58 protein-coding genes (2 of these 58 running past the window's edge) are annotated in these 57,671 nt (G+C 29.5%); 53 read left to right on the top strand and 5 right to left on the bottom strand.

Translation table 11 applies throughout. From position 1 onward, the window contains the following. From H0I32_RS16130 to H0I32_RS16015, 24 genes are all read left to right on the top strand, one after another. Position 1, top strand: partial view of a hypothetical protein gene (locus tag H0I32_RS16130; protein ID WP_158850506.1) — a 1-nt sliver only. 908 nt of this gene lie to the left of the window's left edge; only 1 of the gene's 909 nt is visible here; the start codon falls outside the window, past its left edge; the stop codon is cut by the window's left edge — 1 of its three bases falls inside, at position 1. 432 nt (positions 2-433) lie between these two features. Next, entirely contained in the window at positions 434-655 is a 222-nt protein-coding gene (locus tag H0I32_RS16125; protein ID WP_218747094.1) for a PLDc N-terminal domain-containing protein, read from the top strand. A 453-nt stretch (positions 656-1,108) separates the two neighbouring features. Continuing rightward, on the top strand, positions 1,109-1,300 hold the full coding sequence (locus tag H0I32_RS16120; protein WP_179314845.1) for a hypothetical protein: 192 nt from the start codon (positions 1,109-1,111) through the stop codon (positions 1,298-1,300). Positions 1,301-1,484: 184 nt separating this feature from the next. Continuing rightward, positions 1,485-2,111, top strand: coding sequence for a hypothetical protein (locus H0I32_RS16115; RefSeq protein WP_179314846.1), 627 nt, complete (start codon positions 1,485-1,487; stop codon positions 2,109-2,111). 308 nt (positions 2,112-2,419) lie between these two features. Next, positions 2,420-3,736: a thioredoxin family protein gene (locus tag H0I32_RS16110; RefSeq protein WP_179314847.1), complete on the top strand. Its 1,317-nt coding sequence runs from the start codon at positions 2,420-2,422 to the stop codon at positions 3,734-3,736. A 791-nt stretch (positions 3,737-4,527) separates the two neighbouring features. After that, entirely contained in the window at positions 4,528-5,049 is a 522-nt protein-coding gene (locus H0I32_RS16105) for a hypothetical protein (RefSeq protein WP_179314906.1), read from the top strand. A gap of 147 nt (positions 5,050-5,196) precedes the next feature. Continuing rightward, the gene (locus H0I32_RS16100) at positions 5,197-6,315 is read left to right on the top strand and encodes an SH3 domain-containing protein (protein ID WP_179314905.1); all 1,119 of its coding nucleotides are present in this window, start codon (positions 5,197-5,199) and stop codon (positions 6,313-6,315) included. A 755-nt stretch (positions 6,316-7,070) separates the two neighbouring features. Beyond that, positions 7,071-7,394 (top strand): hypothetical protein, encoded by a 324-nt coding sequence (locus tag H0I32_RS16095; protein ID WP_179314900.1) that lies wholly within the window; start codon positions 7,071-7,073, stop codon positions 7,392-7,394. After that, entirely contained in the window at positions 7,387-7,707 is a 321-nt protein-coding gene (locus H0I32_RS16090; protein ID WP_179314901.1) for a hypothetical protein, read from the top strand. Before H0I32_RS16095 ends, H0I32_RS16090 begins: the two co-directional genes overlap by 8 nt. 219 nt (positions 7,708-7,926) lie before the next feature. Then, entirely contained in the window at positions 7,927-9,099 is a 1,173-nt protein-coding gene (locus tag H0I32_RS16085) for a DUF2059 domain-containing protein (RefSeq protein WP_179314902.1), read from the top strand. 1,353 nt (positions 9,100-10,452) lie between these two features. Continuing rightward, positions 10,453-10,803: a hypothetical protein gene (locus H0I32_RS16080; RefSeq protein ID WP_179314809.1), complete on the top strand. Its 351-nt coding sequence runs from the start codon at positions 10,453-10,455 to the stop codon at positions 10,801-10,803. A gap of 13 nt (positions 10,804-10,816) precedes the next feature. After that, the gene (locus H0I32_RS16075; RefSeq protein ID WP_179314810.1) at positions 10,817-11,206 is read left to right on the top strand and encodes a hypothetical protein; all 390 of its coding nucleotides are present in this window, start codon (positions 10,817-10,819) and stop codon (positions 11,204-11,206) included. Positions 11,207-11,369: 163 nt separating this feature from the next. After that, positions 11,370-11,951: a hypothetical protein gene (locus H0I32_RS16070; RefSeq protein WP_179314811.1), complete on the top strand. Its 582-nt coding sequence runs from the start codon at positions 11,370-11,372 to the stop codon at positions 11,949-11,951. A 135-nt stretch (positions 11,952-12,086) separates the two neighbouring features. Continuing rightward, positions 12,087-13,088 (top strand): hypothetical protein, encoded by a 1,002-nt coding sequence (locus tag H0I32_RS16065; RefSeq protein ID WP_179314812.1) that lies wholly within the window; start codon positions 12,087-12,089, stop codon positions 13,086-13,088. Between the two features lie 174 nt (positions 13,089-13,262). Next, positions 13,263-16,256, top strand: coding sequence for an ELWxxDGT repeat protein (locus H0I32_RS16060; protein ID WP_179314813.1), 2,994 nt, complete (start codon positions 13,263-13,265; stop codon positions 16,254-16,256). Positions 16,257-16,419: 163 nt separating this feature from the next. Then, positions 16,420-17,868: a TlpA family protein disulfide reductase gene (locus tag H0I32_RS16055; RefSeq protein WP_179314814.1), complete on the top strand. Its 1,449-nt coding sequence runs from the start codon at positions 16,420-16,422 to the stop codon at positions 17,866-17,868. A gap of 165 nt (positions 17,869-18,033) precedes the next feature. Further along, a complete protein-coding gene (locus tag H0I32_RS16050) occupies positions 18,034-18,603 on the top strand; it encodes a hypothetical protein (protein WP_179314931.1) in 570 nt (189 codons plus the stop codon). A gap of 169 nt (positions 18,604-18,772) precedes the next feature. After that, entirely contained in the window at positions 18,773-19,762 is a 990-nt protein-coding gene (locus H0I32_RS16045) for a hypothetical protein (RefSeq protein ID WP_179314755.1), read from the top strand. Positions 19,763-19,928: 166 nt separating this feature from the next. Further along, the gene (locus H0I32_RS16040) at positions 19,929-20,513 is read left to right on the top strand and encodes an STM3941 family protein (RefSeq protein ID WP_179314754.1); all 585 of its coding nucleotides are present in this window, start codon (positions 19,929-19,931) and stop codon (positions 20,511-20,513) included. Between the two features lie 135 nt (positions 20,514-20,648). Next, a complete protein-coding gene (locus H0I32_RS16035) occupies positions 20,649-21,356 on the top strand; it encodes a hypothetical protein (RefSeq protein ID WP_179314753.1) in 708 nt (235 codons plus the stop codon). 224 nt (positions 21,357-21,580) lie between these two features. Then, on the top strand, positions 21,581-22,180 hold the full coding sequence (locus tag H0I32_RS16030) for a hypothetical protein (protein WP_179314752.1): 600 nt from the start codon (positions 21,581-21,583) through the stop codon (positions 22,178-22,180). 113 nt (positions 22,181-22,293) lie between these two features. Beyond that, positions 22,294-22,707 carry a hypothetical protein gene (locus tag H0I32_RS16025; RefSeq protein ID WP_218747093.1) on the top strand — a complete coding sequence of 138 codons (414 nt, stop codon included), beginning with the start codon at positions 22,294-22,296 and terminating at the stop codon, positions 22,705-22,707. 269 nt (positions 22,708-22,976) lie between these two features. After that, entirely contained in the window at positions 22,977-23,471 is a 495-nt protein-coding gene (locus H0I32_RS16020) for a hypothetical protein (RefSeq protein WP_218747092.1), read from the top strand. A gap of 207 nt (positions 23,472-23,678) precedes the next feature. Then, positions 23,679-25,082, top strand: a complete 1,404-nt coding sequence (locus tag H0I32_RS16015) for a TlpA family protein disulfide reductase (RefSeq protein ID WP_179314749.1) — start codon at positions 23,679-23,681, stop codon at positions 25,080-25,082. 217 nt (positions 25,083-25,299) lie between these two features. Here the strand turns inward: H0I32_RS16015 and H0I32_RS16010 are convergent, their stop codons facing one another. After that, positions 25,300-26,226 carry a hypothetical protein gene (locus tag H0I32_RS16010; RefSeq protein ID WP_179314748.1) on the bottom strand — a complete coding sequence of 309 codons (927 nt, stop codon included), beginning with the start codon at positions 26,224-26,226 and terminating at the stop codon, positions 25,300-25,302. Between the two features lie 302 nt (positions 26,227-26,528). On the opposite strand from H0I32_RS16010, the gene H0I32_RS16005 reads away from it, so the two are divergent. From H0I32_RS16005 to H0I32_RS15895, 23 genes are all read left to right on the top strand, one after another. After that, on the top strand, positions 26,529-27,029 hold the full coding sequence (locus tag H0I32_RS16005; RefSeq protein ID WP_179314747.1) for a hypothetical protein: 501 nt from the start codon (positions 26,529-26,531) through the stop codon (positions 27,027-27,029). Between the two features lie 159 nt (positions 27,030-27,188). Further along, the gene (locus tag H0I32_RS16000; RefSeq protein ID WP_179314746.1) at positions 27,189-27,686 is read left to right on the top strand and encodes a hypothetical protein; all 498 of its coding nucleotides are present in this window, start codon (positions 27,189-27,191) and stop codon (positions 27,684-27,686) included. 158 nt (positions 27,687-27,844) lie between these two features. After that, complete coding sequence (locus tag H0I32_RS15995; RefSeq protein WP_179314745.1) at positions 27,845-28,675, top strand: serine protease; 831 nt, start codon at positions 27,845-27,847, stop codon at positions 28,673-28,675. A 194-nt stretch (positions 28,676-28,869) separates the two neighbouring features. Continuing rightward, positions 28,870-29,955, top strand: coding sequence for an OmpA family protein (locus H0I32_RS15990; RefSeq protein WP_179314918.1), 1,086 nt, complete (start codon positions 28,870-28,872; stop codon positions 29,953-29,955). A 232-nt stretch (positions 29,956-30,187) separates the two neighbouring features. After that, the gene (locus tag H0I32_RS15985; protein ID WP_179314830.1) at positions 30,188-30,634 is read left to right on the top strand and encodes a cytochrome c oxidase assembly factor Coa1 family protein; all 447 of its coding nucleotides are present in this window, start codon (positions 30,188-30,190) and stop codon (positions 30,632-30,634) included. 183 nt (positions 30,635-30,817) lie between these two features. Beyond that, positions 30,818-31,228: a hypothetical protein gene (locus tag H0I32_RS15980; RefSeq protein WP_179314829.1), complete on the top strand. Its 411-nt coding sequence runs from the start codon at positions 30,818-30,820 to the stop codon at positions 31,226-31,228. Continuing rightward, positions 31,225-31,641, top strand: a complete 417-nt coding sequence (locus H0I32_RS15975; RefSeq protein ID WP_179314828.1) for a hypothetical protein — start codon at positions 31,225-31,227, stop codon at positions 31,639-31,641. The genes H0I32_RS15980 and H0I32_RS15975 overlap by 4 nt, the downstream gene beginning before the upstream one ends. Before the next feature lie 230 nt (positions 31,642-31,871). Continuing rightward, positions 31,872-32,846, top strand: coding sequence for a YHYH protein (locus tag H0I32_RS15970; protein WP_179314827.1), 975 nt, complete (start codon positions 31,872-31,874; stop codon positions 32,844-32,846). Positions 32,847-32,872: 26 nt separating this feature from the next. Beyond that, positions 32,873-33,451 (top strand): hypothetical protein, encoded by a 579-nt coding sequence (locus H0I32_RS15965; protein WP_179314826.1) that lies wholly within the window; start codon positions 32,873-32,875, stop codon positions 33,449-33,451. A 290-nt stretch (positions 33,452-33,741) separates the two neighbouring features. Continuing rightward, on the top strand, positions 33,742-34,410 hold the full coding sequence (locus H0I32_RS15960) for a hypothetical protein (protein WP_179314825.1): 669 nt from the start codon (positions 33,742-33,744) through the stop codon (positions 34,408-34,410). Positions 34,411-35,191: 781 nt separating this feature from the next. After that, positions 35,192-36,481 carry an SH3 domain-containing protein gene (locus H0I32_RS15955; RefSeq protein WP_179314824.1) on the top strand — a complete coding sequence of 430 codons (1,290 nt, stop codon included), beginning with the start codon at positions 35,192-35,194 and terminating at the stop codon, positions 36,479-36,481. 139 nt (positions 36,482-36,620) lie between these two features. Then, complete coding sequence (locus H0I32_RS15950; protein WP_179377352.1) at positions 36,621-37,247, top strand: hypothetical protein; 627 nt, start codon at positions 36,621-36,623, stop codon at positions 37,245-37,247. Between the two features lie 138 nt (positions 37,248-37,385). Next, complete coding sequence (locus H0I32_RS15945) at positions 37,386-37,853, top strand: type II secretion system protein GspG (RefSeq protein ID WP_179314912.1); 468 nt, start codon at positions 37,386-37,388, stop codon at positions 37,851-37,853. Between the two features lie 526 nt (positions 37,854-38,379). After that, positions 38,380-38,844 (top strand): DUF6624 domain-containing protein, encoded by a 465-nt coding sequence (locus H0I32_RS15940; RefSeq protein WP_179314911.1) that lies wholly within the window; start codon positions 38,380-38,382, stop codon positions 38,842-38,844. Between the two features lie 209 nt (positions 38,845-39,053). Next, on the top strand, positions 39,054-39,488 hold the full coding sequence (locus H0I32_RS15935; protein ID WP_179314915.1) for a helix-turn-helix domain-containing protein: 435 nt from the start codon (positions 39,054-39,056) through the stop codon (positions 39,486-39,488). Beyond that, positions 39,377-40,306, top strand: coding sequence for an IS3 family transposase (locus H0I32_RS15930; protein ID WP_179314916.1), 930 nt, complete (start codon positions 39,377-39,379; stop codon positions 40,304-40,306). Before H0I32_RS15935 ends, H0I32_RS15930 begins: the two co-directional genes overlap by 112 nt. A 117-nt stretch (positions 40,307-40,423) precedes the next feature. Next, a complete protein-coding gene (locus H0I32_RS15925; RefSeq protein ID WP_179314910.1) occupies positions 40,424-41,626 on the top strand; it encodes a WG repeat-containing protein in 1,203 nt (400 codons plus the stop codon). Between the two features lie 808 nt (positions 41,627-42,434). Then, positions 42,435-42,932, top strand: a complete 498-nt coding sequence (locus H0I32_RS15920) for a hypothetical protein (protein ID WP_179314880.1) — start codon at positions 42,435-42,437, stop codon at positions 42,930-42,932. Continuing rightward, positions 42,919-43,179: a hypothetical protein gene (locus tag H0I32_RS15915; protein WP_179314881.1), complete on the top strand. Its 261-nt coding sequence runs from the start codon at positions 42,919-42,921 to the stop codon at positions 43,177-43,179. The genes H0I32_RS15920 and H0I32_RS15915 overlap by 14 nt, the downstream gene beginning before the upstream one ends. Positions 43,180-43,359: 180 nt before the next feature. After that, complete coding sequence (locus H0I32_RS15910; protein ID WP_179314882.1) at positions 43,360-43,647, top strand: hypothetical protein; 288 nt, start codon at positions 43,360-43,362, stop codon at positions 43,645-43,647. A 92-nt stretch (positions 43,648-43,739) separates the two neighbouring features. After that, positions 43,740-44,015 carry a hypothetical protein gene (locus tag H0I32_RS18150; RefSeq protein ID WP_394366318.1) on the top strand — a complete coding sequence of 92 codons (276 nt, stop codon included), beginning with the start codon at positions 43,740-43,742 and terminating at the stop codon, positions 44,013-44,015. A gap of 164 nt (positions 44,016-44,179) precedes the next feature. Continuing rightward, positions 44,180-44,791, top strand: coding sequence for a hypothetical protein (locus H0I32_RS15900; RefSeq protein WP_179314884.1), 612 nt, complete (start codon positions 44,180-44,182; stop codon positions 44,789-44,791). 234 nt (positions 44,792-45,025) lie between these two features. After that, positions 45,026-45,979 (top strand): Fic family protein, encoded by a 954-nt coding sequence (locus H0I32_RS15895; RefSeq protein WP_179314885.1) that lies wholly within the window; start codon positions 45,026-45,028, stop codon positions 45,977-45,979. A 915-nt stretch (positions 45,980-46,894) separates the two neighbouring features. Here the strand turns inward: H0I32_RS15895 and H0I32_RS15890 are convergent. Next, positions 46,895-47,695, bottom strand: a complete 801-nt coding sequence (locus H0I32_RS15890; protein ID WP_173589730.1) for a hypothetical protein — start codon at positions 47,693-47,695, stop codon at positions 46,895-46,897. A 235-nt stretch (positions 47,696-47,930) separates the two neighbouring features. On the opposite strand from H0I32_RS15890, the gene H0I32_RS15885 reads away from it, so the two are divergent. From H0I32_RS15885 to H0I32_RS15875, 3 genes are all read left to right on the top strand, one after another. Next, positions 47,931-48,452: a helix-turn-helix domain-containing protein gene (locus tag H0I32_RS15885; RefSeq protein ID WP_179314525.1), complete on the top strand. Its 522-nt coding sequence runs from the start codon at positions 47,931-47,933 to the stop codon at positions 48,450-48,452. Continuing rightward, positions 48,371-49,285, top strand: coding sequence for an IS3 family transposase (locus tag H0I32_RS15880; protein ID WP_179314536.1), 915 nt, complete (start codon positions 48,371-48,373; stop codon positions 49,283-49,285). Before H0I32_RS15885 ends, H0I32_RS15880 begins: the two co-directional genes overlap by 82 nt. A gap of 775 nt (positions 49,286-50,060) precedes the next feature. Continuing rightward, complete coding sequence (locus tag H0I32_RS15875) at positions 50,061-50,435, top strand: cupin domain-containing protein (RefSeq protein ID WP_173589442.1); 375 nt, start codon at positions 50,061-50,063, stop codon at positions 50,433-50,435. A 445-nt stretch (positions 50,436-50,880) separates the two neighbouring features. Here H0I32_RS15875 and H0I32_RS15870 read toward each other — a convergent pair whose 3' ends face one another. Then, positions 50,881-51,762, bottom strand: coding sequence for an NAD(P)-dependent oxidoreductase (locus H0I32_RS15870; protein ID WP_179314524.1), 882 nt, complete (start codon positions 51,760-51,762; stop codon positions 50,881-50,883). 402 nt (positions 51,763-52,164) lie between these two features. Here H0I32_RS15870 and H0I32_RS15865 point away from each other — a divergent pair, with 402 nt between their 5' ends. The 3 genes from H0I32_RS15865 to H0I32_RS15855 all read left to right on the top strand — a co-directional run bounded on the left by H0I32_RS15865 (position 52,165) and on the right by H0I32_RS15855 (position 56,821). Then, positions 52,165-53,961 carry an AMP-dependent synthetase/ligase gene (locus H0I32_RS15865; protein WP_179314523.1) on the top strand — a complete coding sequence of 599 codons (1,797 nt, stop codon included), beginning with the start codon at positions 52,165-52,167 and terminating at the stop codon, positions 53,959-53,961. A gap of 536 nt (positions 53,962-54,497) precedes the next feature. Next, entirely contained in the window at positions 54,498-56,132 is a 1,635-nt protein-coding gene (locus H0I32_RS15860) for a glycoside hydrolase family 30 protein (protein ID WP_179314522.1), read from the top strand. Positions 56,133-56,536: 404 nt separating this feature from the next. Continuing rightward, positions 56,537-56,821: a hypothetical protein gene (locus H0I32_RS15855; RefSeq protein WP_173589438.1), complete on the top strand. Its 285-nt coding sequence runs from the start codon at positions 56,537-56,539 to the stop codon at positions 56,819-56,821. A 94-nt stretch (positions 56,822-56,915) separates the two neighbouring features. Here H0I32_RS15855 and H0I32_RS15850 read toward each other — a convergent pair whose 3' ends face one another. After that, on the bottom strand, positions 56,916-57,533 hold the full coding sequence (locus H0I32_RS15850) for a trimeric intracellular cation channel family protein (protein WP_179314521.1): 618 nt from the start codon (positions 57,531-57,533) through the stop codon (positions 56,916-56,918). Between the two features lie 77 nt (positions 57,534-57,610). Beyond that, positions 57,611-57,671: the end of an RDD family protein gene (locus tag H0I32_RS15845; RefSeq protein ID WP_173589436.1), read on the bottom strand. It continues 656 nt past the right edge of the window; the window shows 61 of its 717 coding nt (coding positions 657-717); the start codon falls outside the window, past its right edge — the gene reads right to left on this strand; the stop codon is at positions 57,611-57,613.

Below are 57,671 nucleotides of genomic sequence, written 5' to 3'. Positions count from 1 at the left end.
AAAACTGTGTACAACACCGTGTATAATTAATTGCTGTTTTCTTCTCTACTTGCGAAAATTCCTGCGGAATTTTCACGGGTTCGTAAAAGTTTACTAAATTAGTTGCTTAAACACGCAACTAACCATACACAATCACGTTAGCTTTAATGCTAGAGCAAGTTTGCGGAAATAAAAAAAGTATGGTTTTACGATTCAATTTTTTAACTTTAAGCAAGATAATTCAGAAAAACTGTCTTGTGGAATTTTAAAAATTTGCGGAAACTCACTCAAAACCTGACTGAATTACTGTGCGGAATTTGACAAAAATGCGGAATCGTAAACTGGAAATGAATAAAAATACGCTGGACTTCTACTCTGCTGAATAAAAAATATAATCGGAATATTATCAAGCTTGTGGAATTGAAGCACAAAATAGAAATAAAAAAAATAAAATATGGATAACCTAATTAATGATTTCTCAATAGGACTTTTTATATGGCAAGCTTTAGTTCTTCTATCAATTGGACTTTGGATTTATTGTTTGATTGATATTTTAAAGAATAAGTTCGTTCAAAATGACAAGCTAATTTGGATTTTAGTAATCATATTTATCCCATTTATAGGTTCGTTATTGTACTTATTCATTGGAAAAAACGAGAAAATGAAATTAGACTGATATAAAGCACTAAAAGCTAACACCGTGTATAATTAATTGCTTCATTGAGCTTACTTGCGAATATTCCTGCGGAATATTCACGGGTTCGTAAAAGTTTGCTAACTTAGTTGCTAAACCACGCAACTAACCATACACAAACACGTTGGCATTCATTGAGCAGAACCGTTAAAATGAAATTTATTAGTGATTTAAAAGACATTAAATTGAAAATTATGCAAAAGGGTTAAAATTTGACAGAATTACAAGTTGTTAAAAAACTAAAAAAACACTATTTTGACAAAAAGGTAAATGGAAATTTAAAGTTGTATAAAAAAAAGTGAGTGAATTAAAACGTTTGACTTTTAGCTCGTTTACGGAATCGGAAACTGAATTGAAAAGCAAAACCCAAATTGAATGCGGAATTTCTCACTCAATTGGAAATAAATTTAACCTAAAAAAGGAATTTAAAAAAATATGAATACGCAGACAAAAGCAATAATAAAATCAGGTTTGTTTTCTGGAATTGTTTATGCTGGACTTATGACTGGATTTGACTATTCTGACGGTGAAGATTTCAGAATATGGAGATTTATATTGAATGCATTATTTTTTGGAATATTTATGGGACTTATGACCAGAAATAACCTAAAAAAAACAAGCAGATAAAGAAAAAAATAAAACTGAATAAAAACAACGAAATGCCAACACCGTGTATAATTAATTGCTTTGTGTCTGCTCATCTGGAATATTCCTTCGGAATATTCTCAGGTTCGTAAAAGTTTGCTAACTTAGTTGCTAAACCACGCAACTAACCATACACAAACACGTTACCACCAATAAGACCACTCAAATGAAACTGAACTGCAAAAAATGCGGAAATGAAATAAACGAACTGAATTTGTCGGAAGAACAAAAGTTTGAAATTTGGGGAATGGTTAAGCAGGATTTAAAACTATTTGCAGTTAAAAAAATTATTGACGATTTCGGAATTAGCCATAAAGAAGCGAAAGTCATTATTTCACACATAAATAGTGAATACGGAAAATGTAATCGTTGCAAAAATGATGAATTAGAATCTGAAAATACTGAATGTCAGAAATGCGGTGCGTTCAATTATAATTTTAAAGAACCTGTTTTTAATAGTGAATTTTGCTCACATTTGGAATACAGACTTGATTTTGACAATTTAGGAATTGAAAGTGTTCAAGGTTTTTGGTGTGATGGAGTTGATTGCTTTCCTTACGACTTAAAAAGTTTGTCTAAAGAGAATATTGAGAAAAATAAATCAATTGTAACACGAGCTTGGATTGGAAAAGGAGGACAAGGAATTTATGAAATGAAAATTAAATTTGGAAAACAGTCAGTTGATAATTATAAAAACGGATTGAGTTTGATAGAATGTATTCCTAAACGAGAAAACAGAAATTGGATTCAAATAGAGCCTGAAAACAAACGAATTCAAGTATCTCTGAAATAATTACTGGTGGTAACACCGTGTATAATTAATTGCTTTGTTCTTCTCTACTTGCGAATATTCCTGCGGAATATTCACAGGTTCGTAAAAGTTTGCTAACTTAGTTGCTAAACCACGCAACTAACCATACACAAACACGTTGGCATTCATTGCGGAACTCACTCATATGTGATTAATTCTGCAACTAAACATCTGACTGACCAAATCAAAAACACTAAGACTTTTTGTTAAAATTGGTTAAAAAAGTTAAAACTATTTTAAAATAATTTCTTACACCAAAAAAGGCTTTTAATTAGCCTAAACATCAAATTATGAAAAAACAATTATTACTTTATTTCTTTGCGACTTTATGTACAAACCTATTTTCTCAAGAAATCATTGAAAACCCAAAGTATGGTTCTTATTATAAAAAGTATACAGAAATCACAAAAATTGAATTAACGGATAATGAAACTATTCTACATATAACAAGTAAAAACAAAGAAAAAAATTGGATAAAAGTCCCTAGAACTATTTATATATCTGATGAAAACAGTAACAAGAAAAAGTTTGTTATAAAAAGTGAAGGGATTTCTCTTGACACTAAAACAACTCTCAACAATCAAAACGAAATAAGTTATAAACTTTTCTTTCCTCCTCTAGATAAATCTTCAAATGTTATTGATTTAAAAATAGAAAAAGAAGCCAATGGAAGCTGGAAAGGCCAACCAAGAGGAAGTATAACATTAGCTTATCGTGTTGAGATTAGGCCAATAGAAAAGGTTGATTCTCAATTTTCAAATATGTCTTTAGACAATGGATTTATTAAAGCAAAACAAGAAAACAAAAATGTACTTTTATTTTTTACTGCTCCATGGTGCGGACCTTGTAATTGGATGAAAAAAATTATTCATACAGATGAAAGTGTTAGAACTATAATTAAAACTAATTATATTGCCTTAGAAATTAATAGAGATACTCAAAAAGGAACAAAATTAGCAAAACAGTATAATAATAGCGGAATTCCTTTTTACGTATTATTAACTCCAGAAAATAAAATAATAAAAACTCAAACTGGTTCTAGAAAAAAAGATGTTTTTGTTGAGTTTCTAACTCCAGAAGAAACCATTATTCCTAAAGAACTCGAAAAACCTAAAACAAAAACCAAAGAAATAGACCCTGGATTGGGATTACGCTTAGGAGCTGTAAAAAACAACATTGGTAATTCATCTTTAAATTCTAGAACAGGATTTACTGCTGATTTATTTTATTCTAAAGAAATTGACAATCGCTTTCTTTTTAGAACAGGAATAGGATTTAATTCTAAAGGCTATGAAGATTTTTCAATTAATTATTTAAGAATCCCTTTTGATTTTGGAGTTAAAGTTCTTAATGGCTCTTTAATTAATACACAAGGAGGTATAAGAGCAATGGTCTCTCCTTATTATGCATATAAATTAAATAAAGCTGATAAAGGATTAAGAAATGACGACTACGGAGTTAGGTTTGGTTTGTCACATTATATTGGGTCTCATAACGAATTAGAATTAGAACTCTATTATGAACATGGCATCCAAGATGTTTTTAAATACATAAATGGAAAACAAAACAATAGAGGCTTTGGAGTTAGTTTGTTACTATCTTTATAGAAAAGCTAGTAGAAGAATTGACCGTAAAGGCTGAACTGAATGCACTATTAAACCAGTTGTGGAATTAAAAACTGAAAAACAACGAAATGCCAACAACGCGTATAATTAATTGCTTTGGTCGTTGCTTATTTGGAAAATTACTTCGGAATTTTCTCGCGTTCGTTTTTGTTTACTAAATTAGTTGCTGAAACACGCAACTAACCATACACAAACACGTTGGCAGCAATGCGTGTGCGGCAAAGTCCAACTCTAAATTGGAACTTATACAAATCTAAATTTTGAGAATAAAATAAAATTGGAATTTCAAAACGTTGGAATGAAAATCACAACGCAGGAATTAAGCAGAACGGAAAATTACGGTTGAAAAAATAGCTACATCGCAATAAAAAAGCCTAGTTACTTTTTCGCGATTTTTTTTTTTTGACTTTTAAGTAAGTAAAATCAGAAAAAATGGAGTCGGAAATTTTAATTTCTTGCGGAACTAAATTGGAATAATTATCTAATTCATTAAACACGAGAACTGAAATTTGATAAGTTTCCTAGATATTAAAAATATAGCGCAGGATATACAAGCTGTGTGGAAAATGCGTGTCTGATTAGCAACAACGCAGGATTAAAAAAATAAGCACGGCTGCCAACACCGTGTATAATTAATTGCTTTGTTCTTCACTACTTGCGAATATTCCTGCGGAATATTCACAGGTTCGTAAATGTTTACTAAATTAGGTGCTTAACCACGCAACTAACCATACACAATCACGTTGGCATTAATTTGAAAAACGAACACAAAATTGAAATCTAACAACTTCATTAAACAAATCGTAGGAAAAACAGTTGATAAAATTTATCAAGTGGATTTAAATGAAAATAAAGATAATGACGTTTACCTTCCTTGGACTTTTTTCATAACGTTTTCCGAATTTGATATGTTTATGGAAATTGAAGGGGATTTCGATGGAGACCATATAAAAATAAATCTCAACCAACTTTCGGAACTTAAACAAAGACTCAAAAAGAACGACTTACGAAACGAACCTGATTTATGGCAAGTTTATGAAGTTAAAGAAAATGGAAATCTCGGAAAATTAATTAATAAACCAATCCTGAAATGTGAATACGGAATTGAAAAGGATGAGTTTACAATAAATGAGAATAAGATAAAAGGACAAAAGGAAGTCTTTACATATATCCGATTTTATTATGAGAAATCGTTTTTGACAATCTTTGAAGGTGGTTGCGGACTTTCTGTTTCGGATGACAAAAATATCAAGCTGAATTTTGAAGAAACATTTGACAAATATTTAGCGGAATAAAAAACTAATGCCAACACCGTGTATAATTAATTGCTTTTTTAGGCTTACTTGCGAAAATTCCTGCGGAATTTTCACGGGTTCGTAAAAGTTTGCTAACTTAGTTGCTAAACCACGCAACTAACCATACACAAACACGTTGGCAACAATATGAGAAACACCCTTTTACATATCATAATTCTTCTTTGTTTATGTAGTTGCAAAAACAAAAATAACCCGTTTGAAAAAACCAAGACAATTCAACAAATTGACTCAATCCAAACTAAAGATAAACCAATTTCAGAAAAATTATCTACCGAAACTGAATCTGACAGCTTGACAAATCTTCTCAAAATTGAAAAAAAATATGTGTCAGCACTCAACGGACTTACATATCGAGAAAAACCAGATATAAACTCAATCAAACTTGGAGCTTTCGATTTTGGAACGGAATTAACAATTCTTGAAAAAACAGGAATAGAATTTCAAATCAACGAGAATGGAGAAGAATTAAATGGTCAATGGGTTAAGGTTAAATCAAAAATAGATGTAGATGATAGAAATACCACTCATTTTGAGTTTAAATATTTTGGTTATGTTTTTAATGGATATTTGTCTGATTCACTAATTGTAAATAAAAATAAGAAGAAAATCAAATCCATTTCCGAACTTTGGGATAAAATTATTTGGTCAGAAAATGCGTCTTCAAATCTCAACATCAATTTTAATAAAATTTCTGTCAAACAATTCAAAGAATTTCAATCAAACTATAAAAGTCAAATAACTATTGATTCAGAGTTTAAAACTATATCAGGGAAGTATTTCATTCTAAATACATTGAATTCATCAATAAAAATACCTTGTGATTATAATAATGGGTTCGGATGTTATTATTATAAAGGTTATTTAGACAACCTAAATTTATACGGAATAGAAAGGATAGGCTCAGGTGTAGGATTATTAGCGTTATTAAATTCGAAAACTGACAAATTATATGGTATTTCATCTAACTTTGATGATAGTTATGAGATGCCCTTATTATCAAAAAGCAAGAATTTAATAGCTTTTTATGCATCAGATAGTTACGATATACAATCTGAAATTTCAATTTACACGATAGAAAACAATGAAATTAACTTTTCAAAAAAGTTATATTATTTCAACAATAAATGGAAAATAAAAGAATTAGTTTGGATAAGTGATAACTCATTTGCACTTAGAGTATATGACTTTATAAATGATTCAGGAAAACTAACAAATGAGAGGTATTTAAAAGCGACAATTGAATAAAATACTGTTGCCAACACCGTGTATAATTAATTGCTGTTTTCTTCTCTACTTGCGAATATTCCTGCGGAATATTCACGGGTTCGTAAAAGTTTGCTAACTTAGTTGCTAAACCACGCAACTAACCATACACAAACACGTTGGCATTCATTGACAGAACGCACTCAAATTGAAATATCTATGATTAAAAGAAATTTTTCCTCAATATTAGTTATCATAGCTATGATTTTAAATATCTTGAATTTTGGTTACTTAAATTTCAATATTGATTCATTTAGTTTTTGGTTATTTATAGGTTCTACACTTTTACTTATTGCAGCTTTAATAAAAATATTTATTACTGAAAATAAGGAAAAGAAAAAATCAATATCTGACTAAATAAAAAATAATTTTATGTCCGACTTTTAGCTAGTTTGCGGAATCGGAAACTGAACTGAAAAACAAAACCCGAATTGATTGCGGAATTTAGCAAGTTGCGGAATTGCTCACTCAATCGGAATTGAAAAAGTTTGTGGAATAAATCGCTAACCGAATTCACTCAAACGCTGGAAAAACTAAAAACGGAATTAAGCCGAATAAGAATAACTCGGAATAAAAACAACGAAATGCCAACACCGTGTATAATTAATTGCTTTATTCTTCTCTACTTGCGAATATTCCTGCGGAATATTCACGGGTTCGTAAATGTTTATTAACTTAGTTGCTTAACCACGCAACTAACCATACACAAACACGTTGTGGTGCATTTGAGAAACGAAATGAATAAAATAAAAAACATTTGGATTGGAACGGAAGAAAAAGGAACAATCCAAGCAGGAATTGCGGAATTAAATGATAATTCAGATGTAATTGTGACATTTGAAAATGGAGATAAATATGTTGCTACATTTTTCACCTATGAAAACATCAAATGGTTAAGGCAAAAGAATCAAGAAACTGGAGAATGTTTAAATGGAAAGTATTTTTTTGCAACCGACTTAATACTCATTGAGAAATTAAATCGTGAGGAGGTCTTAAAAGTTATAAATCATTTAATCGACCAAGACGAGTTTTTTACAGCTTTTGACAAGATTAATGAATAAACTAATGAAATCAGGTTTTATAAAAATAATTGAGTGCTTTAATATAACTGGAATTGGACTTCTGACTGAATTACAACATAATGAAAATGGAATTTCACCAGATACCGAAATTATTGACTTGAAAACGGAAACAAAATGGACTATAACGAAAAGAGTTCTCTCTGGAACACTTCTAATTGCTGATTCTGAAATTATGTTTGATTGTGAAACTAAATCTGAACACATAAGTCATTCTTTCAAAACTCAAAAAGACCGAGAAATTGCAGTAGAAAAAGAATTGGAAAGAAAAAAAATGGAATTTATTGGTATTTAATAAAACCAGTAGATAAAAAACAAAGTCTGAAACCTGAAATAGGAACTGAACTAAAAATAAAAACGACACCACAACACCGTGTATAATTAATTGCTTGGTCACTGCCGACTTACGAACATTCCTGCGGAATATTCTATCTGTGATTTATTTGCTAAATTAGTTGCTTAACCACGCAACTAACCATACACAAACACGTTACCACACATTTGACCAAAACCTATGACAAAGACAATATTAATAACTTTAATTACATTTTTTTCAATTCAAATCAATGCTCAAACAGTTGATGGAAAAATAGAAAAACTATTAGAATTAGATGGAACAATAAGTAACATTGAGAAAATAATAACTCAAACAATCGAATATCAAAAGAAAAGTAATTTCGGAATTTCAGACAATTACTGGGAAGCATTGGAAAAAAAAGTTACTGAAAAATCATTGACTGAACTTAAACTAATCGTTACACCAATTTATTCTAAAAATTACACAGAAATTGAGATTGATAATCTTATAACATTTTATAATTCAGAAACTGGTAGGTTGATTATCGAAAAACAACCTATCATAATGGAAGAATTAAATTTGCCATTAATGCAATGGTCACAAAATTTAGGTTCATATGTAATTGAGGAAATTGAAAATAAAGGTAAAAACGAATCAAGTTCTGATGAAAAAGAAAAATTCAAAACCGAATTTAAAGACAAATACGGTTTGCAAATACTTAATCTTACTGACCTTGCAATCGACAAAGAAAATAATATCGGAGACTTATTAGTTGATTTTGGAAAAACAGATGGCAAAAAAGACATAACCAAGATAATTCGAGTAAAAAATAATTCAAATAAGGAAATTGAATTTCAAGAACCAAAATTTTTGAGTAACGAAGTTATAAAATTTGATTTAGGAAATAAACCTCTTGGCATAGGAGAAATAAGAGATTTAAAAATAACTTTAATCGCTGAATTAGCAGAAAACAAAAGTTATTCAATGTCGAGTATTAATTACAATAATGGAAATAGTATCCAATTCGGAATTAAATACGATGCGCCTGCAAAGGAAATTAGTTTTGAGATTTCTACTAGAAAATTAAAGTTTAAAAAACTAAAGAAAGACTTTTCTAAACCTTACGTTTTCATCTTAAAAAATACAGGCAAAAAAGACTTTTACATTTCTGATATAGAATTAGATAAACAAATTGCTTACTTAAACTGGAACAAAGAAACTATTAAACCAAATGAGGAAACTGAAATTAGATTAGTTTTTTCAAAACATTTAATTGCAAAACAGAAAAATGCAGACTCGAATTTGAAATTGGAAGTCGATTTAACGAAAGGAGAAAAAGGCGGATTTTCTAGTTATGCTAACGAAACGATTGAATTAACAATTGAATAAAAAACGTGTGGTAACACCGTATATAATTTATTGCTGGTTCTAGCCTACTTACGAAAATCCTCGCGGATTTTCTATTCGGTTTTTATTTGCTAAATTAGGTGCTTAAAACACGCAACAAACCATATACAATCACGTTGGCAGCAATGCGTGTGCGGCAAAGTCCAACTCTAAATTGGAACTTATACAAATCTAAATTTTGAGAATAAAATAAAATTGGAATTTCAAAACGTTGGAATGAAAATCACAACGCAGGAATTAAGCAGAACGGAAAATTACGGTTGAAAAAATAGCTACATCGCAATAAAAAAGCCTAGTTACTTTTTCGCGATTTTTTTTTTTTGACTTTTAAGTAAGTAAAATCAGAAAAAATGGAGTCGGAAATTTTAATTTCTTGCGGAACTAAATTGGAATAATTATCTAATTCATTAAACACGAGAACTGAAATTTGATAAGTTTCCTAGATATTAAAAATATAGCGCAGGATATACAAGCTGTGTGGAAAATGCGTGTCTGATTAGCAACAACGCAGGATTAAAAAAATAAGCACGGCTGCCAACACCGTGTATAATTAATTGCTTTGTTCTTCACTACTTGCGAATATTCCTGCGGAATATTCACAGGTTCGTAAATGTTTACTAAATTAGGTGCTTAACCACGCAACTAACCATACACAATCACGTTGTGATTAATATTGCCGACTTTCGGTCATCCACCAAACATTGTAGCTTTCTTCGAGGTCTTTTAAGTTTCCAAAAATGATGTGATTTGAAAATCGACGTAGGAAGATTTTTAAAGCTCCAAACTGTTCGATTGAAATCGTTGAGAGCGCGCTCTCAGAACGTTTGAAAACGTTAAACAGTTTGTCTGAAGTTATTGAAAAAAAATGAGAAAGTCAAGTTTGTTATATTATTTAACACTAATAAATATCTGACTTATAGCCCCTTACATTGATGTTTTTTTCAACAACTCATCATTTTTAGAAATTTAAATAATAAGGATTCGAAGAAAGTTTTTATTTTAAAACAAGCCATATATCGGTATATAACCAATTTTAAAACAAAACAATGTCTGGTGGCTGAATATCCTATGTAGCGTCGTCCATACTACGTATTTTAAGCTTAAAGTAGATAACCAAATCTAAGCCTAGAATAAAGATCCTGGAAAGCTATAAACCAAAAGAAAATAAAATTACTAAACACAACAGCGCATATAAAAAATAGCTTAGTCATTGATTTAATTTTATTTTTTGTTTCTTTATAGAAGATATATAAACCCGAAAGGCAGCTGATAATGAAGACGCTACTTTTCATATACGTACACCGTTGTGCATAATTTACCAAAACCCTATAAAAATTGACTTTTAAGGAAATTTATAATCTGACAATTAAATATTATCCATCTGAAATTGATATTTCGGACGGAATAATGGTTGAGAAAGATAGTGGGAATTTTAAAACTTTATCGGACTCTTGGGATGACGCCGAAATAAAAACTGAAAATGAATCTGATTTTATAAAGTTAATGGTTTGGGCAATTTTTTGCGCTTATCACAAAAAAGCGATAGAAAACTTTATGAACGGAAAAAAGACTGTTTCTCTGACCGAATTGGATATGAAATATCTGAAATACAAGTTTGAAGAAAGCTTACTAAATAAGGAATCTGACTATTATGCCGAATCAAGACGACAATACAGAATTGAATAAAAAACTACAATAAATGAAAAAAATATTCATCTTGACTTTACTCTCATTTTTCGGTTGTAAAAACGACCCAATCTGTACTGTGAACGAAAATAACGCTGGAAAAGAAATTTATGACGTGGACGAGGCGACTTGTTTCATTGCATTAAAGCTAAATAAGAAAAAATCTGACTTGAATTTGATTCGTGACGCTCTGGTTGCGGAAATAAACTTTATGGATAAAATCGGACTGAACTCTGACAATCCGAATCCTGAAAGCGAAACTGAATCTAATGTCGAATTGGATATAAATCAAATGGTAGAATATGCTCTGAATGAGGAAAAAGTTGACCTGACAAAAGAGGAATTACAGGAAATCTATGATACAGAAATTGAGTATTTAATATTTATCGGAGTTGCGGGATAATAAAAAACTATGCACAACACCGTGTATAATTAATTGCTTGGTCACTGCCGACTTACGAACATTCCTGCGGAATATTCTATCTGTGATTTATTTGCTAAATTACGTACTTAACCACGCAACTAATCATACACAACAACGTTAGGCAACATTTAAACTCAACTTATTGGAAAATATTCAAATTAAAAACTATTTATTTAAAATAATCTCTGATAAGTATTTTGTCATAGATGAAAAACCTAACCTTTTAGATAATTTTAAACACCTAAATAAATTCAGGTATTACGAGGCTAAACTTTCAAGCTTTCCAAAATATTCCAAAAAGGAATCTACTCACGGATTAAAATTTGGGGCAAATAGAACTTATTGGATTATAATTTTATTTTGTTTGTTAATATCTGCAAAGTTATTCTATGATTTTCAAAATGGTTCCAATTGGAGGTTAAGCGGAATGATAATGATACTTGGTTTTTTTTTATTTGTTATAATGTTTTTTGGTTATAAACTCTTGGTTGAATACCCAATATTTGAGATAAAAAAAGACAAATTGGTTTATCGTAAAAAAGAGGAAATATTGTGGGACAACATCGTTGTAGTTGGAATAATAATAAATCGCTCTGGAAAACCGCCTTCTGAAAAAAGAATTGTGATTGGAACTAAACAAAGACAAATTAAGGAACTAAAAGTTTCAATGTTAGATTCAAATATTCAGAATATAGTAGATATAATATTAAAAAACGTTGCCTAACACCGTGTATAATTAATTGCTAGGTTCTTCCCTACTTGCGAATATTCCTGCGGAATATTCACGGGTTCGTAAAAGTTTACTAATTTAGTTGCTTAACCACGCAACTAACCATACACAAACACGTTGTACACAATTATGAAAAACAGAATCCTATTATACTTTTTAGTTTTAGTTTCTATATTTAGTTGTAAAAAAGATATAGCTGAATTTAAACCTACCAATCCTTTTGAAAATACTCTAGTCATAGAAAAACAGTTCTTTGATTTAGATACCCTAACCAACCAAATAATCACAGGAGAAAAAGGGACAAAAATATACTTCAATCGAGAAGATTTTGACATTAACGAAAATGATAAAGTAACTTTAGAATTAAAAGAATATTACAATCGATTAGAGCTGATTTCTGATAATTTAAATACAGTTACCAACAAAAATGAACTGTTAGAATCCAACGGTGTGATATATCTCAACCTAAAAGTTGGAGATAAAAAAATCAATTTAAAAAAAGATAAAAAATTAAGAATCGAATTTGCACAAAAATTCAGAAAAGGAGACAGAATTTATAACGGTGTTTTGGATTCATTAAATCAAATTACTTGGATTGATGATAAAGAGACATATATATCATTTCCTGTATTTGATTCTGTATCAACAAGACAATTTGGTGGAGTTGAGACTTATATGAATAAAATAATATCAATCGATTCTTTAGATTATTATTCTCAGTTAAATATTGATATGCTATCTGATGCAACAAGTGAACTTTATATTATAAACTGGTGGGATTACCCATCTATTTTGATTAGTAATTTAGGTTGGATAAATGTTGACAAAATTATAGAACCTGATGGAATTATCTCTTACGAACTAAACTTGAACCAATCCGAATTAGATAATGTATCTACATTTTTGATTTATCAAGATTTAAACTCTTTTATTTCGGATTATCGACAACCGAATAATTTAAAATTTACAGAAATACCAATAAAGAATAAAACATCTTTAGTCGTAATAGCTAAAAAAAGAACAGATATTTATGCAAACAGAATACTGTTGAATAAAAACACAATCGGCAACCTTGAAATCGAATTAAAAAAAACTGATTCTACTGAATTAGAAAAATTATTAAAAAAATAACTGTGTACAACACCGTGTATAATTAATTGCTAGGTTCTAGCCTACTTGCGAATATTCCTGCGGAATATTCACTGGTTCGTAAATGTTTATTAACTTAGGTGCTTAACCACGCAACTAACCATACACAAAACCGTTACCACACATTAAACAAAAATTACGTAAAAAAACAAACCTATGAAATACAATTTTTCTTTTCTATTATTTATTTTGATTACTAGAATTTTATCTGCTCAAACAATAGATGCAACTCTTATTGAAATAAATTATCACGAAGATAGCGACCCACAAACCTTTGTTGCTTTTCAAAATGGTTTTTACTTTACCGCTACAGATGGTTCATTTGAAAACTTCGGTAGAGAATTATGGTATTCAGATGGAACTTATGAAGGAACTTTAATGGTTAAGGATATAAAACAAGGTCAAAACTCATCGAGTCCAAGTTCTTTGGTTGTTGTCAACAATACGCTTTATTTTACAGCTGACGATGGAGTTTATGGTTCGGAATTATGGAAAAGTGACGGAACTGAAAATGGTACAGTCATGGTTAAAGATATTCGCACCAATAATAACAGTTCTTACAATGGTCCTATAAATTTGATAGATTTTAACGGAACACTATTCTTTACTGCTACCAATGATGTTGATGGCTATGAATTATGGAAAAGTGATGGAACAGAAGCTGGGACACTTATGATAAAAGACATTAATTCAAACGGAAATGGAAGTCCAAATAACTTATTCGTTTTTAATAACATTATCTATTTTACAGCTAATGATGGGGTAAATGGAACTGAACTATGGAAAAGTGATGGAACAGAAGCCGGAACAGCAATGGTAAAAGACATTAATGCAAATTATTCTGGATTAAGTAGTGGAAATCAATTTTTATCCTTGAATAACTTCTTTTATTTTTTTGCTGACAATGGAACTAATGGCTATGAATTATGGAAAAGTGACGGAACTGAATCTGGAACAACTATTGTGAAAGATATAAGGATAGGTTCTAACTCAAGTGCTAATTCATTGAAAGGGAGCACACTCAATAATATAATTATTTTTGAAGCTAATGATGGAATAAACGGAACTGAACTATGGAAAAGCGATGGAACCGAAACAGGCACATCAATGGTAAAGAACATAAACAATACAAATTTTAATAGTATATCATATAATAGCCAATATATATCATTCAATAATGAAGTGTACTTCCTAGCAGATGACAATATTCATGGAACTGAAATATGGAAATCAGATGGAACAGAAACTGGTACATCTTTACTTAAAGATATTAATGATGGAAATTCATCTGTATGGATTGAAAAATTCCATTTAGACTATGTAAATAACAAGCTTCTATTTTTCACAACTAGCACTAATTCATCTGACAGAACACTATGGGTTAGTGACGGTTCATCAAATGGTACGTTTGAGTTATCAGATATTACAGATAGTAACATTTCTGGTTTAGAAGAAAGTTTTGTTACCGTTAATAATGCTACAGTTTTGACTGGAAAGAATGAAACAAACGGCAATGAGTTATGGGTTACAGACGGAACAATTACTGGAACTTCCTTTTTTGCTGATTTGAATTATTCAAATAGTAGTAATTCGAGTAAATTTACAAACGTAGGTGGTGACTTGTTCTTCAGAGCAAGAGGAACAGAATATGGTAACCAATTATTTAAAAGTGATGGAACAGAAAGCGGAACGCAAATCGTTAAAGATATAAATCCAGGATATAATTGTATTGATGACCCTTCAGAAATGAAAGAAATAAATGGTATCTTATATTTTAGTGCAATTGATGGGACACATGGCTATGAACTTTGGAGAAGTGATGGAACAGATAGTGGGACTTTTATGGTAAAAGACATCAGAACTGGTAATCAAAGTAGTATGCAAAACTATAATGACCAACAGAAATTTACAGTTTTAAACGATATTCTTTACTTCAATGCTAACGATGGAATTAATGGCTTTGAATTATGGAGAAGCGATGGTACTGAAAGTGGAACTTACATGATAAAAGATATAAACATTGGGAACTCAAATAATAATAGTTATCCAAGAGAATTTGTTTTACTGAACAATATTATATATTTCATCGCTCATGATAATACTGGGACAGCTTTATGGACAACAGATGGTACAGAGTCTGGAACAAACAAAATAATTAATTTAAACGATATGAGAGTCTTGAAGACTGTCAATAATAAACTAATCATTGTTGCCGAGACCTCTGGAACTACATACGGCCCGCATGATATATGGGTTTCGGATGGAACAAATTCAGGTACAAGCCATTTGCAGTCTTTTGGTGATAATCTGTATAGTGATATCAGAATAACTGAAATTTTCAATAACGAATTGTATTTTGTTGCAAAAAATCCAAATACAGCAAAAAAAGCACTATACAAAACTGATGGAACATTATCAGGCACAGTTTTAGTATTTGATGGAAGTTTATTTTCAACATTCCCTACGATTGATATTAAAAATTTATCTGTATGTGGAGATTACTTATACTTTGGCGTTAAGGATGATTATGGATTTGGTGCAGACAAAGAATTGTGGAGGACTAATGGAATTAATACTGAAAAAATAGCTGAATCAGATACTGATAGTTTTTTATCTATTAGAAATTTAACTTGCTATAATAATAATCTTCTCTACTTAGCTGAATCATTTCCTCATAAAATTTGGATTACTAATGATAATCTAAATGAAGCATTACAATTAGATTTAAACATCCTAAATGGACCAAACTTTGAGAATTATAATTCAATAGAAGAAATGGGAGCAACTGATAATAAACTATATTTTAGAGCTAGAAATGATATTAGCGGTAATGAGCTTTATGTAACAGATATTGATGCCTCAACTTTAAGCATCAATGATTATGAAATTACTGAAAATGGGAGTTTTAAAATAGTTAGACTATACCCTAATCCAACCAAAAATCTTGTTACAATTGAGTCAATTACAAATTCAAATATTGAAAAATTTGAAATTTGGGATTTATCAGGAAAAAGAATTCATAAAGAATCGAATAAAAACTTAGCTAGTATCGTTTATGACACTAACAAATTAAGTGGAGGAATGTATTTTGTGAAAGTTTTTTTAACAGACAATAAAATTGAGACCTTAAAATTAATTGTAAATCATTAACTGTAATAAAAAATAACGTGTGGTAACACCGTGTATAATTAATTGCTTTGGCAAGTGCTTATTTGGAAAATTCCTTCGGAATTTTCTCGCGTTCGTTTTTGTTTACTAAATTAGTTGCTGAAACACGCAACTAACCATACACAAAACCGTTATATGCAAGCCTATGAAAAACATCCTACTTACATTTTTAATTCTAACAGTATTTAGCTGTCAAGAAAAAAAGAAAGAAATTAGTTCTAAAATTACAATTACAAAAGAAAAGAAAATTGAGAAAAAGAATGAAGTTGTAATTAGCGTAAATGATACTATAAGTTCATTCTTCATAAACCTTTTCGTGGATGAAATGCAGGACAAACCTGATATGTTATATCTCGGACAGAAAGACAATAAAACATCCGTAACAATACCAACGCAAAATACTATCAAAATAATTGGTGGAGACCCGTTTATTTCATTTTTCTATGAATTGCAACTTGAAAAAGGAGATAGCCTTTTAATCGATGTGACGAAAGTTAATATTAACAAATCAAAACAAATTGAATACCCAACTTTCATAATATTGAATAGTACTAAAACCTGGAGCGAAAACAACTTCGATTATCTTTTATACAATTACAATTTAAAAAGCAAAGCAATAGTAATCGATGAAAATAAATTTCAAAATAACAAGTATGATTCAGAAAAAATATACAAAAACTCAATTGTATTATTGGATAGCCTAAAATCCAATAACAGCGTTTCAAATAATTTTTATTCAACAACTAAAGTTAATCAGAAAATAAAGTTTGCCACTTCCAAAATAAGAAAAGCTAAAAATCAAAATCTAGAATTAGAAATTGAGAGTTTAGGTGTAAAACTTAATGAAGAAGAATTACTTGACAATAAAGAATATGTAAGTTTCTTGAGAGCATTGATTTTATACAAATATTTTAAAGAAGATAATCGAGTTAAGAATTCTGTTTTGTTCGACTTTGTCAATGAACAAAAAACATTTTTGAATGAAACTACAAAAGAGGTTTTATTGGACTCATATCTTAAAAGTATTTTCTTCGGTGAAAAACCAACATTTAACAAGTATCTGACAAAGTTTCAATCCAGTAGTAATAATGATAAATTAAAAAACAAATGGAGTTCTGTTGTTGACAAAGAAAAGGCGAACTCAAAAAAACTAAACGCAACTAATAGAACTGTCGGAATTTTGACTAATCTTATTAATGACAATGAATTAACCTTTGAGCAAGTACTTTCGAAGCATAAAGGAAAAATTGTTCTTGTCGATTTTTGGGCAAGTTGGTGTGCACCTTGCCGAAAAGAAATGCCATTTTTAAAAGATTTGAAATCAAAGTTCAATGAAACAGAACTTGAAATTATTGAAATTTCAATTGACAAAGACTATTCAGCTTGGGTAAGAGCATCAAAATTAGAGAATCTTTCAAATGAAATAGATAATTATATCATAACAAATTGGGAAAAATCTAGTCTTTATAAAAATTATAGCATCAAAACTATTCCTAGATATTTACTTTTTGGAAAGGATGGCAAAATAATAGATGAAAACGCACCAAGACCAAGTGAAAACGAACTTGTTGAATTGATAAAGGCCAGCATATAACACCGTGTATAATTAATTGCTTTTTAAGTGCTTACTTGCGAAAATTCCTGCGGAATTTTCACGGGTTCGTAAAAGTTTACTAAATTAGTTGCTTAACCACGCAACTAACCATACACAACAACGTTGGCAGTAATGCCGTGACCAACCTTAGTAAACGAAATGACAATGAAAAGACTTGACACAAAATCAAAAGCTGATATAAGATTCTTTACATTTTATCTATTAAACGGAACACTTGATTTTGATTTACTTAACAACAAGCTAAAAACAAACCATATTTCCTTTTTCAATGAAAACCCGAATTTACTCTTTGAATCATTTTGTGTTTTTGCAAACCACAAACAGAGAAATTCTGACTCAAATAGAATAAATAAAAGAGTTGCAGAATATATATGTAAATCTATTGAACCAGACAACTTTCAAATTTTTAACAACTTTGAAAAATGGGAATTGAATTTTGACTTTGATGGAAATGACTTTGCTAACTCGTTAAAAGATTTCGCTAATAGACTTTCATTCGACAAAATAGACAAACTAAGATTATCTGGAAATATGATAAAAGATTGTATAACCTATGGAGCAACTTTTTGGGAAACAGTATTTGTCATATGGGCTAACAATTTAGAATTTATAAACGAAAAAATTGTAAATCAAGAATATGCAATAAAAAGAGCCGTTCAATGGTATATAGACAACGAAAAAGTAGAAGATTGGGAATTAGAATTGGAAATGTAAGCAAAACACTACTGCCAACACCGTGTATAATTAATTGCTAGGTTCTTCCCTACTTGCGAATATTCCTGCGGAATATTCACGGGTTCGTAAATGTTTACTAACTTAGTTGCTTAACCACGCAACTAACCATACACAACAACGTTGTAACACATTTGACCAAATTAACAAAATGAAGAAATACAAATTAAACATTCTGACTTTTTTACTTTTAGTACCAATTTTTGCGATTGGACAAATACCGAAAGGACATTTTTTAGATGCCGACAGAACTGCTGAAAGAGGATATAAGGCAAAACCGTTTAAACAAGAGAAAGAAGGAATTTATCATTATGCTGTTTTGACAGAACTACCATTTGAAAATGATTGCGATTCTGGACTTTCAGAAAAAGAACAAATCGCTTGTTCTGAAAAGAATTTGAGAAATTTTATTTACCCTAAACTTACTTCAGAAATTAAATTTGAAGGAAATGTTTATGTTTATTTGACAGTCACAGAAGATTCAAAAGTTACAGATGTAACTGTAAGTTCATACCCAAATTCGGAATCGACAAAAAATCTCATAAAAGAAGCTCTTAATTCAATCGAATTTAGACCAGGAAAGTTTGAAAACGAAATTGTTAAATCAAGACTTTGGACTTCATTCACATTTCCTTCTTCTTCAAACGAGCTTTTTTCTGTGTCTTTAGCAAAAATGCAAGAAGATAAAAATCCTGAATATGAGAACTATGAAAATCTGATTTTTGATGCAAGTCAATATATTTTTTCGAACCCTGTTTATCCTAATGGAACTGAATTTAGAGCTGCTGCGCAAATCGTTGGATTTTGGATGAATAAAGATATTGGAATGGGAATCCCAACTTTTGGTGATTTTTTCACTTCTCTTACCAACAAAGACAAACAACAGTTTCTTTATTCTGTTGCAATGATAAATTACGGATTAGGCCAAAAGATAAATCATAACCGAATTTTAGAATGTAAACCAAAAGACGGCAAAAAGTATAGCGAACAAGAAGATGTTAAAGAAGTACAACTTGGCGGAGCAAAAATTTTATTAGAATTTATAGGAGATGAGAAGAATAACGTTCCGATGACTTCAAAGACAAAAAAGTTTTACAAAGCCTACGAAAAGGGAAAACTTGAAGAAAAATTATTTAAATAAAAACGTGTTACAACAACGTGTATAATTAATTGCTTTGGCAAGTGCCTATTTGGAAAATTCCTTCGGAATTTTCTCGCGTTCGTTTTAGTTTACTAATTTAGTTGCTGAAACACGCAACGAAATCATACACAAACACGTTGTGACACATTTGGCCAAAATAACGCAAATGGAAGAAATAATAATACGTTTAAGCAAAACAAAATTAGTGTTAATGCTAATTTTGTGTTTAGCATTTATTTTTGGTGGATTTTATATGGTTATAGATTCTAATAAATCCATTGATAATCGATATTCAGAAGATTACCTGGTATTTATTGGATTATTAGCTATTTTATTCTGTGGACTAGGTGTCTTCTTTATTGCGAAAAAAATTTTTAGTGGAAAAGCAGGTTTGACTATAAATGATAAGGGAATTATTGACAATTCAAACGCAACAAGTATTGGATTAATAGAATGGGATGATATTTCAGGAGTTGAAACTATTCAGGTCAGCGTTCCTGTTTATGAATACTTTTTCACTGTTTCATCACCTAAAATGTTAATTATAAAAACAAGCAAACCTGAAAAATATATTGAGCGTTCAAAAAATATAATTTCAAAAGAAGCTATGAAAACAAATAACAGAATGTATGGAACACCTTTAACTATAACATCACATACTCTGAAAATAAAATCATCGAAATTGGAAAAAATTATTACCGAACAACTAAACAAACGAAAAATTAAAAACGTGTTACAACACCGTGTATAATTAATTGCTAGATTCTTGCCTACTTGCGAAAATTCCTGCGGAATTTTCACGGGTTCGTAAAAGTTTACTAATTTAGTTGCTTAACCACGCAACTAACCATACACAAACACGTTGTGCAACATTTGAACAAAGCCTATGAAAAATAAATTTATTCGAATTTTAATTATCATAAACGGAATTTTAATACCGATATTCATTCTTTACATTTTCGGATTATTAGTGATTGAAAAGTATGAGCAACGTCAAAATCAAATAATTGACGATTCGTTCTTTGAGTCAGAAAAACCAAGTGAAATACCTTTCGAAATTAAATATTCCTCACCAATCAAATTACCCAATTCTGATTTTTATTACATCGCAATTGAAAAGGAATTTGAAGACGATTATGGATATCTTGATATAAACATCGAAGATTCAGAAAATATGGTAAGAATGAATACTATGAATATTATCTTTTTGGATAAAAATTTCCAGAATTCGGGAAAACTCTTGCCCGAAAATGCATCTATAAAAAGTATGTTCATTCCTAACCGAAAAACTGAAGATTCTAAAATACTAAAAGGAATAACTCATATATCTTATTTCATAGCTAATTCGGATACAAATGACGACGGAATAATTGACCGATTCGACCAACATTATGTTTATTTATCGGACTTAAATGGACAGAACCTTAATAAGGTCATAGATAAAAAAGTAAAAAATTATCAATGGATAAATAACAACAAAGAATTGCTTTTGACTTTTGATAATCCAGAGGAACCGAATAAACTTGAATACGGAATTTACAATATAGATTCTAAAGAAATTAGAGAAACAAAAAACATCAACCCAACGGAATAAAAAACGTTGCACAACAACGTGTATAATTAATTGCTTTGGTCGTTGCTTATTTGGAAAATTCCTTCGGAATTTTCTCGCGTTCGTTTTTGTTTACTAAATTAGTTGCTTAAACACGCAACTAACCATACACAAACACGTTGTAATGCATTATGAACAAGCTTTTCCGAATTAAAAAATTTATCAAATAATAAACTAAATTTAGTAAAAAAATTAAATTAATTCTTATGAAAATAATTTTATTATTCTCTATTCTTTCATTTTCAATTTTATCACTACAAAGTCAAAATTCACTTTTTGAATTTCAAAATGATAATAGCATTGATAAATATTTAGAAAAAAACAAATTAAGCTGTGATAAAAGTGAATTATTCATTTTTAAGAATTTTGACAGTTTTATTACTTATAATAATAACGGTTATTTAGTCGGACCAATAGTACACGTTTTTAATTCAGATGGAATTTATCTTGAAAACTTCAAGCTTTCAGAAGTTATTGACAAACTTTCCAATTTTAAAAATATTAGAAAAAAACCTAAAAAAAAGGCTATCAATATTGATAGTTGGATAAATAAAATTATTAATTACAAGACACTAAAACCTTTATTAAAACAAGATAATAAAGACTATTATTTTGTTTTAAATTGGGCTATATTTTTTAATAAAGATATAAATAATGAAGCACTTTTCAAGTGGTATGAGGTATTAAAACGACAAAAATTAAATGGAAAAGATATTCAGGTTATATTAATAAATATGGATCTTCAAGATTCTTGGGATTTATCTGAAGAAAAAAAAGAATCAATTCTTAAACAAGCTAATAAATGATAATCAAAAAACTCTATTTATTATTTATTTTCATATCGAGCGTTTTATTTTCTCAAGAATATATTTCTGTAGACAAAACAGACAATAATAGAGAACATATAAAATTAGTCAATATGAATATTAACGAATTAAAAGACAGTATATTCAATTCATCGAAAAATATTAAAGTTATTTATTTTTTCAATAATTATTGTTCTCAATCTTTAAAATTCACCCCATATTTAAATGAAATTTATTTAAAAAATAAAGATAAATTCGATCTATTTGTGATTTCAAGAAAAAAGCCAAAAAAAATAGAACAACTTTATAATTATTTGTTCTATGAAGGTTATTATTTTCCAGTTTTCAATGTAAGTAAAGAGTCCTTTAAATCTATAGCTAACGTATTATGCGCTGACTGCAATCAAAAGATTATGGGATATTCTGATTTTTTTATTTTGGATAATAATAACATTTTACTTTCCCAAAGTAATTATGACTTGTCGACTACTGAAAAGATAAAAGTTTTGAAAAATTACTTAAATTAAACTTTTGGAATAAAAATAACGCATTACAACACCGTATATAATTTATTGCTAGTTATAGCCTACTTACGAAAACCCTCGCGGATTTTCTATTCGGTTTTTATTTGCTAAATTAGGTGCTGAAACACGCAACAAACCATATACAAACACGTTATGCACAAGTTAGTGCGTATCTCAAAAATTGTGGGCTATCATAAGGACAAATCATTTTTAGTGATTTAAAAATTAAAATCTGAATAGTGAAAAATAAATCTAAATTTTACTCAAACGGAATGATAAATATTGTGAAAGATTCCGTTAAGTTTGGAATTTTCTCAAAGCATAACGGAAATTATAAACGAATAAAATTTATCCTTTTAATTTTTATTCCCGTTATTCTTTATTATTGCTCAAAAAAATCTAGTATTGAAGATAAGATTACGGGAAACTGGATGATAGAAAATATGGAATATTTAGATACTGATTATAAAGATTCGTTAAATTATAATATGTTTTTCTTTAAAAAGGATTCTAGAGGAAAAGTAGTAAAAGTTCCTGAAATTTCTCATTACGAAAAAGAACTTTCTACTTGGGAGATAATAAAAAAAGACGATTCATATTTTATTAAAATCAATTCAAATAATAAGATATTGAACAGATATCTAAAAATTTCTTTCATCAAAAACAGCGAAAAAAAATTGCTAGGAGCTAAATTCACATCTGACAGTTTAGTTATTGAAGCTTATAAATTTAGTAAGGATTATTTATTAGATGGAATTAATTGGTAAATATGAAAATAAAACCAGTGCATAACACCGTGTATAATTAATTACTTGGTTCTAGCCTACTTGCGAATATTCCTGCGGAATATTCACGGGTTCGTAAATGTTTATTAACTTAGTTGCTTAACCACGCAACTAACCATACACAAACACGTTAGCATACATTTTGCTTACTCAATCGGAAAAAAATAATCAGAAATAATTAGTTTAAAAATGAGTTACAACGTATTTACTGTTTCGAGGAATTTACTCCCAACAATATTGGTTATTCTAACTTTATCCTGTAATTCTAATAGCGAGTCAAATAACCTGACAATCTCAGGAATAATAAACAACAATAGTTTAGATACAATTTATATTAAAACACATCAAAATTACCACGTAAGTGGAAAACCAATTAACAATTGGAATCTAGGAATTCGCTCTGACAATTCTTTTAAAGAAACACTCGTAATACCTCGCGGATTTTACAATCTCTACGCTGGTGATAATATTTATCCTATTTATTTAAATAAAGGATATGATTTACACATAACTATCGATGATAATAAAATTGAATTTTCAGGATATGGAGCAAAAGAAAATACCTACAATCAAAAAAGTAAAGAATTAGATAAAAAATTGGCTTCAATTAATACTTATCATCATTATGCAAATCTGAATGAAGATAAGTTTTTAAAACTCACTGATTCAATTAAGGGTTTATATGATAAATTAATTGAAGAAAGTTCATTCGATGATAATGAATTCAAATATTTTTTAGAATTACACAGTTTAGCAGAGCGGACTCACAAATACCTTACTTATCCTTTTACCAGAGAAAATGTTGATGAAAATTATGTAAAATCCAACTCTTATCCAGATTTTTTTAAAGGAATAGACCTTAAAAATGAAGATTATATTGAAGTTCCATTGTTTATGATGAATCTATTTACTCATTCTGGACTTATTAACAAAAACAACTTAGATTCAATTAATGACATGGATTTATCACATCTAAAATATGTTAGCACTGATACGACATTTATAAAAAGTGAGAAGATTCGCGAGCAGTTAATGTACGTTACAGCCTTTTTTAATATAGAACATACAAATGATTTAGATACCTTTTATAAAACATATTATGCTTCAACACAGAATACCTACTTGAAAAATATTATTGAAAAAAAATATTTTAAGTTAAAAAATTATGATGTAGGTTCTAAACCTTCGGATTTTGAATTTAAAAATAGAAACAATCAATTTGTTTCCCTTAGTGACTTAAAAGGCAATGTAGTCTATATAGATATTTGGGCAAGTTGGTGCAGACCTTGTATAAATGAAATTGAGTATTCAAATAAAATTCAACAAAGATTAGATAAGTATGATATAAAGTTTGTTAATATTTGTATTCAAACAGATTCGATAAAATGGCGAAGTATAATTAAAGAAAAATCATTTGATGGTATTCAATTATTTTGTCAACCAGAAGAACTTACTGACTTTAAAAAAGAATATTTAATAGAAAGTTTACCAAGATATATTATTTTAGATAAGACTGGGGAAATAATTGATTTTAATGCAAAAAAACCTTCTGATATTACACTCGTAGAAGATTTGCTAAATCTAAGTAATTGAGAAAATATTAAACGGAATGAATACTTAAAAAACGTATGCTAACACCGTGTATAATTAATTGCTTTTTTGAGCTTACTTGCGAAAATTCATGCGGAATTTTCTCTGGTCCGTAAAAGTTTGCTAATTTAGTTGCTTAACCACGCAACTAACCATACACAAACACGTTGTGTGTAATTTGACGAGCAGCTTCTGCATTCAATAACTTAATGCAACAAATCTATAGCTTATTTAGAATAATCTTTCTTTTAATTAAATAAATTAAATTACCAGCAGAATCATAATTTCCTTTTTCATACCAATTCTTCATTGAGTCAAAATATTGATATTGATAATATCTACTTATACTACCAAAACTCGCAATATGTTTGACTTCTATTAACCTATCAATTTCATCATAAGTATAAATTATTTTAGACGGATTTTTATCGAACTCATCTTTAAAATTCCTAGAATAGGTTTCAATTTTTGATAATAAATCCTTATCATAATAGTACAAGGTACTATCTTGTAAGGAATTTGAACTGAAAAATATACTTTTAGTTTTCTGGTTATTTTTATTATACGAAAAAACTTCCTTATTCATCATATTTGAGGAGCCTTTAGTAGTTTTTTTAATTAAATTATCGCTTGAATCGTATTTAAACTCTACTGTTTCAAAAATTAATCCATCTTTATCTAATTTCTCTATTTTAATTAAATTACTGTTATCGTATGTGTTGTTATATTTAAGTTCCGTTTGCAATTTATCATTTTCATTAAATGAATGTGTAAGAGTTGAATTACCATATTCGTCATATTTAACAATTGTTTTACGATTTTTTGAGCTAAAGATACTTTCCGAAATATTTCCAGTATTATCATAAGTACTACTAGTATTTGAAGCAAGTACATTGTCTTTTAAGTAGCTTTTTATTGATATACTTTTTATTGCGTTTTTTTGAATTAAATAATTGGCAACTTTGACTAAACTTGTATCATTGTTTTTAATTTTAAAACTACTATCAATTATTCTTTCAACCTTGTTATTAAGATTTATTTCAGCAGATAGTAAAACTTTATCACTTGATTTAATTTTAAGTTTAGAGTCCTTTTGATTACAACCATAAAAAAGTAATGTCAAAAACAGTATAAAATATAATCTCATATCACATCAAATTATTATTACTCATTCAAAGAAAGGGAAAATTTTCAATAAACTATTGCTAAACATACAATTGAATAATTATTTTAATTTGAATTAGATAAATTGTCTTAAAAACAGAACTATTTGTAGCAACTTGAATGGTAAAAAAACTACACACAACACCGTGTATAATTAATTGCTTGGTCACTGCCGACTTACGAACATTCCTGCGGAATATTCTATCTGTGATTTATTTGCTAAATTAGTTGCTTAACCACGCAACTAACCATACACAATCACGTTGTGCATAATTTGACCAAAAAATGAAAACATTAACTATAATACTATTTTTTTCCATTTCGATTGGCTTTTCCCAAACTGCTGAATATGGAAAATTGACAAAAAAATCTGAATATAAAAATTATATAACTAAAATTGGAGATACTTTAAAAGTCGGAGATACGTTGACAATTGGAATTCCAACTTCTGATTTAGGGTTTACCTATATTTCGCAAGGAGGACAAAGAGTTTCAAATACTTTATCTGATAAAAAAGTAGTTGTAGATAAATTAAAAACTTACGGAACTAAAAAAAGTGGATACAAATTGTATGCCCATTTTAAAGGTTATGGTCTTATTCCTGTTTTAATAGATTATGACACTGCGTTGGAAGTTGGAGAAATAAAAAACCCGAATAGAAAATTAACGAAAGAAGAAGCTATTGCCAAGTTGAAAGAAGCAAAAGAATTATTAGAATTGGGAGTAATAACTCAAGCGGATTATGACAAATTAAAGTCTGAAATGACACCAATTATTCTGAATTAAAAACTATGCACAACACCGTGTATAATTAATTGCTTGGTTTTAGCTTACTTGCGAAAATTCCTGCGGAATTTTCACGGGTTCGTTAAAGTTTGCTAACTTAGTTGCTCAACCACGCAACTAACCATACACAATCACGTTAGCAACAACCTAAAACCAACTATGAGAAAAACAAGAAACTTAAATGGAATTCCTGGGAATCTTGCCTTGAGTTATTTAAGTACGCTTGGATATTATGATGGTGGATATATGGCTGATTGGTTGAATTACATTGCTCGTGAAAAGAATATAAATGAAATTGAGGTTGACATTCTGAATAGTAAAATAAAACCGACTGAAACTGACATCAAACCATTAAAAGCGGATTTGAATAAATTGAGAAGAATTCTGAATAAAGAATTATCTATTCACGGATTTGAAACGGATTTTATAAAAAAAGCGGTTATGAGATTTGAAATTCCGATTGACAACCCAAGATTTAAAAATACAATTTATTGCTACCCTTTTATCGAGGACGAAACTGGAAAAGTCTATAAGCCGAAAAAGAAAATAATTGAAACAGCATACGAAGTTGATTTTAACCCAATAAAGAAACTGAAAATCAAAACGGAAAAAATGAAAAATAATTGGATTAGTAGAATTAAGAAAATGTTGAACTGAAAAAAGGCAGTTGCTAACACCGTGTATAATTAATTGCTTGTTTTAAGCCTACTTACGAACATTCCTGCGGAATATTCTATCTATGATTTATTTGCTAACTTTAGTGCTTAAATAACGCAACTAACCATACACAATCACGTTAGGCATAATATAAAAAAATGACAATTTCAGAACAAATACAGCATAGTACAGTAAGAATTGAAACTGTATTAAATAACGGAAATACTTCCACAGGAACAGGTTTCTTTTTTAAGTTTCTTGAAAAAGAAAACGGAGAACACATTCCAACAATTGTAACTAACAAACACGTTGTTAGAGATTCTAAAATTGGAGTTTTTAGATTTACCTTAATTGATAAAGATGGAAATCCTGATTACAAGAACACAAAGGAATATAAAATTCCAGATTTTGAAAAACAATGGATTGGACACCCTGACCCAAACATTGATCTTTGCGCTTTGCCAATTGGCGGATTATTAAATTTAGCATCAAAGAGCAATGAAAATTTCTTCTATATCCCTTTAGATAAATCATTAATTTTTAGTGACGAGGAATTGAACAAATTAACAGCAATGGAAGATATTACAATGGTTGGATATCCAAATGGTATTTGGGATTCTGTAAATAATTTACCAATTTTCAGAAAAGGAATTACTGCTACTCATCCGAAAATTGATTACAATGGAAAAGAAGAGTTTATGATAGATGCTGCGTGTTTTCCTGGCTCAAGTGGTTCACCTGTTCTATTATTAAATGAAGGAAGCTATTCAACTCAAGAAGGAATAACAATGAGAACGAGAGTTAAATTGCTTGGTGTTTTATATGCTGGACCACAACACACTGCTTCTGGAAAAATTGAAATTATAAATATCCCAACAAGACAAGAACCAGTTGCTATTTCAAGAATACCTAACAACCTCGGAATTATTATAAAAGCAAAAAAATTAATTGAATTAGAAACTGAAATAAAGAGAGTATTAAAAATGTAAATACTATGCCTAACACCGTATAAAATTAATTGCTGGTTTTAGCCTACTTACGAAAGTCCTCGCGGACTTTCTATCTGGGTTTTATTTGCCAACTTCAGTGCTTAAATCACGCAACTAATCTTATACAACAACGTTGTGCTTAATTATTAAAAAACATTGTGACTAAAATTAAAATCCTTTTTCTACTGTTTTCAATGCAATTATTTTCACAGAATTTGGTTGAAAATCCAAGTTTTGAAGAAACCAAAAGATGTGCGGAATTAATTGGAAATTTTGACAATAATGTAAAATATTGGTCAACACCAACTTGGGGAACTACAGATGTATTCAGTACTTGTGCTAAAGGAGCAGTTGGAATTCCTAATAATTACAACGGAATGCAAGAAACAAAATCTGGAAAGAATTATGCTGGATTCTATTTGCACTCTGATGAAAATTATCGCGAATATATTCAAGTAGAATTATCCGAAAAATTGGAAAAAGGAACTAAATACAAACTATCATTTTATGTAAATCTTGCTGAAAAATCCGATTTTGCAATAAAGAATATTGATTTTATGTTATCGGCAGATAAGTTAAACACAACTATTTCAAGAGAATTATCTGAAAAGCAATTAAAAAAATCCAAAATTGATAGCTATTCAATTTACAAAATTGACAACACAAGATTTTATGCCAACTCTAGTACTTGGACATTAATCTCTAAAGAATTCAATGCGAAAGGAACTGAACAATTTTTGACGATTGGTAACTTCAACAAAAACTCAAAAACTGACAAAATTCTTGTTTCAAATAAAAACAGATTTAATATCTCTTATTACTATATCGACTTAGTAAGTTTGGAACAAACCGATTTACCAAAAATAGAAAATGAACAAAACACTGAAGTATTTCAAGAAAAAACAGTAAAAACAGAAACTGAAAAAATTGAATTAAATAAAGACTATACTTTTACAAATGTAGTTTTCAATTTTAATAGTACTGAACTATCGGAAAATGCAAAATTGGAAATTAAATCTATTTATAAATTCCTTGAAAAAAATACTGAAACTAGAATTTTAATTTCTGGTCATACAGACAATGTTGGAACATCTATTTTTAATCAAGAGCTGTCAGAAAATCGGGCTAAATCGGTCTCCAATTTTTTAGTGTTTTTAGGCTTAGATAATAGTAGAATTTCTGCAATTGGATACGGCAATACAAAACCAATTTCGACAAATGAAACGGAAAAAGGTCGGAATAAAAACAGGCGAGTTTCATTTATGATTGTACAAAAATAACTAAGCACAACACCGTGTATAATTAATTGCTAGGTTCTTCCCTACTTGCGAATATTCCTGCGGAATATTCACGGGTTCGTAAAAGTTTGCTAAATTAGTTGCTGAACCACGCAACTAACCATACACAATCACGTTGCCAACAATTTGATAAAATCGTAAAAACAACTGAAATTTAGGCTGAAAATAGAAAAAGTTTAATACAGAAAATCTATTGAAAAACAAATAACACCGAATGAACAACGAACTGATTGAACAAAAAAGCTGGTGGAAAAGGAATTGGAAATGGTTCGTTCCTTTAAGCGGAATATTATTGATTATTATATCTGTTTTTATTTCTTCTGGAATGAGTGGAATTGGAGCTGATTTGGCTCAAGCATATTCGGATACTGAACTTTATGAAAATGCTTTGAAAAAAGCTAAATCTGACCAAAAAGTTATTGACTTACTTGGCGAAATTGAACCGATTGATAAACTTGCAATTATAGAGGGAGAAGTTCATTTCACAAATAATAATCAAACTGTGAATTCCTCAATCCGATTAATAGGAACAAAAGGAAAAGCAAGAATGGATATTAAGGCTGATAAAATCAATAATGAATGGAATTATAAAATAATAAATGTCCGAATTAAAAATCCACCGGAAAAAAAACAAACGATTGAAATAATAAAAGCGGAATAAAAACTGTTGGCAACACCGTGTATAATTAATTGCTTGGTTCTTCCCTGCTTGCGAATATTCCTGCGGAATATTCACGGGTTCGTAAAAGTTTACTAATTTAGTTGCTTAACCACGCAACTAACCATACACAAACACGTTGGCAAACATTTATGAGCAACTTTACGTAAAGAAAAATAAACTGAATTGGACAACAGCATAATCGGAATTGGAATTGCACTCGGAATTAGTTTCTTTATTCTTTACACAAGGAAAAAGAAATGGATGAATCCCAAAATAATATGGCTGTCCTGTATTGGACTTTTTGCTATTGGACTTTTCGGATTGTTAAATACTAAAACTGAATTTAGGAACGACAGAATTATGTATTTCGGATTTTGCGTGCCAATAATTTATTGGTTTTTTGACCGAATCTTTAAACGAATTAGTAAAAATATCCATAAAAGAGATTTTATACTTTTTATGAGATATTCGGACGACATTAATGATGGTTTTGGAGCAAAAAATCCACACGTAAAAGAATCTGATAAATTATTTTCATTCGGACTTTTAATCATTATAGTAGCGACTTTATTAATCGGAATGAAAGCGATATGAAAATAAAAAAAGAAAACCTTCTTTATTATGCTAGCGTTATTCTCTATTTGATTTCTTTAACACAAAACGCGTTCCTATTAAATAATGAAGATGGACATTATGGTTATTTAGCATTAATTTTTGGCTTCTATGCAGTTTTCGATACAGGAATATCTTGGTTAGCAAATTTTTTGATAATATTTTCTTGGTTATTTAGACATAAGAGAACCTCATTATACTATAGCTTATCAGCTTTGATTTTAGGTATTTCATTTTTATTCATTGATGAAATTGTGATGGGAACAAACAACAAATACGGAAAAATAACAGGTTATGGAATTGGATACTATCTTTGGATATCTAGCTTTTTAATAATGACAATTAGAAATATTTTCAATTATAAAAAACGATTTACCAACACCGTGTATAATTAATTGCTTTTTTTAGATTACGTGCGAAAATTCCGCTGGAATTTTCTCGGGTTCGGTCAATTTTTGCTAAATTAGTTGCCAAACCACGCAACTAAGTTATACACAAAACCGTTATATGCTATTAAAAAAAAAGAAAACCTCATAAAAAAATTTAAAAAAAACTAACTTGCACAAGGTCTTTTTAATAAGAAGACATCTAAAATAGAATATATTAAATTAAAACTTATAAAGTTATGAAAATTAAACTAACATCAATGCGCTTTATTGCCTTATCCTTATCACTTTTTATAATGGCTTTAGGTTTAGAATCATGTAGTTCTGATAATAATTCGGATACAGATGAGGAAACTGACACTGCTGATTGTGTTCAACAAGAATTGGCAGAAGGAAGTGGAGTTTGTGATACACAATTAGCTTTTGATTCATCTGTAACAATTAGTATTGATGGAACTGATAGGGTTATCACAACCAATAGTATTCCTGATCATTTAGTAGGAACCTTTATTAATGGAGATATTACCGAACAGAATGAAACTTATACAATAACTACAGATCCTGAACTTACAGGAAATTTAATTTCGCTAGAGGGCGATAATGGTCCTGAATATATTTTTGGTGTCTTATTAGATGGTGTTGAATTAGACCCTATTGCAGCTGAACCTTGGCCACATAGTGATCTTGGAGTTATGGATCCTGATGTAAATTGGGATTGGAATTTAGAAGCATTAAATGTTCCTATAGGTTTAGACTGTAACTACTCACATGTTCAACCTACTGGTAAATATCATCATCATGGTACACCAACATTATATGATTTAGTTGCAGATGCAGACGGAACTGAAATGGTACAAGTTGGATGGGCTGCTGATGGATATCCTATTTATTATAAATACGCATATACTGATGCTGATGATAGTAGCTCTGCTGTTATAGAAATGACCTCAAGTTATGAATTGTTATCAGGTAATAGACCTGGAGATGGTGAATCGGCACCTTGTTCTGAGTACAATGGTGCATATTCTGCAGATTACGAGTATGTTGATGGACTTGGAACTCTTGATGAGGCGAATGGAAGAACAGGTGTAACCCCTGAGTTTCCTAATGGTACATTTTATTATATATTGACTGATGGTGATTCTTTTCCAAGTATCCCAAGATACTTTAGAGGAACACCTTCTGATGACTTCCAACAAGGGCCAGGGAATTAAAAAAAATCTTAAAAAACGAATCAAATATGTATAAATTATATTTATCATGTTTATTCTTTATCATGTGTATACCTTTTACGTATGCACATGATTCTGATATAGCTTATTTTGATATTACAACAGAAGGTACTCAAACTATAATTCATGCTGAATTTTCATGGAGTATTCGAAATGCCTTAATTGCATTCGATTCTAATTATAATAATGCTAAAACAATAGAAGAAATTAATAACATATTTTTACGTTACACCAAAGAGAAGTTAAAAGTTTTTGACACAAAAGACAGACAATTACATTTATTAAAAGTTGTTCTTGAAAAGAATAATGAAGAACATAACCATGCCACACGTTACACATTAATATTCGAGGGTTCAGATATTAGTAAAGTTTCAAATACCATGATGTTTGAACAGAGTAACTCTCAAAAAAACTATCATTGGTATGTAAACAAGGACGGAAAAAAGGAAGAAGCAATTACAGACAACACTGCTTCATCTTTTAATATCACCACAGAAACTGCTAGTTATTTAAAATATTATTTAATTGTTGGTGCAATACTGTTGTTAAGTTTACTGATTTTTTCTTTTAAAAGAAAGACAAGGTAAATTGTAATAAAATAGAATTTATGCTAACTATAGTAAAAGATTCTATTAATTTTTAAGAGCCAAATTAGATTGAAAATTATACTTGTGGAAAAAATCATGTTATGATATCTGTGAAATTGAATAAACTACTGATTAAACAGCATATAACACCGTGTATAATTAATTGCTTTTTTTAGATTACGTGTGAAAATTCCGCTGGAATTTTCTCAGGTTCGTTCAATTTTTGCTAAATTACTTGCTAAACCACGCAACTAACCATACACAAACACGTTGGCAAACATTTGAACGAAATGCAGTATTATATATTAAACATTGATGATTCTGGAGCAATTGAGGAAATTGATTATGAAAAAGTCGATGGAGAAATTGTTGCGATATGTAAAATGTATGATGACAACGATTTTAATAAACTTAATGATATTTTACACTCAACGAATGAATATATAATTAATGAAAAAGCATTAAATATTTTCAAAGAAAGTAAGACAATTAATTATAAATTAGGGAAAGCAAAAGTGTTGCGTAAAGAAAAATTATTTGGAATATTTAAAAAGAATAATTCTTATGAATATTTCGACTTGACTTTTCCTGACGAAAACGCAACGGATTGTTACGATTGGATTGATTTTGAAAAAAGTAAAATATTTGCAATTAATGAAAATGACGAAAAATTTAAAATCACATCTCATCAACACGAATTAGACTTGATATCAGAAAATAAATCGGATTCTGATAAAAGCTATTCCTTTAAAACGGAAAAAGTTGTTTTTGGGAAAAATTTTGATTCCGAAATAGACTTGTTTAAAATTCCTCATTATTCTTGGGGAATTTATGTTTCGGAAAGACTAAAAAACAAGTTAGAGAATACAAAAATAACTGACATTCAATTTGCAGAAAGTAAAGATAAATTAGGAAAAATATGGAAACCTCATTTTCCGATAATTGAATTTGAAAAATAAAAACGATTTGCCAACACCGTGTATAATTAATTGCTTCATTGAGCTTACTTGCGAATATTCCTGCGGAATATTCACGGGTTCGTAAATGTTTGCTAACTTAGTTGCTGAACCACGCAACTAACCATACACAACAACGTTAGCTTTAATGCTCAAAAAAACGAAATATGAAAAACATCAAAATTGAAGAGCAGGAACAACCTTCAAAGAAGAAATTAATAATATTGACTATTCTCTGGCTCTTTAGTACAGTAACTTTCCTAATATTAATGACTGATTTCTTCAAGGAATCGCCATTTAAAAGTAGATATGTAGGTTTTTTTATGATATTATTTGTTTCGACTTTTGGTATTATTAAAATATATTCTAACTATCGAAAATATAAATCAATTTTATAGATAAAAATTACTTAAGACTCTTTAGTTTGTTTGAGGAATTGGAAACTTGAAAACTCACTCAATTGGAATTTATAAAATTGTGGAATTGATCACTCAAAATTGGAATTATGAGCTGAATCAAAAAATAACTCAATCGGAATTTTAAGTAAGTCTTTGGAATCAAAATCGCACTAAAATAATTCAAAATGAGTTATTAAAACCAAAGAAAAAAGCACTAAAAGCTAACACCGTGTATAATTAATTGCTTTATTGAGCTTACTTGCGAATATTCCTGCGGAATATTCACGGGTTCGTAAATGTTTGCTAACTTAGTCGCTAAACCACGCAACTAACCATACACAAACACGTTGTGCGTCATTTAAGAAAAACCGAACAAAACAGAAAAAATGAAAATTTATTCACAAATTCTTCTTCTAATTTTAATGATGTTCTCAGCTTTTAGCTGTAAAGAAAACACTACCAAACAAAAGACTCACAAAACTGAAAAACAAGCTGAAATAAAAAAACAAAAAAAAATACTTCAAGATTCTATTATAACGAAAAGTAAAATAAAAAGACATAAACGCTACATAAGCAAATATGTTAGTGCTAAATCTGGATTAAATTATAGAGATTCACCAAATGGAAACATTTTAGATAAATTTCCGTTAAATACAAGACTTAAAATAATTGAAAACACGAAAATATTTGACCAAATAGAAGATGAAGGAAAAAAAATAAAAGGCGAATGGCTCGGTGTTGAAAAAGACAATGATACTGTTTATGTATTCAGTCCTTTTTTATCAGATTTTTATAACTATTCTGAAATAGGACTTTTTTATGCAAGTCCATACGACAAGTCTTATGATAAAGCGAGTGACGGTTTTGTTAACCTTTCTGAAATATATCCTTTTGACTTTAATGAGAATAATAGCACTATAATACCAGAAACAGATTTGGGTAAAGACCCTGTGAAATTTAACCAAACCCAAAGAAAAAAAATTTATAAGACGATGGAGATTTCGAATAGAGATACTCTTTACATATTTAACTTTGATAAAGATTCAATTTTTAAGTATCCAACAAGTAATTTAACAGCGATAGCATATGTAAATCCATATAGTAGAGGCGATAGAAATCTGACAGAAGACGAATATATGATTGGATTAAACTTAGAAGATAAATTTAAAACAAAAGGACAGAATTTTGCCTACATAGGAAAAACAAACCCTTTTCAGACTGGAAAAATTAAACCTTTGATTTGGAACAGGACTGATAATCTTAATTTTCCTTTGAAAGAAACTACTACTACTGACAAACAAATAACTACAGATAATATAACACTTGAAACCTACACTCTTTCGATATCGAAGTTTAAGTATTTTATTCAAAGTCATATTTCTAATAAGAATAACCGCTCTCGTATTCGAAAGCATCAACTTGTTGTGATAGATACTACAACAAATAAAATAACAAGAGAACTGAATTATAATAGTAGCGAAAGTATAAACATAAGTCCAGTTTATAAATCATCTGATGATAAAATGGAACACTACTATAGTTGGACTGGAGAACTATTTAAAAACAAGCCACCAATTATTTATGGACTTTATGGAAATTCATTTGGATGTTCGACAGTTGATTTCATTGACAAGAATGAACCTACAATAAGAATATTTTGTGACAATAGACATTAAAAAAAACGAACGCACAACACCGTGTATAATTAATGGCTGGTTCTCGCCTACTTACGAAAATCCTCGCGGATTTTCTATTCGGTTTTTATTTGCTAAATTAGTTGCTTAAAACACGCCACTAATCATACACAAACACGTTGTGCGTCATTTAAGAGCAGAACGGAAACAAGAATTAATAAAGAAAATGAAACCTGATTATCTGAAAATAATTATAGATTCTTTCCCTGAAAATCTAAAATCGGATGTTATAATGGTTTTCAATATTATTCCGTTGGAAAGTAAATATAAATTTGATTTAATAAGTTCTGATTCCTATGACGTAAAAGTTAGTGGAGAATTATTAAAAATCCCAACAAGAATTTATTTTGACCAACCAAAACCGCAAAACGAAAATCAACTGACGGAAATACAGAAAGATATTTTAAATTGCTTTTTTACCAGACATCATAATGGATTTATAAGAGAGAAAAGGTTAAATAAAATATCTGAAAAATTAGAAAAATGGAAAACACCATTCCTTGTTCAATTATTAGGAGAATATATTTATGAATTGTTTCCGATTATTGACGAGAAAGTGAATAACGACACATTGGAATTTTATAAAGAATTTAAAAATGAGAACCCAATATATTGGCAACAAACCGAAAGTCGAATAGCAAGTTATTGGAATGAATATTACAGATATAAATTCCCGAAATTAAAAGACTATTTAGGAATTGAAATTATCAACCGAATAAAAAAAACGAACGCACAACACCGTGTATAATTAATTGCTAGGTTCTTCCCTACTTGCGAAAATTCCTGCGGAATTTTCACGGGTTCGTTAAAGTTTACTAACTTAGTTGCTAAACCACGCAACTAACCATACACAATCACGTTGTAGCACATTTGAGAAACGAACTAAATGATAGAATTAATACTTTCGACTTTAGCTGAATTTGGTTTAATTCGTGAGGATTATAAACATCAAAAGCGAATAACTAAAAAAGAAAAAGAAGACGGAATTAAAAGACCGATTCAAAAATATTTTATGCAACCAAGTGCATTAATGTTTCTGTCTGTTATAGTAATTGGAAGCATAAGTGCTATTCTGTTTTTTACTTATCAAAGAAAATCTGTATTTCCAGAAAAAACGAAAAAAGAAATATTGGAAATGAGCGACAGAATGGAAAATTGGAAAGAAAATTTAGGAAAATATCCAACGGAACTGAATGAATTAATCGGAAATAGTCCTTTAAGACAAGATTGGAAAAAAGACGCTTGGAATCGAGAATATGAATTTACGATTACGGAAAATGGAAAAGGATTTTTAATAACGTCTGCTGGTTTAGATGGAAAATTTCATACTGATGATGATATTAAATCGGAATAAAAGAAAATTTAAAATTATAAGACTTTATATAATTAGTTTAGCCTGTATTGCCGGCTTTTTTTTGTTAGAGAATTCTAACATCATTTCTGAACTTGTTCAAATATCGGAAAAAGGACGCTATGGTGGATTTCCAACATTTTTTTTAACAGGATTATTTAAATACGGATTATTAGTAGTTGGAATAAGTATTATTACAATTATGAGTTTTCTGTTAATCAGAGAAAGAATAAAAAACGATTGAATAAATAAAAACGTGCTACAACACCGTGTATAATTAATTGCTATATTCTTCCCTACTTGCGAAAATTCCTGCGGAATTTTCACGGGTTCGTAAATGTTTACTAACTTAGTTGCTTAACCACGCAACTAACCATACACAATCACGTTCTATGCAATTTGACAAACACCGTGAATGAATTACAAACTTTTGATATTTAGCCTATTTATAATCCTTTCATCTTGTAAGGATCAAAATTATCAACCATTAGAATTGATAGATATTAATTGCAATAAAGTGCCGGAAATTTTGCAAAATGTTTTTGATAGTGACCAAGGAATGAGAACAAATGGAGGAGAAATTAACCCTAAAATAGATAAAGAAAATCTGATAACAGTAGTTAGTTTAATTGAAAAATGTGGAATGCCTACATTAGAAGTAGTTAGCGATGTGCAAATGAGCGCAGTTTGGGTAGTTTTCCAACATGGAGACAATGCTAATCGAAAAAAATACTTACCACTTTTAGAAAAATCAGCAAAAAATGGAGATTTAAAAGCATCGCAAATTGCTTTGATGAAAGATAGAACAATGATGAACGATGACTTACCTCAAGTATACGGAACTCAAGTAATTCAAAATGAGAATGAATGGATTTTATACGACCTTGCAAATCCAGAAACTGTAAATAAGAGGAGAACGGAAATGGGACTTGAACCTTTACAAGATTATTTAAAACGTTGGAATATTGAGTTTGACATTAAACAATCTGAATAAAAACTGCATAGAACAACGTGTATAATTAATTGCTTGGTTCTTATCTATTTGCGAATATTCCTGCGGAATATTCACGGGTTCGTAAAAGTTTGCTAACTTAGTTGCTAAACCACGCAACTAATCATACACAAACACGTTGTAAGCAATTTGACCCATGAATTTTCCTGAAATAGGTTGACTAAAAATTAAGCAATTAATTACAGTCACTTATGAAAACACAAAATGAACACTGGCGAAAAAAAAGTTACCAAAAAGCCACTTTAGAGACCAAACTTTTAGTCGTTGACCAAATCTTAAATGGTCAGCTTTCAAACAACCAAGCTTCAAAAAAATACGATATCCCTCGAACAACCATTACCTATTGGTTAAGAAAATACAGTACTTTAGTACAACAAAATACGGGTATGAGTAAAAACGATGAAATTAAAAAGTTAAAGGAAAAGATTGAAGAACTTGAGTTTCAAAAAGACTTTCAACAAGACATTATAGCTGACATGGAACTTATTACAGGAGTCGATATGTCAAAAAAGTCATTACCCAAAACATTAGCAAAAGAGATAGAGTTAAAGAAAAAACAGCGTATAAAAGAAAATGGCTCTATGGATGTTTTGGGATATATAAACAAGCCTTCTACAAAAGACTAAGAACTCAACAGAAAAAAGAAATAGATCATCAAAAAATGATTAAAATGGTCAAAGACTACCGTAAAAAAGTAGGCTCAAAAACTGGTGGTATTAAGCTACATAAAGAACTTAAACGAGAATTTATAAGCGCTGATATTAAAATTGGTAGAGACAAGTTCTATCGCTTCCTCAAACTAAATAACCTTTTAATTCCTAAAACAAAAAATTACATTACCACTACAAACTCAAACCATATGTACAAAAAATATAAAAACCTGGTAAAAGACCATGTCCCTACTCGTCCTGAACAACTTTGGGTCAGCGATATCACTTATATTAAAACACAATACGGTCATAATTATTTAGCCATTGTTACAGATGCTTATTCTAAGCAGATTATGGGATATAAACTCGACAACCATATGAGAACATCACTTTGCACAGATGCGCTCGCTATGGCTATTAAAAATAGAAAATATCCCAATCTAAAGCTTATCCATCATTCGGATAGAGGTTTCCAATACTGCAACCCCAAATACACACAGTTTGCTGAAGGTAATGGAATTACAATGAGTATGACTGAACAATACGATCCTTACGAAAATGCTGTTGCTGAACGCATTAATAGAACTCTTAAATATGAATATGGATTAAAACAAACCATTAAAAACACTGAATTAGCAAAAAAAATGACACAACAAGCCGTCTATATTTATAACAATTTAAGAACCCATTTTAGCCTGGATCTCAGAAAACCTACTGAAGTCCATCTGAATCCAAACATCAAATACAAATCCTATCGAAAAAATAATGTAAATTTACCTGAACTTACGATTTAAGAACTGACCTAGTTCAAACTATTTTTTGCCTTCTAAACCGCTGAAAAAAAAATCTTTTGAACGTCTAAATATTAACCAAAAAGAGTCAACCTATATCAGTATAATACAATGTGAACTATGAATAAAACATTTTTTCTAATCCTAATATCAATTTTAAGTTTTTATTCATGTAATTCTCAAGATTCCAAAAATTATTTATTCCCAATCAAAGATGGCTCTTTACATGGTCTGATTGACATAGATGGAAATATTGTCAGCGAACCTAAGTTTAGTGAGATTGGTGTATTCAAAGAAAATTTAGCTTATGTTACAATTACTTCTAATGGTTTTAAAGCAGGCTATATTAACAACAATGGAGAGCTTATTGTGAAACCTTCGTTTCAACCAAATAGAGACACCTCAAGACAGTTTTCTGAAGGGTTTGCTGTTGTGAAAATTAAAAACAAATATGGTTACATTAACAAAATGGGAGAAATTACCATTGAACCGAAATATATGCATGCTCAAAAATTTAATGAGGGTTTTGCTACGGTACAATTAACGAATGGTAACAAAGTACTGATAGATAAAAAAGGAGAAATAATATTAGATGCAAAAAAGATATTGTCTGACGAATTTGGACTTAAAATAGAAAGAGGGGAATTTGTTGCTATAAACGATTATATTAAAGATAATGTAATTCCATTTAAAATAAAAAAACATAATTACCCTTTTAGAATGGGAGTTTTTAATTCAAAAGGTAAGCAACTATTCAAGTTAAAAGATTATCGTATTTATGAATATAATAATGGAATAGCTTTAGCTAGAACTAGTGATTATAAAAAAGCTGGATATATTAATAAAAAAGGAGAAGTTATTATTCCTTTTAAATTTATCAAGGCTTCTAACTTTTATAATGGATATGCAAAAGTACAAGATGAAACCTCAAAAAGATTTGGTATCATAAATGAGCAAGGAAAATATACAGTAAAACCTGATTTCATTTCTATCTCAGAAAAGTTTTATTCTAATAATTTAATTTTAGTTCAGAATACGGATAAAAAATATGGTTATGTGGATTTTAAAGGAAATATAATTATCGATTTCTTATATGACCATGCCTATGACTTTTCTGAAGGTTTAGCTATGGTCTACGATAGAATTATGAAAAGAAGATTTTATATTAATGAAACTGGAGAAAAAATAATTGAATTAGATTTTGACACTAACAATCAATTTAGTTCGGAATTTAAAAACGGGTTAGCCAAGGTGAAATTAAAAGAAGTCGGTTACGTTTATATTAATAAAAAAGGTGAGGTAATTTATGAATTTAAGAAATAAAAAACTGGTTACAACACCGTGTATAATTAATTGCTTCATTGAGCCTACTTGCGAATATTCCTGCGGAATATTCACAGGTTCGTAAAAGTTTGTTGCTAACTTAGTTGCTTAACCACGCAACTAACCATACACAATCACGTTGGCAGCAATGCGTGTGCGGCAAAGTCCAACTCTAAATTGGAACTTATACAAATCTGAATTTTAAGAATAAAAATAAAATTGGATTTTCAAAACATTGGAATGAAAATCATAACTCAGGAATTACAAGCAGAACGGAAAATTACGGTTAGAAAATAACTTCATCGCAATAAAAAAGCCTAGTTTCTTTTTCGCGATTTTTTTTTTGACTTTTAAGTAAGTAAAATCAGAAAAAATGGAGTCGGAAATTTTAATTTCTTGCGGAACTAAATTGGAATAATTATCTAATTCATTAGACACGAGAACTAGAATTTGATAAGTTTCCTCGATATTAAAAATATAACGCAGGATTTCCAAGCTGAACGTAAAATGCGTGTCTGATTAGCAACAACGCAGGACTAAAAACAGATTATCTATCGATTTATTTAATGTTTAAGTTAATTAGAGAACTAATTGAAGTATATTAAATTATCGTTTATTTAAAAAACATAGCGGATAAAAAAATAAGCACGGCTGCCAACACCGTGTATATTTAATTGCTTTGTTTCTGCTTATCTGGAATATTCCTTCGGAATATTCTCAGGTTCGTAAAAGTTTACTAAATTAGTTGCCTAACCACGCAACTAAGCATACACAAACACGTTGTACGCAAGCAGAAAAACAGAACTAATTGAGAATTTTAGATTGGATAAAGAACAGAGAAGTTAAATCGGAATTTGAAAAAGCATTTTCTGACTTAAAGATAATGGGAGAAATTGAACTAAGTGCAAAAAAGACTTATGAATTACTTTGCGAATTAGACTTTAATACTTCGGACTCTCAATCTGAACTGTTAATTTCAGAATTTAATAAAATTCAGTATCAATCAAACACAAATAGTTTCTTCTACTTCTATTTCCCAATCGTGACACACATTTTATATTACAAACCAAAGTACGAGAAAGATATATTAGAATACTTAATCGGACCGAATTTCGCGAATGGAGATACTGAAACAAAGGATTTAATTCCTTTAATCAAAAGCGCAATGGAATTCAAAATATCGGAAAACAAGAACTATGTGACTAAAGAAAGTAAAAACTGGATTTTGAATAAACTACCAAAAATGGAAAAAGAAGTTGAACGTGAAGTGCAAAAGTGTTGGAAAGAACTGAATGAATTACTTTAAACGAAAATGGAATGAAACTCGCGGAGACCAATATGATAGTTGGGGAAAATCCGCTTGGTACTTTGAGACAGACAATAATGGAGAAGTCTTAAGGCAAATTGAGGCTTACGACAATGGAAAAGTCCTAAAATATGATAACCAAAATATTGATGACGAGTTTGGTGGACTTGCCGACCAAAATCTTGATTTATCTGAATTTGTGGAGTTTTCGATAGAAAAAGAAGAGTTTGAAAATAAATGGAAATAAAAGCCAACGTACAACACCGTGTATATTTAATTGCTTTATTGAGCTTACTTGCGAATATTCCTGCGGAATATTCACGGGTTCGTAAATGTTTGTTAACTTAGTTGCTTAACCACGCAACTAACCATACACAACAACGTTGGCAGTAAGCTAAAAAAATCCCGAATTAAAGAAACTATGTCGATGACTTTAATAAATTTTGTTCAGAAGGATAATCTTCCGACCAAAATTGAACTGGAAAATAAGATAAAGGAATTAGGTTACGAATTTAGATTCTTAACTGAATTTGAACAATTTGAAAATCTTAATCAAATTGACTCAATAGATTGTGAATTAAATGGAAATGAAACCTTTGTCGAAATTTATCTAAATCCTGCGAATGAAATTCTTTCGGATTTTCCACACCTAAAAAAAGATTTAAAGGACAAAGATTTTGCTATTTCATTCACTTTTGGCTCTGACGAATTGTAAGTGCTTGTATCAATATTATTTCTGTCGGACTTATTGATTTAAGTCAATCAATTGTTTTGTATGCAGACGACGAAATATTTTATTCCCGTGAAATGCTAATTCAAGACATTTCATATATTTTCGAGAATAAGGAAGACGAAACTTACAGCATTCAAAAAGAGACGATAAAGGAAAATTTGAAAGATGACCAAAAAAATAAAAAAGAGAAAAGAAAAAATCAAATAATAGATATTGTCCTTTGGATTCTACTAATTATCGGAACGATTTTAATGAATAGAAAAATCATATCTTGGTACATTCCTTGCTTACTTTTGGCGACTGTGCTAATTAAAAGTATAATTGAACATAATAAAAAAAGGAACATATAAACGAAAATAAAAGCCTACTGCCAACACCGTGTATAATTAATTGCTTGGTTCTTGCCTACTTGCGAATATTCCTGCGGAATATTCACGGGTTCGTAAAAGTTTGCTAACTTAGTTGCTAAACCACGCAACTAACCATACACAACAACGTTGTGCTTAATTAAAAAATGACCTACAAATACAATAAAACTTGCAAATGTGGAAATGTTGACTCAATAGAAGTTGACAAAAGAGAAGCTGCATTTGAATTGAAAGATAGTTATGTTCATAATTTCGCTTGTTCAAAATGCGGCGGAAAAAACTTCTCTTCTATCAGTTCAAACAAACCTGATATTGACGAAGAATTACTTTCTGAATGGAGCAAAAATCCTGAATATTACTTTTCTTCTCAAGACGAAGACTTGTTACTCGCCCAACACAATGAGAATATTGACTTGTATTTGAAATTTATCGACCAAAATGAAATCGACACTGGAAAACGAAATGTATTAATAGAAGCTTTATGTGTAATGATTTATGACAAAGCGAATAAGTCAGACCAAAAAAGCTTAGATATTATAAGTGCTATTGCGACTGAATTAAAAAAACGCTCGGATTTGGTACAGCAATCGGAAAGCTGGATAATGGATTACATAAAAAAAGTTTCGTTTCCAATAATCGGAATTGAATATAAAGAAAGTTTAAGTTCAAAAGCGGATGAAAAGTTTTTGGAATCCAATATCGAAAAATCGATTCCTAAAAATAATCTCTGGAACGAATTTAAAAAGATTTGGAAATAGTAATCTGAAAAATAACTAAGCACAACACCGTGTATAATTAATTGCTTTATTCTTCTCTACTTGCGAATATTCCTGCGGAATATTCACGGGTTCGTAAAAGTTTGCTAACTTAGTTGCTGAACCACGCAACTAACCATACACAAACACGTTGTGCCCAATTAAAAAATTCCGTTTCATAAGATAATTCAGATTAAATGATTGTATCTTTGATAGTATCAAATGATAGTATCATAAATGAAACCACCTTACGAAATAACATCTTCTATTTTAAAATTAATAACTTCTATTTCAGAAAAAATAGGAGAAGTAAATGCTAATTTATTAAACATACCTTCACCTAAATTGAGAAAACAGAATAGAATCAAAACTATTCATTCTTCTTTAAAAATAGAAGGAAATACACTTACAGAAGAACAAATAACAGCACTTCTTGAAAACAAAAGAGTTATTGGTCCTAAAAAAGATGTTCTTGAAGTTTTAAATGCAATTAAAATCTATGAAAACTTAGAAGATTATAATCCTTCAAATGAAAAATCCTTTTTAAAAGCACATCAAAACTTAATGGAAGGTTTAATTAAAAATTCTGGAAAATATAGAAATCAAAGTGTCGGAATTGTAAAAGGTTCAAAAGTTGAGCATTTAGCACCACCTTTTGGAAATGTGCCATACTTAATGAAAGACCTTTTTGAATATTTGAAAAAGTCTGATGAAATTGAATTAATTAAAAGTTGTGTTTTCCATTACGAAATGGAATTTATACATCCATTTTTGGATGGAAATGGTAGAATGGGAAGATTATGGCAAACTTTAATTTTAATGGAAAAATATCCAATCTTTCAGTTTTTGCCTTTTGAAACTCTAATTAGTAAAGACCAGGAAAAATATTACAAGTCTTTAGCAGAAAGTGATAAATCTGGAAAGTCAACAAAGTTTATTGAATATATGCTAAACGTTATTGATATTTCAATAAGTGAACTATTAGATTTCAATAATCGAACGTTAAATGAAAAAGATAGATTAGAATATTATGTTTCATTAAATAAAACTGAATTCACAAGAAAAGATTATATGGATATTTTTAAAGATATTTCTTCAGCAACTGCAAGTAGAGATTTAAAAAAAGGAGCTGAATTGGATTTATTTGAAAAAATAGGAGAAAAAAATAAGACAATCTATCGTTTAAAATAACTGGGCACAACACTGTGTATAATTAATTGCTTGGTTATAGCCTACTTACGAAAATTCCTGCGGAATTTTCACGGGTTCGTAAAAGTTTGCTAACTTAGTTGCTAAACCACGCAACTAACCATACATAAACACGTTAACTACAAGCTGTCTCGCCAACTAACATTTTTCTTAAATTGAAACATCGTAAGCCCTAATTTGATTGATTACTCAGATGGATAATTAAATCTGAAAAGCATTACGCATTGCTTACGGTTTGACTTCATAAACCAAGAAAAATAGAATTTTAAAAGATAATTTAAAGAAACCAATTTTGAGCTTACTCTACTCTGTTTGAAATTAAAACAACTAAGATAATTTTAGATTAAAAAGATCAATAAAGTAAATCAAGATTGAAAAGCTTGTGTTTATCGTTACGGTTGAACTGTACGCAGGAAAACCAATCTGAGCTAAACTGGATTCGCTAAACGGAGTAATACCCTTAAACCGTTGCTAAAATTAGAATTCCTAAATTATATTTATTGGAAAATTTAAAAATCTGAAATCTGTATAAATAGAAAAAAAGCCGGTAGTTAACACCGTGTATATTTAATTGCTTGGTTTCTGCTTATCTGGAATATTCCTTCGGAATATTCTCAGGTTCGTAAAAGTTTACTAATTTAGTTGCCAAGCCACGCAACTAAGCATACACAAACACGTTAGCACACATTTCTTACTCATCCTATAAAAAAATTAAAACCGTGAAAAGGGGTTATGGATAGAAAAGAAAATTGGGCATTGTTCGTACATTACAACTTCTCGAATGAAATTAAAAATACCACAGAAAGAAACCAAAAAGATATGAATCAAAAAACCTGAACAATATTGTTATTGTTCAGGTTTAATTAATTATTTTTAATACTTTTCTTTATATCCAATTTATGGAATCAAAGCAGAAACTTTTCCGTTTAAAACATCTCCATTTCTTAAAACCGTATCACAAAAAATCAATGTTATTGTAATACCATCATTTTCAACAAATAATTCAGTTTCAGGAGTAGATTTACTTCCAATCAATACTTCATTGTTAGATTTTGTAAGCTCTCTTTCAATATAAGAAATATCAAACATGTAGTCAATGCCAAAATATTGTCCTGTTTTCGGATAGCCGTTGTCCAATTCATTAAAATCGATTTCATATATATTGGGCCAATTTCCAAATCTAAATCTAACGTTTCCATTATCACAACAATTAGGACTAGACACCTCTACATTAGCACTATACGATGTACCAGAGACATTATAAGTATTATTTTGTGTATGAGCACAAGGAATAGCAGAAGTAGTAAATGACTCCCAATCATCATCTTCACTAGAACCGTTTTTAGTAAAGGCAGTATAGTAATAGGTTGTATTTGGCACTAATGCGTCCACAATATGTTTAAATTTATATGTACCAGTATAATAATCTACATCTCCATCAAGTTCAATGATTTGATCATTACTTGAATCATTTTCATCTCCAATTCTAAATATAAAGCTGACTTTAAAAGTATCTGACTCAAGAAAAGCTCTATTAGAGTGATCAATAAAACCATTAAGTGTTACTGAGTTCTGAGAAATATATGTTACGTAAGACCTCACTATAGGAGCGTCATAAATTTGAGCTTCTTGAGAATCACTTTCACTACAAGAACTAATAAGACATAAAATAAATAAAAAGACAAGTGTTTTTTTCATTTGGGGTGATTTTTATTATTAGGGGAATAATATACCAAATATAAAAAACTTAACGACTGATGCCTAATAAAAAGCATCTGATGGATGATTTCGACTTATATAAAATAATTATTCAACAAATAAAATAACATGTGCTAACAAAGTATAAAATTAATTGCTAGTTTCTAGCTTACTTACGAAAGTCCTCGCGGACTTTGAACTGCTCCCAAAAAGTTAGACACTATTTGAGGGTATTATGGGAAGAAAAGTTAAGTATGATTACGCATTTAAACTTCGATGTGTAAAGCAAGTTTTAAAAAATCACCAAACAGTTGAAGATGTGTCTAAGTCATATGGTTGTCATCATACAACCCTTCATGATTGGATTCGATTTTATGAAAAATATGGTAAAAAAGCACTATTACCAAGAAAAACCAAAGTGTATAGCATTCCTTTTAAACTTAAAGTTTTAAAAGCTATTGACAAAGATTCATTATCTTTCAGTCAAGCTTGTTTAGAATTTAATATTCCTACTAAATCTGTAATTATGAAGTGGCAACGTAATTATAAAAAAGAGGGTATTGTAGGCTTAAACATTAAACCTAAAGGTAAACCAAAATCTATGCAATTTAAGAGGGCTAAAAAAAAGTCTAATAAACCTTTAACAAGAGAAGAGGAACTTTTATTAGAAAATGAATCATTACGTGCAGAACTGGACTTGATAAAAAAGTTACAGGCCTTAATTCAACAAGAACAAAACAAAAAGCAAAAGTCATAACAGAATTAAGGCATAAGTATGATTTAGATATTTTATTATATCATACGAACATGGCAAGAAGTAGTTATTATTATCATCATAAAAGAAGTCTTTTAGTTGATAAATATAAAGAGATAAAACTATTGATTAATCAAATATATCATCGTCACAAAGGAAGATATGGCTATAGAAGAATCTCTTTAGAAATCAACAAAATAGGAACTCTAATAAATCATAAAACAGTACTCAAGTTAATGCGTGAATTAGGTTTAAAAAGTTTAGTCAGAGCTAAAAGATACAAGTCTTATAAAGGGCAAATAGGAAAAACAGCTCCTAATATATTACAACGAAATTTTAAAGCTATTAGGCCAAATAAAAAATGGGCTACCGATATTACAGAATTTAAAGTTTTAGGAAAAAAACTATATCTATCTCCAATAATTGATCTCTTTAATAGAGAAATAATAAGTTATCAATTATCTGAAAAACCTGATTTTAAACAAGTAGCTATTATGCTGAAAAAGTCTTTTAAGAAAATACCAGATCAAACAAATTTAATATTACATTCAGATCAAGGATGGCAGTATCAAATGAAACAGTATCGAAGATTATTAACAGAAAAAGGAATTACTCAGAGTATGTCTCGTAAAGGAAATTGTTTAGATAACGCTGTGATAGAAAATTTCTTCGGTATTCTAAAATATGAATTGTTTTATATAAATAAATATAAGTCGATATCTCAGTTAAAAAAAGAGATTAAAGTGTATATAAAATATTATAATAATGTGAGAATTAAACAAATTTTAAAGGGAATTAGCCCGATTGAATATCGAGCTAATTATTATCAAAATTAATTATAAATTTGTCTAAACATTTGGGTGCACTTCACTTTCTATCTGTGATTTATTTGCTATCTTTAGTGTTTAAATCACGCAACTAATCTTATACAACAACGTTGTAGCACATTTGAGAAATGAATTTTCCTGAAATAGGTTGACTAAAAATTAAACCTTTAATTATAGTCACTTATGAAAACACAAAATGAACACAGGCGAAAAAACATAGTAAATCCACCTAAACTTACGATTTAAAAACAGACCCATTTCAAACTATTTTTTCGCCTGCTAAACGGCTAAAAAAATCTTTTGAATCTAAAAATATTAACTAAAAAAGAGTCAACCTATTTCAGTATAATATACTCTTGACGAAGATTAGAAAGCATTTAAAAATTTTGCTAAAGTATTTCCAATCATCAGTATCTGCGATTACCAAAAATAGGAAAATGAAATCGCAAAAAAACATCACATATTCGCCACTCCGACCATCTATTTACTTGACAACAAACGATAAATTTTGCTGCGTCCAAAATTCAGTTAATCAATTAGACGCTTGGATAGACTGGTTTCTAATAAAGGGTAATAAATAAAATAGATTATTATATATCACCTTCATGTTTCTGATATTCAAAAAAACAAACTAAATAATTTCACTTTAAACACTTATATAGTTTCATTTTACATAAATATTTTAAGTCATAAAATTTCCAATTCTTACTTTCCTAATCATTAGAAATTAATTATCTTGCTTATAATATTTTTTATACAAATAATTAAACTAAATAATAAACAAATGAAAAGACTTAGCGACAAATACATCATCACAAAAGACATGGAATGGGAAGTTCTTGGAGGAGGAGTATCAAGAAAATTCTTAGGTTACGATAACCAAATTATGATGGTAAGCGTAAAATTTGATAAAGGCGCATTAGGTGCACCACATCAACATTTTCATACTCAGGCTACTTATTGTGTTTCAGGTAAATTTGAATTCGAAATTGACGGCGTAAAACAAATTGTAGAAGCTGGAGATGGTGTATATATTGAGCCTAATTTATTGCATAGTGCAGTTTGTTTAGAAGAAGGACAACTAATTGATACATTTAGTCCTGTAAGAGAAGATTTCTTAACTGGTGATGGACCTTCTTACTTTAGTGATAAAGACTAAGAATAATATCTAATAGCTTATTACAATGAGCTAAAACAGTTTTCTTTGATCTCTTAATCAAAGAAAACAAATAATAAACATCTATAATTTGATTTTCATTCTCTTTACAAGAAAATTAAATCATAGATGTTTTTTAATAGAATTAAAAGTTAATTAGCATTTTAACTTATCCCTAAAGATGTCTGACTTTAATAGTTCCCTTCTTCTACAAAGTATGTGTATTCACATTAAAAAAGAAACTCCCACTACTCTATTATATCTTTAATCTCTATATAATTACCATTATTTTATATCTGTACTTAACGACCGTAAAATTGAGAGAGTATATCCTTTTTTATATAAAAAATATGGCTACAAAATAAAATAGTATAAATCTATTTTAATCTGTAACCATATTGACTAGATATATTTTATAAGGTTAAAAATAAAATTTAACCAAAAAATATTATTTTTCTAATTTCAAGAAATAATCAAATATTTCAGGAACATTTCCATTACCCATATCTGCAGCTACAGCTGCATTAAGGTTAGAAGATGTTGCCTCTGCAATCGCAGATGTTGTTCCTAGATCATTCATCATTTGAACAAAATATCCAAGATCTTTATTCGCGTTATTAATAGAGAACCCTAAATCACTTACGTTATCTACAGCGTAATGCTTACAGAATTTCATAAATGGAGAGTTAGATGGACCAGCAGACATAATATCAAATAATTGTTGCGTATCTACACCTGCTAATTTAGCTGCAGCAAAAGCCTGAGACATGGCAACTACAGTTGTCATTCCCATAAAGTTATTAATAAGCTTAGTTGTATGACCCGCACCAAGAGCTCCTAAATAAAATACGTTTTCACCTTGTTCGTCTAAAACAGGTTTAACTTTTGCAAAAGTATCTTTATCACCGGCAGCCATAATATTAAGCAATCCGTCTTTTGCATGAGCTGGAGTACGTCCTAATGGAGCATCAATCATACCAGCACCTTTTTTGGCAAGGTCTTTACCAATTTTTTTAGTAGATGCAGGAATAGATGTTCCGAAATCAATCAAAACAGCATCTTTTTTAATACCCGCTAAAATACCTTCTTCTCCGTAAACAATCTTCTCTACAACAGCAGAAGTCGTAAGACAGAACATTATGATATCGCTTTTTTCAGCTAATTCTTTTGGTGTAGTAGCTTCTGTAGCATTACCGCGAGCGATAACTTTTGCTACTTCGTCTTTATTAAGATCCATTACTGTTAGCTTAAAACCTCTTTTTTGAAGGTTTTCAACCATGTTACCTCCCATAAGGCCAAGTCCTATAAATCCGATAGTGGGTTTATTCATTTTAAATTTAATTTAAATTATAATTCTTAATGCAAAGATATGCATCTCTAAGCAGATACAAAATCATTTAAAAGTGCTCTCTCTGTTTTAGTAATCTAAAATAAGATTAAAGACTTAAAAAACAGCACATAACAAAAATAAAACATTACAAATAATTTACTGCATTTTTAATGTATAAAATAAATATTCTTTTACTCTAAACATCTAACTAACTTTTTTTCTAAAAATAGATATTCATAAAACACATATAATATTTACAGTTTTTCATATAAAAAAATCATAAATTAATAATCTAATTACATCTAAAAACCGAATTAAAGAAATAAGAATACAATTATTCGTAACTTTGAAAGCTTTGATTTAGGCAAAGTCCTATATTAATTAAGAACTAATAACAGTGTAATGGAATATAAACACTTAATAGAAGAGATTAAAGAAAATAGCCTGCATTATAAAAATAAAAATGCGGTCTACTATAAAAATAATAAGCTTAATACATGGGAAGGAATTTCATGGTTAGATTTTGAATCTAAAATAGAAATACTCTCTAAAGCCCTCATAAATTATGGTATATCTGTACAGCAAAACATTGCTATATTTTCTGAAAACATGCCAAATTGGATTATTGCTGATATAGCTATTATGCGTATTAGAGCTGTAACTATTCCTATTTACGCTACTAACTCTAAAAAAGAAGCAGAATATGTAATAAATGATGCTAATGTAAGTCTGCTTTTTGTTGGTGATCAAAATGAATATGATAAAGCTTACGAACTTCTAGAAACTACTAGTTGTTTAAAATTAATTGTAGCTTTAACAAAAACGATAAAGCTACAACCAAAAAATAATTCTATTTATTTAGAAGATTTTGTAGCATTTGAGCCGACAGAACAAATTGAAACAGAACTTCAAAAGCGATATTACGAATGTGATTTAGAAGATATAGCAAGCATTATTTACACTTCAGGAACGACAGGCGAACCCAAAGGTGTAATGCTAGATTACAATAATTTTGGGGGCTCTTTGGCTGCACATGATTATGAACTAACTCTTACTGAAAAAGATGCGTCACTAAGTTTCTTACCATTAAGTCATATATACGAACGCAGCTGGGTATTCTTTTGTCTGAAAAAAGGTATTGAAGTGTACTTTAATCAAGACCCTAAAAAAATTGTTGATGTTATAAAAGAAGTTAAGCCAACTGTAATGTGTACAGTTCCTCGAATATTTGAAAAAATATTTTCAGCAATACAAGATAAAAGAAAAGAAGCATCACCTACTAAGATGAAACTAGCTAGTTGGGCTTTAGGTGTTGGTAATAATTACTACAACAAGCATAAACGACTAGAGAAAAAAGTACCAGCAGTTTTAAAATTAAAATATAAAATTGCTGATAAATTAGTATTAAGCAAATTACGTGATGTATTTGGTGGTCGTATAAAATTTATGCCTTGTGGTGGCGCTCCTTTAGCTGCAGATATGGTGTCTTTTTTCCACTCTTTCGGATTAAATATTAAATGTGGATATGGATTAACAGAAACCACAGCAACGGCTACACTTTTTGGAGATACACATTTTGAATTTAATTCTGCAGGAAAACCTATTGAAGGAACTGAAATTAAAATTGGAAACAACAATGAGATTTTAATAAAAGGACCTGGCGTAATGAAAGGCTATTATAAAAAACCAGAAGCTACTGCTGAAGTTTTTGAAAATGGTTGGTTTAAAACCGGAGATGCAGGTAAAATTGACTCTAAAGGAAACCTAATAATTACAGATAGAATAAAGGATTTAATGAAAACTTCTGGTGGAAAATATATTGCACCTCAAAAATTAGAAAATGCTTTAATTACGGATTCATTTATTGAGCAAATTGCTGTTATTGGAGATCAACAAAAATATGTTACAGCATTGGCTGTGCCTAGTTTTGAAAATTTAAAAAAATACGCTTTAGAGCACAAAATTAGTTTTAAAGATATTGAAGATTTAATTGCAAATAGCCAGATTATAAACCTTTTTGAAAAACGATTTGAAGAGCTTCAAAAAGAATTTTCTAAATTTGAAAAAATCAAAAAATTCACTTTACTTCCTAAAGAATTTAGTATAGAAGCAGGGGAAATTACAGCCACCTTAAAATTAAAAAGGAAAGTAATTCAGAAAAAACACAAAGAACTTATTGATAAAATGTATAAAGAGTAAGTCTTTATTAGGCTTCGTTTGTATCTAATCTAATTCTATATTAAAAATTTATTACAGGCAGGGCAGATAATTACCTAAATACACTTCTTATATTGAGATAAAAAGATGCTATAAAACCTAAGCATCTTTTTATCTTTTATTCATTATTTAATCAAGCTTATTTTTAATTGATTAAAATCACTTAATTACGTATAAATATTAAAAAAATATTATTAATCTTCGTTTATTTTATTAAATCTCATACATAGCATTCTAAGATCAGCACCTATACAAGTTACGTATTTCCCAAAACTTAAAGCAATAATTTAATTTCACTAAACTGAATAAAAATCGATAATAAATAGAGACATAAAAACTATTAACACTTTAAGTTTAACAATGCCATTTTTACTTAAAAATATAGGGTTTCAAGCTTCAATAACATTTGAAAAATGATTAAATTAGCTATCAAATAATGACAGCTGTATTTTAACTAAAAAACTACATCTTTCTTTATATAAACAACAAACAAAACATAAGAAAAAAACACAACAAGAATGAGTTTATTTGGTATCGAAAAGAAACGGAAAAATTCTATTATTAAATCTAATTTTTCAAAAACTAAGGGGTTACAGTTACTAATATTATCAATTGTATTTACTAGCTGTTCACCTAAAAATAAAAGTGCTTATCAAGATTATGAATCTGATGTTTATCAAACATCTTACGCTGGTGACAATTTAAAATTACTAACCAATGATGAAGTTAAAACAACATCTGCAGATGTAAAAAAAGCAAGTTTAGAACTTCTTCCTGATAAAGAGTTTCAAAAATATTATGGTTTTGGAGCTTCATTCACAGAATCTTCAGCATGGAACCTAGCAACTATTCCCGTAGAATCTCGTAAAGAGGTTTTAACAAAACTCTTTAGCCCAACAGAAGGCGCTGGTTTTACACTTACTAGAACTCATATTAACAGTAGTGACTACTCTAACACGCACTATACTTATGTTGAAGAAGGTGACGAAGATCTTTCAACTTTTAGTATTAATGAAGATCTAAAAGGATTTAGTGGTGATGAAAACGAACAGGTAAACGGTATTGAACTAGTAGACCCTAAATATGACCTTATTCCAATGATTTTAGAAGCTTCTAGTATTCCTGGTGCTGACTTTAAAATTATTGCTTCGCCTTGGAGTCCTCCATCTTGGATGAAAACAGGAGAAACTGCTGAAATGACTAATGGAACTTTACTTCCTAAATATTATGGTCTTTGGGCAGAGTATATGTCAAAATATGTAACAGCATATAAAGAACAAGGAATTACGCTTTGGGGATTAACGCCACAAAATGAGCCTTTACACGCTAAAGATGCACAATGGGATAGCAATGGCTTTACTCCAGAACAAGGGAGAGACTTTTTAAGGGATCATCTTGGTCCTCAACTTGTAAAAGATGGTCATCTTAATCTTGATGATTTAGAGTCTGGATTACGTGTCCTTATTTACGATCATAACAAATCAACCATGAATGAATATGTAGCAGCAACTTACAATGATCCTGAAGCTTCTAAATACGCATGGGGAACTGCTTTTCATTGGTACACTAATTCTGAATTAAAAGAGAATAATTGGTATGCTTATGAATTATCTGAATTACAAAAAACATGGCCAAATAAAGGAATGATTCATTCGGAGTCTAGTATTGATATTGATGCTAAAGATCCTATAGGACAATATTGGAGAGCAAGCACAGATTACGCAGGTACTTTTGTTCCTTTTGAAACTTATGCTTACGATATAATCACAGATTTAAATCATGGAACTCAAGGCTATGTTGAATGGTGTAGTATTCTTAGCCATAAAGGACAACCGAATCCATATAATAACTTTAATAGTGCTCCTGTACTTATTAATCCTACTACTGACGAAGTAATTTACACACCATTATATTATTTATTAAGCCACTTTAGTAAATTTATTAGACCTGATGCTCATAGAATTGGTATAAATGGAGATAAAGTAAATGGAATTATTTATACTGCTGCAAAAAATACGGATGGCTCAATCGCTGTTGTTGTTTACAATAATAATGATGTTGCACATGAAATATCTTTAAAATTAGAAACAAAAAATTATACAGTACAAATTGCAGCTAAGGCTGTACAAACGATTTTATTAAGCAATAAATAAAATAGCTTTTACAAGTGCTAAAACAAATACAATTTAGCATGTATATAAAGTACATTAGGAATCATTGCTAATAACAAGATTATAAATTTTAGGGAAGTTGTCAAGTTTTAAAACGGATAGCTTCCCTAAAATAATTAATAAGATTAAAACGAAACACCAATATTCTACATAACGTTTCGGGTTGCTAAGACAGATAGAAAAAAGCTACATAATACATTATTCTTAGCATATTAATTAAATTCAAACTTAATAAATAGCTACCATATTACTATTTTTAGTTAATACATAAAATCTATAGGAATTTTCTATTTAATTATTATTTATTACTTTAGGGTTTTAAAGCACAAAATAAATTACACAAATTTGTTCTACATTATTGATATAGAACATAAAAATCGATCCCTATGAAAACTAATTTATCAAGTGTCAAATCGGAAGTAGAAAACTATGCCAAAGAATCTAATTTGACAGAATTACAAGTTGTAGAAAAACTTAAAGACTTTTATTTTAATAAAAAAGTAAACGAAAATATAAAACTCTACAAAAGAGGAAAGAAAAAAGTTAGCGAAATAAACAAAGACTTAAAAATATCTTCAAGAAGGTTTTATGCTATATTAGAAAAGAAAAAAATACCACATAAAAAGTACAATAAGTCAACTCCTGAAACAACAGAAGAGAACGACAACTAAGTCTAAAAAAACGATTGGCTTGCATTCTAAATAAGGATACAAGCCAATCGTTTTTAATAACACTTCTTTACCAATAACTGGTCGACTTAAAAAATCAAGAATCTTTTTCTTTTTTATACAAACTAGGTAAACTAATCTTAAATCTTGCTGCAACCAACCGGACTGTAATAACTACTAAACCAGCTATAATGAATAGGTAATTTCTATCTTCAAAAAAATGTAATAGCACAAAATAGGTAACACCACCTAAAATACAAGCTGTAGCATAGATCTCCTCTCTAAAAATTACAGGTATTTCATTACATAGCGTATCTCTTAAAACACCTCCAAAACACGCTGTCATTGTTCCCATAGCAATGCAAATTGTGGGATGTAAACCAGCTACAAGCCCTGTTTCAATTCCAACCACAGTATAAAGTCCGATACCAATAGTATCGAATAAAAATAGAGACTTCATTAAAAAACTAATTCGGTTTCTAATAATCACAGCAAAAGTTGCAGAACCAATAATAACATATACAAAAGTTATATTTCGCATCCAAGAGACAGGTTCAACACCAATCATAAGATCTCGCAAGGTTCCTCCTCCAACGGCAGTTACAAACGAAATTATTAAGACCCCAAATGGATCCATTCGCTTGTTCATTGCTATTAACGCACCTGATATCGCAAAAGCTATTGTTCCTAATAAATCTACAATCTGAATAAACATTGAGTCTTAAATTAAGTATTAATATAACTAAGTAAATTAAGGGGATATCCCTTTTTATTAAAATTTTAATTTACCACTTACATATTCTGGGTATAATAATTATAATCCTTAATTACTTTAGCCACAAAATCTACAGGT

The organism is Winogradskyella sp. HaHa_3_26 (assembly GCF_019278425.1).
Classification (GTDB): domain Bacteria; phylum Bacteroidota; class Bacteroidia; order Flavobacteriales; family Flavobacteriaceae; genus Winogradskyella; species Winogradskyella undariae.
The sequence above is the reverse complement of the archived record's forward strand: the minus strand, read 5'-3'. Positions and strand labels throughout refer to the sequence as shown.

What these genes read in the sequence shown, in the direction of transcription:
- H0I32_RS16125 (WP_218747094.1), top strand. Translation starts at nt 434, where the DNA reads ATGGATAACCTAATTAATGATTTCTCAATAGGACTTTTTATATGGCAA.
- H0I32_RS16120 (WP_179314845.1), top strand. Translation starts at nt 1,109, where the DNA reads ATGAATACGCAGACAAAAGCAATAATAAAATCAGGTTTGTTTTCTGGA.
- H0I32_RS16115 (WP_179314846.1), top strand. Translation starts at nt 1,485, where the DNA reads ATGAAACTGAACTGCAAAAAATGCGGAAATGAAATAAACGAACTGAAT.
- H0I32_RS16110 (WP_179314847.1), top strand. Translation starts at nt 2,420, where the DNA reads ATGAAAAAACAATTATTACTTTATTTCTTTGCGACTTTATGTACAAAC.
- H0I32_RS16100 (WP_179314905.1), top strand. Translation starts at nt 5,197, where the DNA reads ATGAGAAACACCCTTTTACATATCATAATTCTTCTTTGTTTATGTAGT.
- H0I32_RS16095 (WP_179314900.1), top strand. Translation starts at nt 7,071, where the DNA reads ATGAATAAAATAAAAAACATTTGGATTGGAACGGAAGAAAAAGGAACA.
- H0I32_RS16090 (WP_179314901.1), top strand. Translation starts at nt 7,387, where the DNA reads ATGAATAAACTAATGAAATCAGGTTTTATAAAAATAATTGAGTGCTTT.
- H0I32_RS16085 (WP_179314902.1), top strand. Translation starts at nt 7,927, where the DNA reads ATGACAAAGACAATATTAATAACTTTAATTACATTTTTTTCAATTCAA.
- H0I32_RS16075 (WP_179314810.1), top strand. Translation starts at nt 10,817, where the DNA reads ATGAAAAAAATATTCATCTTGACTTTACTCTCATTTTTCGGTTGTAAA.
- H0I32_RS16065 (WP_179314812.1), top strand. Translation starts at nt 12,087, where the DNA reads ATGAAAAACAGAATCCTATTATACTTTTTAGTTTTAGTTTCTATATTT.
- H0I32_RS16060 (WP_179314813.1), top strand. Translation starts at nt 13,263, where the DNA reads ATGAAATACAATTTTTCTTTTCTATTATTTATTTTGATTACTAGAATT.
- H0I32_RS16055 (WP_179314814.1), top strand. Translation starts at nt 16,420, where the DNA reads ATGAAAAACATCCTACTTACATTTTTAATTCTAACAGTATTTAGCTGT.
- H0I32_RS16050 (WP_179314931.1), top strand. Translation starts at nt 18,034, where the DNA reads ATGAAAAGACTTGACACAAAATCAAAAGCTGATATAAGATTCTTTACA.
- H0I32_RS16045 (WP_179314755.1), top strand. Translation starts at nt 18,773, where the DNA reads ATGAAGAAATACAAATTAAACATTCTGACTTTTTTACTTTTAGTACCA.
- H0I32_RS16040 (WP_179314754.1), top strand. Translation starts at nt 19,929, where the DNA reads ATGGAAGAAATAATAATACGTTTAAGCAAAACAAAATTAGTGTTAATG.
- H0I32_RS16035 (WP_179314753.1), top strand. Translation starts at nt 20,649, where the DNA reads ATGAAAAATAAATTTATTCGAATTTTAATTATCATAAACGGAATTTTA.
- H0I32_RS16030 (WP_179314752.1), top strand. Translation starts at nt 21,581, where the DNA reads ATGAAAATAATTTTATTATTCTCTATTCTTTCATTTTCAATTTTATCA.
- H0I32_RS16025 (WP_218747093.1), top strand. Translation starts at nt 22,294, where the DNA reads ATGAATATTAACGAATTAAAAGACAGTATATTCAATTCATCGAAAAAT.
- H0I32_RS16020 (WP_218747092.1), top strand. Translation starts at nt 22,977, where the DNA reads ATGATAAATATTGTGAAAGATTCCGTTAAGTTTGGAATTTTCTCAAAG.
- H0I32_RS16015 (WP_179314749.1), top strand. Translation starts at nt 23,679, where the DNA reads ATGAGTTACAACGTATTTACTGTTTCGAGGAATTTACTCCCAACAATA.
- H0I32_RS16010 (WP_179314748.1), bottom strand. Translation starts at nt 26,226, where the DNA reads ATGAGATTATATTTTATACTGTTTTTGACATTACTTTTTTATGGTTGT.
- H0I32_RS16005 (WP_179314747.1), top strand. Translation starts at nt 26,529, where the DNA reads ATGAAAACATTAACTATAATACTATTTTTTTCCATTTCGATTGGCTTT.
- H0I32_RS16000 (WP_179314746.1), top strand. Translation starts at nt 27,189, where the DNA reads ATGAGAAAAACAAGAAACTTAAATGGAATTCCTGGGAATCTTGCCTTG.
- H0I32_RS15995 (WP_179314745.1), top strand. Translation starts at nt 27,845, where the DNA reads ATGACAATTTCAGAACAAATACAGCATAGTACAGTAAGAATTGAAACT.
- H0I32_RS15990 (WP_179314918.1), top strand. Translation starts at nt 28,870, where the DNA reads ATGCAATTATTTTCACAGAATTTGGTTGAAAATCCAAGTTTTGAAGAA.
- H0I32_RS15985 (WP_179314830.1), top strand. Translation starts at nt 30,188, where the DNA reads ATGAACAACGAACTGATTGAACAAAAAAGCTGGTGGAAAAGGAATTGG.
- H0I32_RS15975 (WP_179314828.1), top strand. Translation starts at nt 31,225, where the DNA reads ATGAAAATAAAAAAAGAAAACCTTCTTTATTATGCTAGCGTTATTCTC.
- H0I32_RS15970 (WP_179314827.1), top strand. Translation starts at nt 31,872, where the DNA reads ATGAAAATTAAACTAACATCAATGCGCTTTATTGCCTTATCCTTATCA.
- H0I32_RS15965 (WP_179314826.1), top strand. Translation starts at nt 32,873, where the DNA reads ATGTATAAATTATATTTATCATGTTTATTCTTTATCATGTGTATACCT.
- H0I32_RS15960 (WP_179314825.1), top strand. Translation starts at nt 33,742, where the DNA reads ATGCAGTATTATATATTAAACATTGATGATTCTGGAGCAATTGAGGAA.
- H0I32_RS15955 (WP_179314824.1), top strand. Translation starts at nt 35,192, where the DNA reads ATGAAAATTTATTCACAAATTCTTCTTCTAATTTTAATGATGTTCTCA.
- H0I32_RS15945 (WP_179314912.1), top strand. Translation starts at nt 37,386, where the DNA reads ATGATAGAATTAATACTTTCGACTTTAGCTGAATTTGGTTTAATTCGT.
- H0I32_RS15935 (WP_179314915.1), top strand. Translation starts at nt 39,054, where the DNA reads ATGAAAACACAAAATGAACACTGGCGAAAAAAAAGTTACCAAAAAGCC.
- H0I32_RS15925 (WP_179314910.1), top strand. Translation starts at nt 40,424, where the DNA reads ATGAATAAAACATTTTTTCTAATCCTAATATCAATTTTAAGTTTTTAT.
- H0I32_RS15915 (WP_179314881.1), top strand. Translation starts at nt 42,919, where the DNA reads ATGAATTACTTTAAACGAAAATGGAATGAAACTCGCGGAGACCAATAT.
- H0I32_RS15910 (WP_179314882.1), top strand. Translation starts at nt 43,360, where the DNA reads ATGACTTTAATAAATTTTGTTCAGAAGGATAATCTTCCGACCAAAATT.
- H0I32_RS18150 (WP_394366318.1), top strand. Translation starts at nt 43,740, where the DNA reads ATGCTAATTCAAGACATTTCATATATTTTCGAGAATAAGGAAGACGAA.
- H0I32_RS15900 (WP_179314884.1), top strand. Translation starts at nt 44,180, where the DNA reads ATGACCTACAAATACAATAAAACTTGCAAATGTGGAAATGTTGACTCA.
- H0I32_RS15895 (WP_179314885.1), top strand. Translation starts at nt 45,026, where the DNA reads ATGAAACCACCTTACGAAATAACATCTTCTATTTTAAAATTAATAACT.
- H0I32_RS15890 (WP_173589730.1), bottom strand. Translation starts at nt 47,695, where the DNA reads ATGAAAAAAACACTTGTCTTTTTATTTATTTTATGTCTTATTAGTTCT.
- H0I32_RS15885 (WP_179314525.1), top strand. Translation starts at nt 47,931, where the DNA reads ATGGGAAGAAAAGTTAAGTATGATTACGCATTTAAACTTCGATGTGTA.
- H0I32_RS15875 (WP_173589442.1), top strand. Translation starts at nt 50,061, where the DNA reads ATGAAAAGACTTAGCGACAAATACATCATCACAAAAGACATGGAATGG.
- H0I32_RS15870 (WP_179314524.1), bottom strand. Translation starts at nt 51,762, where the DNA reads ATGAATAAACCCACTATCGGATTTATAGGACTTGGCCTTATGGGAGGT.
- H0I32_RS15865 (WP_179314523.1), top strand. Translation starts at nt 52,165, where the DNA reads ATGGAATATAAACACTTAATAGAAGAGATTAAAGAAAATAGCCTGCAT.
- H0I32_RS15860 (WP_179314522.1), top strand. Translation starts at nt 54,498, where the DNA reads ATGAGTTTATTTGGTATCGAAAAGAAACGGAAAAATTCTATTATTAAA.
- H0I32_RS15855 (WP_173589438.1), top strand. Translation starts at nt 56,537, where the DNA reads ATGAAAACTAATTTATCAAGTGTCAAATCGGAAGTAGAAAACTATGCC.
- H0I32_RS15850 (WP_179314521.1), bottom strand. Translation starts at nt 57,533, where the DNA reads ATGTTTATTCAGATTGTAGATTTATTAGGAACAATAGCTTTTGCGATA.